Consider the following 57,671-nt stretch of genomic DNA (forward strand, 5'->3'; position numbering starts at 1 on the left):
TTTTCTTAGAAATACCATTTACCTTCAGCTGTCTACGAATTTTTTAGCTTTTCTCGCTTAAAAATAGGAAATCATGAACCAAAAATTTTAATTTGATTCTTTAATCTGCAGGTATGAATAATTCAGGATAGATGTATTTTTATACCTAAAAATGCAGATTTTCCGTTTAAAATTCATGTTTCTGGAGAAATATATAAGTATAGAAAGGATGGATTTTTATGCTAAGTTTTATATGGAGCCTAATTGTTGGCGGAATTATCGGCTGGATAGCCGGATTAATCACAAGCAAAGACTTACCTGGCGGAATCATTGGAAATATTCTTGCAGGTTTTATCGGAGCCTGGCTCGGTTCTTCCATATTTGGACAATGGGGACCTGAAATCGGCGGTTTCTTTATTATACCAGCTCTGATTGGAGCCATTATTCTTATTGTCATTGTCAGCTTTATCATACGTCTGTTTCGCCGTTAATATGTAAGCTGAGATGCACAGAGAATTGGGTGAACACAATGGAAGCAGCTGCATAAGTTAGGTATATAGTTCATATAGAAAAGAGGAATGTATATGCAACCTGACCCTAACCATGCTTATTCTCATGCAGATGAATATCAAGTGTTGGATTATCAGCATCCGCAGCAGTATGATATCCCTGCTTCCCAATATAATGCATACCCGGCACACCAGCATTTGAACCGGCAAGCGCCAGGAGAGCGGGCGTTCTTTTTCCCATTTCTCGGCGGTTTAGCCGGAGGTCTGCTGGGCGGTGCTTTTAATCCCGGCGGCGGACCGGGATACTATGGTCCTCCAGGACCTCCCGGACCGCCTGGACCAATGGGTCCGATGGGATATTATGGTCCCCCAGGGCCTCCCGGACCGCCTGGACCGCCCGGGTATTACAATGGTTACCCGTATCCCCCATACTATTAAATAAAACATGGCAAGCTGCCCTTTGAAAGACGCAGCTTGCCATGTTTTATTCTCCCGGCGCATACGGGCGCTAATCAATCATCGGAAAGTAAAAAGGAGCACCGGCATAAAAACCGTTTGCCCCTTCTCACTTACACTTCTTCTATGAAATCAGCATGCAACAACGTGATCTCTTCGTCCGTCAAACCAACTGCCTTTAAAAAGCCGGCTGCATTCCCGTATTCTTTATATAAATAGTCCAAAAACTCCTCCATATACGAAGGGTCACAGCCAAGCATAGTCTTAAATTGTTTGCGTGACATCATTGGCGGACGTTTATGCAGTTCTTCTTCTGTTAGCTCTTTATATACGCCGGTTAAAGCATAGTCTTCCACAATAATATCTCTTGGAACACCGGCCAAATCTAATAAAATAGCTGCAAGCACACCAGTACGGTCTTTCCCGACACGACAATGGAAAAGAACAGGCTCCCCTCTTTTTTCCAGGAAAACATCCATGATTTCCTGGAATTTCACTTTGCTGCTCTCTAACATAAGAATATACATTTCAACCAATGTTGCAGGTTTCTTTGTAGTAAATGTAGCCGGATCAATTAACGGGATATTGTGGAAATCATACCGTGCTTTATCTTTTTTCTTATATTTTCCTTCTACACTCAGACGCAAATCAATTATTGTATGAATGCCTTTTTCTTCTTGTAAAAAAGCATGGCCCTCAGGAGCCACCAGGTGCAGGGAATCGGCCCGGTAGTATTTCCCCCATTTGGTCTGCTTGCCGTCCTTTGTCGGATAGCCTCCTAAATCACGGATATTCTGTGTTCCTTCTAATGCAACATGTCTGTGCGGGTGATATAATAACGTTTCTATCGTCAAAACACTGTCTCCTCTTCCCTTCTTCTGTCTTAACCTTCTATTATTTTCACATGTACCTTCCGTGTTCTTGGCCCGTCAAATTCACAAAAATAGACACTTTGCCATGTTCCAAGAACCAGCCGGCCGTTTGAAATAATCAATGTCTCACTCGCGCCTACAACCGATGACTTCATATGCCCGTCAGAATTGCCTTCCATATGAACATAGGCTGCTTTATTCGGAAAAGTTTCATTCAGACCAAGCGATAAATCACGGCGCACATCCGGATCTGCATTTTCATTAATGGTAATCGCGCCGGTTGTATGCGGACAATAGACAATCATCATTCCTTCCTGCACACCGCTGTTATCCAATATTTCATCCAATTGTTTATCTAAAAAAACGAATTCTTGCTTCTGATTTGTTTTCACTTCAAAAACTTCTGTCTTTGTTGGCATCTCTTCCACCTCTTTCTTTATCCATCCATTTTCAATCCGGTTTTCACTAGTATAATTCCATCTTAACGAAATAAGCGGGAACCAACAAATAATTAGACTGTTTTGAAACATAATGCTTGCACAAATCGTAAGGAATGGCAGAGCTTTCCTATACTAATCCGATGGAAAGGAGGAAATTATTTTGCCTAGAAGGTACATATTCCCGGTTGTCCTGATGCTGTTCTTGCTTTCTGCCTGTACTGATCAGGAGAACATAGCAGAAAAGAACACAGAAGATATGCTGCAGCAATTACAGGAGGAAGAATACCAACAAGTAACAGAAACATTCTTTTCAGATGCACTCTCAGAAAAATACCCGGCTTCTGAACTGCAATTGTCCTGGGAAGCACACAGCGGAAATAACCTGGAAGAAATCAATCATTTGGAAGCAACTACTGGGGAGGAAGAAACAACCGTTGCAGGAGAAGTTATTTTTGATGATATAACCTTGGAGGTGGATATGATTTGGAATGATGATGAAAGACTGGAGCGTTTAGAAATAGCACCACCAGCAGAAGAATTAACATTACCTGATTCCGTGATGGAGGAAGAGATAACAATCGAAGCGGAAGAAGGATACCCGTTGGATGCTGTATTGACCTTGCCTGCTAAAGAGGATGGGCCTTTCCCGGCTGTTGTCCTTGTACATGGTTCCGGTCCCAATGATAGGAATGAATCTATCTACAGTTACAAGCCTTTTCAAGATATTGCTTATGGATTAGCAGAGGACGGAGTTGCCGTTTTGCGTTATGATAAACGAACCTATACACACGGCGAGAAAATGGCAACAGAGCTAGGTGCGGCCATCACGGTACAGGAAGAGACGATTCATGATGCCGTGGAAGCAGCAGAAATACTTCAGAATGATGATCGCATCCAGACCGATCAAGCCTATATCGGCGGGCATTCTCTGGGCGGCATGGTTGCACCGCGAATTGATGAGGAAGCAGATACAGCTGGAATGATTCTGCTGGCAGGATCTCCGCGTCCATTGTGGGAAATCATGTATGACCAGCAAATCGATTCCATCCCTGACAATCTAAGTGAAGCAGCAGCCGCTCAAAGAAAAGAGCAAGCAGAGGAATTTAAAGACCTTGCAGCGCGTTTACAAGATATGCCCCCGATAGAAACTATGGAATATAACTTTGGCGGCATGAGCGGATATTATTTTCATGAAATGGATCAGTACGATGTCGGTCAAATCGCACGTGATTCCAATAAACCGCTGTTGATTCTTCAGGGGGAAGCGGATTTTCAGGTAACCATGGAGAACGATTTCGCCGCATGGGAAGATATCTTTGAAAACGAAGCACAAGCAACGTTGAAATCCTATCCAAACCTGAATCATAACTTTATTCTTTCCCAAGGAGAAAACAAAGGTACAGTGGAGGAATACAATATTCCCGGGCATGTGGATGAACAGGTTATAACAGATATTAGCCAGTGGATAAAAGAACAAACAGAGTGAGTCATCAATTAACGTATTAAAAGGAGTGTATCATCATGAAAATAAAACTATTCTTGCTTGCAGGCATTGTCCTGTTATTGATTCCATTTTTAGCAGCTTGCGGGGACACAGACTCCGCTTCCGAAAGTGATAATAACAATAATCAGGAAGAAGCTTCCACCACTGAAGCTGACAACAGCGAAGAAAATGGCAGCGATAACTCGATTTCGATCACATCGGAAGAAGCATCGGAAACCTCGGAGAAATTTTTAACGCTAGTAAGCGAGGGGAATTATGAAGAAGCAGAAGCACTTTATGATGAGGTGATGGAGACGGAAATGGCTGCCGGCGATTTAGAAGCAATTTGGAATGAAATGGAGACAGAATTTGGTGCCTTCACGGGATTTGATTATGTAGATGAACAGCAGGCAGATGCATACTATACCTTTATTTACGAAGGGGCATTCGGTGACCAGTCTACTGTCTTCACTGTATCTATTAACGACAATCATGAGGTTGCCGGCTTTTATATCCGCCCGTCGCAAGAATAACAGCTGTTTTGCCCAATAGAAAAAACAAGCTTTTTTGCACGAATAAGCGGAACCTCCGCATCACAAATAGATGGGTGCCTTTCAGTGAAAAGCACCCATCCCATTATTTCATCTTTTCATGTTAAAACACGATTCGAAAAGAAGTTTTGCCAGGTATCTTATACCATCAAAACCTTTTATTCCTCACTTAACCGCTGCAACACATTCGTAAATAACGTCATGCGTTCCTTCAAACTGTCCACTACCAGATATTCTTCACTGGTATGCTGCTTTCCGCCAACAGGTCCCAGACCGTCAACGGTCGGAATGCCCATTGCTGCTGTAAAGGATGCGTCTGATCCGCCGCCGGTTGCTGTATCCGTAACGTTCAATCCAATTTTTCCAGCTTCGGCCTGGATGAGGTCAACAAGACGCTGCACCTCGTCCGTCCATTCCATTGGCGGGCGGTTGATTCCACCTGTTAATGTGATTTCCGTTCCAGCAACAGCACTCTCCCGGGCAATAGCTTGAATTTCTTTATCAATAGCCCCTCCTTGGGATGCTGTGCTGATGCGCACATCAATAGCAGCCTTAGCAGATGGCGCTATGGTATTGACGGAAGTGCCTCCTTCCACCATTCCAACATTGATATGCAAATTATTATCTGGGTCGGCAAGACCTTGTAACTCGATAATTTTATGCGCCAGCTCTTCAATCGCATTGATTCCGCGTTCTGGATTCATCCCGGAATGCGCGGAACGTCCTTTAATATCGAGGTCATAACGTCCGCTTCCACGCCGCGAACTCACAATGGAACCATCTTCTCTTGCCGGCTCCATAACAAGAGCAGCTTTTTTTCCTTTCGCTCTTTCTTCAATCAGCGCTCTGGATGAAACTGTCCCTACTTCTTCATCACTGTTAAGCACAATTTCAACATGCTTATAAGCTTCGTTTTGCTGTTCTATTAAAGTTTTCATCGCATAAAACACCATAGCCTGGCTTGCTTTCATATCGATAACACCAGGTCCATACGCCCGTCCTTCACGAATAGTAAACGGCCGTTCTTCCGCCGTTCCCGCCGGAAAAACCGTATCCATATGCGCCAAAATTAAAATGTCCGGATTTGTGGCATCTTGATGGCGCAATGTGATGGAATTTCCATATACTTCACTTTCATGCACTTCTGAAACAAACCCGATCTGTTCATATGCTTGCCGGAGAAATGTACCAACCTGATCCACACCAGCTTTATCATTTGAACCGCTGTCCGTATTCACCAGTTGTTCAAGCATTTCCAACATGTCATTAAAATGTTTTTCTTCATATACTTGCATCATTACTTCCTCCAACTTGATTATTTATTACTCTACTTGTATCTCTTTCCGTTTTAGAAAATTTTCAAACGAAAATCGCTGCTTCTTATTTAAAAAGAGAGCTGCCTATTCAAAGAATAAACAGCGTAACCATTCCATCAACCAAATGCTTAAAATGGACCGTAGTTAATCATAACTGCAATTCCCATAAATACAGCACCTACTGCTGTCCACCATAAAACCAGAGGAAAAACAAACCTTACCCATTTAGTCCACGAAACCTTCCCGATAGCAAGTACTGCCATCAGTACACCAGAAGTAGGTGTAATAATATTTGTAATTCCATCGCCCAATTTCAATGCTAACACACCAGTCTGACGAGTAATATCAAGCATATCGACCAGAGGAACCATCAAAGGCATTACAATCGAAGCCTGTCCGCTGCCGGATGTCACGAGTAAATTAAACAGCAAATTAAATAGATAAAGTGCTTGAGCGCCTAAAATAACAGGTAACGATTCCAGTGGAATCAGAGCACCATGAACAATCGTGTCGAGTATTCTGCCATCTTCCATGACAACAATAACGGCTCTGGCTATTCCGACTACGAGAGCCCCGTATGTAATACTCCTTGCACCATTCATAAACCTTCTCATAAATTCATTCGGTGTTATCTTATCAACAATCGCAACCGTGACGCCCATCATGATAAAGATAGCGGAAAGTTCATCAATAGACCAGCCAAGATTCAACGCACCATATAGAAATATACCGATAAAACTAAAAAAGATCAGAATAATGACAATATGTTTTTTCGTAAATGTATCATTGCTATGTTCCCCATTCACTTCCGCGCTGGGATTGTCCATAAAGGGATTATCCGCCATTAAACTCTGGCTCGGATCCCTGCTGATTTTGTTCACATACCTGCAAACATAAATAATGGTTACAGCAAGCAAAGCAATAAATACAGCCAAACGCAGAAGCAGACCTGAAAACAACGGGAGCTCCGCGATAGTTTGAGCAATGCCTAAAATGGTAGGCTCTAACACACCAGCTGTATTTCCGACATAATAGCCGAGATACACAATTGCCACACCAGCAATCGCATCTAATTTCATAGCCCGTGCCAGCCCAATACCGATCGGGATAAAAGCAATAACCGCATTCGAAGCAACACCCACAGTACAGATAATCCCGAAAATAGCACTGACTACCGCAATAAGTAATGTTTTATTGCCTCTTGTCTTGCGTATCAGCGTATTTATCCCAGCATCAATCGCACCTGTCGATTCCAGAATAGCGACCGTTCCTCCTATCATAAATATCAAAAATATGATATTCCCGGATTCAATCATCCCTTGTTGAATAGCAAGAAATAAATCCATTAACGATGCAGGCGAGGAATCCACAAATCTGAAACTCCCCGGCACAGCTTGTGTAATATCGCCTACTTCTTCCCGCTCATACATCCCCGCCGGAATGATATAAGTCGCAATTGCCGCGAGTACAGATATTCCAAATATAATGATGAATGCATCCGGCACGGCCCAATACCTTTTCTTAAAACCTTTATCATTCGATTGAATTTTTCGTTTAGCCACCATACCCCTCCTTTTTTACAAAATTGAAACGATTATTAATAGAATATTATTCGTTTAGCAAGCTGTCAATATGGAGATGCATTTATTTATAATACATTTCAGCAAATTCTTATAAAAAACCTTACATTTCGACAAAATAATAAAAATGATACCACGCAACTTCCGCTCCAAAAAATACGCATATAAACCTTGTGAACATGAACTCTATTATCATGCTTGGTTTTCTTTCAATCATTCTTTTATTTTTTGAACAGGAAATGGTATGTAGCTTCCGCTCCGGCCAACCACTTCGCTTTCCGACGTACAACGGTTTTTGATGGGGCGAGTAACCGCAGTCCCAGGACGTACTAGTGCAGACGTTGCAACAACGGTTTTAATGGGGTGAGTAAGCGCAACCCCAGGACGTTGCGTTCTTAGTCTGCCATGGGGACGGCTTCAGCTAACTTGAAAAGAAAACCGCTTTTCAAGTGGATCTTCAGCTCGCCCTGTTCCCACGACGGACAAATGTTTTCGGTGGGGCGAGTAAGCGCAGTCCCAGGACGTCCTAGTGTCGGCCGTTGGTCACAGGACGTGACCGGTCTTAGCCGACTAGGAGTCTCGGTGGTTGGCCTGTGCTCTGATAAGACGCTACAACGTTTGGAAGAAATAACATCCTATTGAAGTGAGATGAAATAATCGCTTTTCAGCTTAAATAAACCATCTTTCTGGTGTTTCAAATGATTGCATGACAGCATGGATCTCATATCGAGTATAGCTTTCATGCACAGAAAAAAGATTGCGGAACATTTTTACCATGCACTACGAGCACTACGAAAAATGTGTTCTTCCTGATCTACTTTTATTTGTTCAACTATTTCATGCATAGAACACCCCACTAGCGAAGGCGGACCGTTTTGACTCCTGAGGGATCAGCACCCTCTGAAGATCCACTTTTGCCAAGCGATCTTCTTGGCAAAAGTTAGCTGAAGAGCGTGCCCCTAGGAAAGCAAAACGGTCCGCCGCAGCGGTTGCCTTACTCCTCACCTTCTCATCTGTGTTAACAGCTATATGGAAGGAGCAATCATACCTTTTCCCTGAAGAATGGAAGTCACTTTTAAAGTACGTAAGTTAAAATCCAATATATAATTCATGTCTAACTTACTAAATCACCCCTCCATACCATTGAACCATTTTACATTTTCGAAATCGAACGATAAAATAATATTGTTGTAATCAATTGGCTTACTAGCGGGAGGAAATTATTTGTTAAATCAATCACTCATCAAAAAAATAACGATCGGCTTATTAATTGTAGCAATAGGTGTGTTTTTATACTTTTACTTTTCCGTATTTGTGCCTGTTTTACTGGCATTATTAACAGCAATCATCGTCGAACCGCTGGTGAATCTATTAAAAAAATCGCTCAAGACAGAGAAACGAATCTGGCCTGTCACGATTGTTTTTACATCGTTCGTCGTTATCGCCTGCGGATTAGTTTATGTGATGCTTACCAGCGCAATCAGCCGTATCGTCGAGTGGGGGCAAAATGTTCCCAGATACGGAAGTGAAATCCAAACGGTTATCGACGAAGTTATTTACCGCTTCAATGACTTAATTGAAGATTCACCGCAGCGCGAATCAATCATTAGTGAGTTGAATCGCCAATCTGATCGGCTGTTGAATACAGGATATGACTTGGTCGAGGACTTCATTGGTATGTTAGGATCCTGGGTGCAATCCATTCCTAACCTGCTCTTTGTTTCGCTGGTTTATTTGATAACCTTCTTTTTATTCAGCCTTGATTTACCAAAACTATTTCAAGCATTTTTCGCTCTTTTCCCTGACAAAACAGCGACAAAACTGAAAACATTCTTCCAGCGTCTAAAAACCGTTTTCTGGGGATATTGGAAAGCCCAATTCCTGCTGAGCGTGATGATTTTTATACTGACTTATCTCAGTTTATTATATATATCACCACATTTCGCGCTTTTCATGACCTTTATCATCTGGCTCGTGGATATTATTCCACTATATGTCGGTCCGGCATTAATCCTTGTCCCTTGGGGCGGCGTGATGATGCTTATCGGCGACGTTCCAACAGGTCTGCAACTGATGATATTAGCCTTATTCCTGCTTATCATCAGACGGATTACAGAGCCAAAGGTACTCGGCAATCAAATGGGACTTGCTGCACTGCCGACCGTTTTATCCATGTATTTCGGTTTTGTTTTCTTCGGTGTACTCGGCCTTATATTTGGTCCATTCGTAGTCAGTGCATTTCAGGCAGCGCATGAAGTTGGTCTGTTTCAATTCGTGAAGAAAAAATCCGTTGAAAAAGTAGAAGAATAAAAACTTGATAATAAATAAAATCCGAATCCAGTCCACAATTTCTTATTGAAACGTGTGAAACGGATTCGGATTTTGTTATCTAAAGAATGATAGCCGCTGCTTTTTATTTAATTATTTCACGTAAGGCATAACTGACCCCGTCCGCATCGTTACTGCTGGTAACATCATCTGCGTATTTTTTTACTTCCGGTTCTGCATTTTGCATGGCAACAGAAGTCCCCGCATATTCAAACATAGAAATATCATTCAGATTATCCCCGATGCAAGCCGTATCTGCTTGGGTAATTTGATAATAGTTTGCCAGTTCTTCCAATGCGTTTCCTTTACTCGCATCCGGATGGGCAATCTCTAATTTTTGATACCCTGAAGTGGTCATGGAGAGGTCCTCCCTGTTTTCCCAGCCTTCCGCAAGCTTTTCCAACGCTTCCCGGCGAAAGGACAAAATAAACACTTTATACGGATCCAGCTCCGTAACACCAGCCTCTAAGTAATCATCTACTTCCACCACACCGTACTGCTTATTTTGTATGTGGATAATATGTGCTGCTTTTTCTTTTTCTTCCGGTGTATCAAAAAGAGCTTCCTTCTCCGCCTCTAAAATCTGCTTTTTATCTTTTTGAATATAAACACCTTTATTTGTATAGATTTCAAAATACAATCCCGATTGAGAAACGGTATCCATGATTTCCGTTAACTTGTCAGAAACCAGTATCTGGCTGCGAATAATCTCTCCATTCACACTGGTTAATGAGCCGTTCGCACAAATCAGCGGAACCTCTATATTGGATAATGCCGCAATTTGCTGCATATCATGCAAAGATCTTCCAGAGCAAAAAGCAACAATATCCCCAGCCGCTTGTCTCATGCGGATAGCTTCCTGATTCGCTGCACTGATTTTTCCATCTTCTCCTAGTAATGTGCCATCTAAATCAATTGCGATTAATTTCATACGTTCCACACCCTTTCCGTTGATATCATATCATATTTGCAGGGATGTTTCGTGTTTGATAGATTGCTGCTGTTATATAGATATAGCGGAGCACGTTTCCACTGCCCCGCTATGTTTCATACTACATTCCCAATAACGCCGTTACAATCCATCCAGAACCATAGAATATCATAAATTGAACACCGATTCCTACACCAAGGAAACGATTCAATAAACCGCCAACCATCGCCATCGCAAAAGTAACCGTCACACTGACAAGCCCGCCTTCATAAAAAGCAAGCAGCGTAACCACCCCGATAAACATGGCAATAATAGCTTCCTGATTAATATGCTTTAATACAAGCACAGTCGCTTTTCTCGCAAAATTCATTGAAAATGGATACGCGATAACCGCAGCAACAATAATCCCAATCAACCCATATAAAAGAAAATCCATCGGTTCCATTAACGTATGTAAGTTATGAACCGGTTCAGTTGTAAATACCGGCGGCGCATTAAATAACGCTTGCGCCGGCCCGATTGCCACAGGACTGAGCGGAATTCCAAAAGCAACAAGCGGAATAATTGTTTCTGCAATATAGGTAGATTCCGTTACCCCATTCATCGTGGATAAGCTGGTGGTTGATTTTTTATATTGCCCTTTCACACGAGAGCCGACTATTTCCCCCATCAACGCTGTCATCCCGACCGGACTTAATGCAAAGGTCAGAGAGGCTAAAAAGGATGTCCCGCCAACCGATGCAGTTTGTTTTTTCGTTAACACCTTGAACGGATTCGGAAAATAGCCCGACCAAGATTTCTTTTCCGGAGCTAATTTATATTCATTTGGCTGCTGCCGCTGAATCAGCGCACGCCCGCTCGCAGAAGAGGCTAATAAAATATCAGTAAACATCGGTCCGATGGCAATCCCCAAGAAGAAACTAATCGATAAGCCTGTTCCCAAAATATTTGTGCTGATCAAGTTCAGCCCTTGGATCACAAGTGCAAGCGGAATAATTAAAATAATGCTTGCCCAGCGTCCTTTGGAAAAATAACCAATCAGCACAGCAGCCAGCGTAAATATAATGCCGGAGTTCTCTTGGAAAAAATCCCCGAACTGACTCAAAAACACAGCAAATGCCAAAGAAATAGGAAGCGCAATAAAGGCGCCAACAACCCCGCCGGAAATCATTTTCCGCAGGGCAATGTGCGGTAGCCCAATTCGCCGCATAAAGTTCGCATGGTCCAGCATTGGTGTTGCTGTGGTATCTCCCGGGACTCCCATTAATGTAGTAGGAATCGCATGCGTAAGATGCTTCGACAGCACGGCAGACATGAAAAAGGCAAAAACAGCCTCTGGAGGTGCTCCTAATAACACAACAATTAAAGTTGCAGGAACAAGCACAGCGGTTTCATCCGAACCAGAAATTAAACCGACAGCAGTAAATATAAGCCCCGCAATAACCGCTAATACGATTGATATCAATACCACATCCATCTTCGTTCATTCTCCTCTTTCCACTATTTCTTCTTTTCTTGTGTATAATCGTTTTTTTCATCAGGAATAAACATGTCATAAAAACCCTGTTCTTTCATCTCTTCTGCGATAACCGGATCATTTAAAATAGAAGCACGTTCTTCTTCCATATCCAACTGCAGGTTCTCATATATTTCCGATAGTTCTGCATTGGTAGACGCAGTTTCATTCAGCGTTCGATTTGGTTTCCATAGAAATGTGTTTACAATCAGACCTGTCACACTGCCGGCAATACCCAGCAGCAAGGAATAGGATGCAATCATTTCTTCAGGGGCAATACGCGGGAAAATAAGCTCCCTGCCTGTGAAAAAACCAATAAAACTGAGCACAACACTGATACAAATCGTAACAATTAAATGCTTCCCGACAACGGTATCACCGATGATTTCAACATACGTTCGAGATTCCTTCTGATTTTGTCCAGCCATTTTTGCTGCCCCCTTTCTATAAAATGTATTTAAATACAGCGTTTGTAAAATCAAACAATCCGATTATACTATATACAAGCTAGTTATACTAGAAGATAGTAGTAGATACGAATTATAGAATATACCATCAACAAGATAGGAGATACTCATTTTTTGCTAAAATAAAAGCCTAAAAGTGCGTATTCAAAAAGTTCGATAAAAAGGACCAAGAAGTTTAAGGCGACGTGTTTTTTACAAGCGGAGCGTATGCTTCTAAATACGTGCGTACCGGAAAAAACACGTCAACTAGAGAATTCGCAGTGTCATTTTTGTTGGACTTTTTGAACATCCTCTAAAAACAAGTTATCATGTTTTCCTGCCTAAACCGGGTTTGTATCAATGATCATATCTAAAAGAAGTAAACGGACCAGATTCTTTTTAGAAATGTATACTACTTACCTGCGATTACTTTACTCGTACCATAAAAAAGGAAAGTACCTTATTATAAAGTACTTTCCCTCAATTTTTTCTATTAAGTTTCTGCTATTCTACTACAGTCACATTAACTTCACGTACGCCCCAGTTAAGAGCCTCATCACGTGTCGGAACATGAACATCGATTTTATTACCGTTAATTGCGCCGCCAATATCGCCCGCTACTGCATTACCATAGCCTTCAACATACACTTCTGTACCTAGCGGAATCACATTTGGATCAACAGCAATTACCTTTTCATTCGGGTTTGCATTTAAGTCAATTCCGGTTGATGTAACACCAGAACATCCTTCACAGTTAGCTGTATACGCGGTAGAAGTTACAGAGATTGTTTCACCGCTAGCTTGTTCTGTGTTGGTTTCCGTTACAGGTTCCTCATTTTCTGTAGAATTTACAGTTTCTGCTTCTTTAGCTTCTTCTGCTTTTCTAGCTTCTTCTGCTTCTCTAGCTTCTTCTGCTTCTCTAGCTTCTTCTGCCTCTCTAGCTTCTTCTGCTTCTCTAGCTTCTTCTGCTTCTCTAGCTTCTTCTGCTTCTCTAGCTTCTTCTGCTTCTTTAGCTTCTTCTGCTTCTCTAGCTTCTTCTGCTTCTCTAGCTTCTTCTGCTTCTTTAGCTTCTTCTGCTTCTTTAGCTTCTTCTGCTTCTTTAGCTTCTTCTGCTTCTCTAGCTTCTTCTGCTTCTTTAGCTTCTTCTGCTTCTTTAGCTTCTTCTGCTTCTTTAGCTTCTTCTGCTTCTCTAGCTTCTTCTGCTTCTCTAGCTTCTCTAGCTTCTCTAGCTTCTCTAGCTTCTCTAGCTTCTTCTGCTTCTTTAGCTTCTTCTGCTTTTCTAGCTTCTTCTGCTTCTCTAGCTTCTTCTGCTTCTCTAGCTTCTTCTGCTTCTCTAGCTTCTTCTGCTTCTTTAGCTTCTTCTGCTTCTTTAGCTTCTTCTGCTTCTTTAGCTTCTTCTGCTTCTCTAGCTTCTTCTGCTTCTCTAGCTTCTTCTGCTTCTTTAGCTTCTTCTGCTTCTTTAGCTTCTTCTGCTTCTTTAGCTTCTTCTGCTTCTCTAGCTTCTTCTGCTTCTCTAGCTTCTTCCTCTGCTTTTGCTGCTTCTATATCTTCACTTGACTGATTATTTTCATTCAATTCATCTTCATTAGCTGATTTATTATCAGATTTTTGTGCAACCGGTGCATTATTTTGTTCCACATTTGATTTCTTAATAGTTAACATCTGACCAATAAAAATAAGATCTGATTCAAGATTATTCCATTCTTTCAAATCAGTAACTGTTACACCTAGTTTATGTCCAATACCAGATAATGTATCGCCCATTTGTACCTTATATTGTTCGTCAATAATTAATAATTGATTTGGATGAATAAGAGATGACTTTAAATTATTTAAATCAAATAATTGGTCAACAGTTGTACTATGTTCTTTTGCTATATTCCATAAATTATCACCATTTTGTACCTGATATCCCGCTGCTGAAACATTTGATAAACAAGAGCCGCCTAGAATGACACCCGTAGCAACCGTAGCTACTAATTTTTTCATTATGTAGTCCCCCTTAAATATTCGACAGTTTCAATATTAGCACATTTTTCCTAAACACTAGGTTACAAAAATGTTAATAGTTTATTACAATTGGTATCCAAAAAGTAATAATTTAATCGTTTTAACAAATAAACCTTGTCATTTTATTGCTTAATTCGTTTACTTCCATTCTATTTCTTGTCCTTTTTTACTATATGATTAGCTAGTTGCCCCGAATCCTTTCATCTTTTACATTCCTTATTATGATATCTCGTGTAAAAAAAGAGCGATATTCTATTCTCTGTCTATCAAAACAAATCTTCATTTTGCAGGATTTTTACGGACGGTTCTCCATAATAATTTCCTTTTCTTGTTAAATCAAAAAATCGCCATGTTATGCCCATTACTTCTATCATTTCAAAACATACTTCAGATAGTGAGGGGAGAAAAGATGGAGACAATGCTTTATTGGGAGTTAAATTTAAGACATATAAAAAAGAAGTTGGAGGCTGACTCCACTTCTTTTTTATACAAAATATTATTTTTATCACGTATATTTTCGAACGAAAACACTCCCTAAAGGCCATCTCCAAATCCGATTATATAACTGCCGATAGAAAGTAATATCATAATCATCTATTTTATCTACATTACTCATCATTCTTAATGGAACAAAAAAGGAATTGATTTTTATATTCGGGTTCAGATGCAAGCCATTCCGTTCATAGAACTGAATCCGGCGAAGCCTGTTGGTATAATCTTGCTCTCCCTTTGCTTTATCCGGATCTTCTACCTCCAATAAAATACCATTGGCGGATAAACTTTTTAACTGGCGCATGAGTTCACTTCCCAGCCCGCTCCCTCTATGTTTCGAACGCACAGCTAAATAAGAAATAAAAATACCATCAAATGCAGCTACTTGCTGATAAATAGCATAACCATATTTTTCTTGGCCATCTGTTAGATAGACAGCTTTCATAACACCCTTCTTCAAATTGCGATTCAATACAAAACGAGGAAGTAATTCAATTCGATCAAAGTCCTGCAGCAAATAATTATGAAGGACTTTGCTATTTATATTGGTTGGATTTACTGTTTCTAAATAATACTTCTTTTGTTGCATGGGAAACCTCCAGAATACTTTTAAACGAAGACTAGTTTTCTAGTATACTATACCTTTTTTACTGCACTTCCTCAAGCAATTTCCATATTTCTTGCTTATCCGTTGCTTCCAAGAGAGCCTTTCGATAATCTTCATCCATCAACTTTCTAGAAAGCATTTGTAAAATTTTCAAATGTGCATCTCCTGCAGCTTCTTCTGGAACAGCAATCATAAAAATCAATTTCGCTTTTTTATCATCCATACTATTCCATTCTACACCTTCTTGGCGAATTCCAAATACTACCGCCGGTTTGCGAACACTTGTTGATTTTCCATGCGGAATAGCAATGTGCATGCCTAAACCAGTTGTACCTTCTTCTTCTCTTTCCAGGATAGCTTGGTAGAAAGTATCTTTTGATGTTAAAATGCCTTCTTTATCTAGTTTATCGACTAATTCTTTAATTGTTTCCTCTTTTGTTTCCGAAACTAACTGCATTTTAATTAGATTGTGATTCATAATATCGGTCAGCTGGTGCATTTCTGTTTCTGTAACTGCACTTTCCTGTGTATCTTGTTCAGACCGCTGGAAAGTGTTTGCTCGCTCCTGTTCCTCTTCTGATACAACAGGAATTTCATCTACTTTTTTCTTCAATAAACTTACAACACCAACGGTTACCAAGATACCTGCAGCGGCTGCTACAAAGAACATAATAACATTATCTACCGCTCCGAGTACTGCTACAATTGGTCCTCCATGAGCAACTCTATCTCCAACACCACCTATCATAGCAATGATGGAACCTGTCATCGAGCCAATCACAATACTCGGAATGACACGTAACGGATCTTGTGCAGCAAATGGAATGGCACCTTCTGTAATTCCAAATAAGCCCATTGTAAATGATGCTTTCCCAGTTTCTTGTTCCCCTTTATTAAATTTTTTCTTATTTATCATGGAAGCAAGACCCAGCCCAACAGGCGGGATACAAATAGCAACAGCAATTGCTCCCATAATTTCATAATTACCTTCAATAATCATGGCCGATCCAAATAAGAAGGCTACTTTATTAAATGGACCGCCCATATCAATTGCAATCATTCCGCCAAGGATGAGTGCAAGAAGAATAGAGCTTGCGCCTTGCATTCCCGACAGCCAGGAAGTCAATCCTTCAAACAACTGAGCAACTGGAGCTCCAATAACTAAGATAAAGAGCAGTCCGACAATAGTTGTTGAAATAATTGGAATAATTATAATCGGCATTACCGGTTGTACAGCTTGAGGTACTTTTATTTTTTTTATTGCTAGCGTAATATAACCAGCTAAAAATCCGGCAATAATACCTCCGATAAATCCTGCATCGGCTTCACTTCCATAGAAGCTTCCATTTGCAGCAATATATCCACCGATGAGTCCTGGTACAAGACCTGGCCTGTCTGCAATACTTACTGCAATAAAACCGGCCAGAATCGGCACCATAAATGAAAAACCTGCTGCACCAAGCGCTTCGATTTGACTCCATATAGTTCCCTCAGGTACAACAATTCCTTCCGGGGTCTGTTCACCACCAAGTGTCAAAGCAATTGCAGTAAGAAGACCGCCTACTACAATGAAAGGAACCATGTAAGAAACCCCATTCATCAAATGACGATAAATCGGATTTTCTTTCTGTTTACGGTTTTGCTTCACTTGATCTACTGACTGCTGTTCTTGTTTATAAACAGGAACATTTCCGTCTTTTACTCTTTGTAGCAACTCCTTAGAGTGACGAATTCCGTCTTGTACACCACCTATAATTAATGGTTTTCCTGCAAAACGATCTTTTTCTATATCTTTATCTGCAGCTATTATGATAGCTTCCGCCGATTCAATATCTTTTGTACTTAATTCGTTCTCAACACCAATAGACCCTTGTGTTTCCACTTTGATATCTATATCCAACTCTTCTGCTGCTTTTTGCAGGTTTTCTGCAGCCATATACGTATGAGCAATCCCTACAGGACATGCTGTAACAGCAAGAACCTTCATCTTTTCACCCTCCATATCTTTACTTATTTATATTTTAAGTATACTAGAGTAAAGCGATGGAAAAGGATAAATTTTTACCACAAGTTACGGTAAAAAAGGACTATTTTAAAAACAAAGATAGAAACTCTTCCTCCGTCTGTGCTCCTGTTAGAGCTCTATATTGAAGGGGATGTTTGCTAAACGAAGCAATTTTATGCATAAACCCTTTGGTCATCTGTCTGTCCTCTTCTCTAACTGCAAGCAAAAATACTAAGGATACCATCTCATCTCCCCACATAATCGGTTTCTTCATTTGTGCAATTGCTATACAGGTTTGGTTGACCAGTTCTGGATTCCCATGAGGCATTGCCATACCAGCTCCAATTAAAGTTGGTGTACTTTTCTCCCTCACCAACGTACTGTGTAAATATGATTGCTCCGCCATTCCTTTTTCAATAATTTGCTTCGCTAAATATTCTGTTACTTCATAGCGATGTTCCAAATCAACATTTAAAAAAATAAAATCCGAATCAATAATTTGTTTTGTATCGGTATCCGTCTGTTCCTTTTTCTGAAAAGATTTAAATTTAGTAAAAAACTGCTGTAATTTTTGCTTATCTCTCTCCTCCATCATAGCAGATATAATCACATGCGGTGGGTTTTCTATTTTTAACGGGAGCGTGGATATAATAAAATCCACATGCTGTTCTTGTAAAAAAGAGGACAGTTCTTTTTTGGAAGTACATCCGAGAATTGTCATGTCTGCATACATGCGCTCTAATTTTGCCTGCAATAAATTAGACATTCCAATCCCCATATGACATACAATTACTACATAATACCTGTTTTCCGCAAGAATCCGCTCCATCGATGCTTGAAAATGCAATACAAGATAAGCAATTTCATCATCGCTCAAATTCAATAAGAATGTTTGGTACAAATCATCTGCAATAGAGGTAAGCAAGTAAAAAAGATAAGGGTATTTTTGCTTAATATCATAAAGTAAAGGATTAGATATAGGCATATTATGCTCCATTCGGTTTATCACCGAATGCATGTGTATATTTAAACCTTCTATCAATGCATCGTCCTGCTCAAAATGTAATTCCGTTCGCTGGCTCATTTCTTGGACAAGTGCATTTGTAAAAGACATTAAGTGTTCATCAGCCAAAAACATTTCAGAACTTGCTTGATATTTTTTTGCACCAATGATATGCCATACAAAATACGTAAATTCTTCTTCAGGAAAACGGACGCCAAAAACTGCCTCCATTTTTTCAAACAAGCGTTCAGCCATCTGATGTTCTTTTGTTTGTTGCTTTTCTCTTTCCATAGAGTGTTTCATATCAATGATAGATTGTTGGCGGATACGCTTTAGCATAACCAGTGCGTGAATAAGCAAGCTTTCTACTCCATCATCTGAAAAGAACATGGTAAACTCTTCATCTAAATCAACCAGCCATTTACGAATTGCCGTAACTTCTGAAGCAGGAAATAAATCTAATATCGCATTCTTCTGCAAATGGGCAGATGGAGTTAATTCGGATAAGTTAACTAGAGCATTACGCTTATTTTCCTCTGTTCCATTGATTACGTTTCCCATTCCCGGCTTGGAAATTAATTCTAAATGATAGTTTTTTAACCATGACTTTATTTGCTCCAATACATGTTTCACAATATTTCTCGATATATAGTACGTTTCAGACAAATGTTGGAAAGGTACAGGCTTCGTGCTAGTCAACAATTCAAAAGCTATCTCCACAATATACTCATCTTGTGTTTTATCATAATTTCCAGGCAGAAATTGCATTAATTTTAAGCGACCACTTTTGCTTGCCTCCAATGAAATGCCAACTCCCGGTTTTCTTAGAATAGAAACCTGAATATTTTCTTCTTGCAGCTCTTTCTCTATTTCCTTTAAATCATTTCGTACTGTTTTTTCGGAGCATTTTAATTCTTCAGCTGCTTCCTGAATTTGTGTCGCCTTTTCATTTTTTAACAAAATACAAAGTAAATCACGTTGACGTAGATTCAAAGCTGCGTTCACTCCTTTTACTATAAAGTGAAACTTCATTCCATGAGGGGAAATCGATACACAAATATTTTCGATGGAAAAGTTAAACACAAAACCGCTTAATTTATGATTACTCATTCTATTAAGAACATTGGAAATTAAATCAATTAAAACATGACTACGTTAACGCAGAAATAATTCTATCTAAATATGCTTTCGTAACCACATTGTCATTTATACTTCTCTTCTGCTACGCCCGGTATTTTTATTATTTAATTTAGAAACGAAAGACAATAGGTTATCCTCCTGCTAGTGTAACATGGTCCATCTCACTAATAAAAACTGCCACCTGACAATTCAGATGGCAGTCTTTTCTCCTTTATTTTTCCGTTGATTTCGTAATGATGTTTCCGTCCGTACCTACTCGCTTAATAAACAGTGCCAGAATAAATGCTAACACAATAATTAACAGAGAAATAAAGAAAGAGAAGTTAATGCCGTGCAGCATAGCCTCATTCATTATTTCCGCTTGCATCTGCTCTGCTGCAGGGCCAGTCGGTATTTGTGACGGATCCATATTTTTCATGGCATCCTCAGCCAGTGCTTCTGCCTCGTTATTCGTCCGGCTGTTCATGATGGTAATCAATAAAGCAGAACCAATTGCACCGGAAACCTGCTGCAATGTATTATTCATCGCCGTACCATGCGGATTTTGATGCATAGGCAGCTGATTTAATCCATTTGTCATAACAGGCATCATGACCATCGACATCCCGAATGAACGAGCTGCAAAGATAACCATAAGCGAGGTGATGGTAATTTCCATATCTAATCGAGTAAAGAGATAGGTTGTAACACCTGTTATTGTTAACCCGACTAGGGTTAACGTACGCGCACCGAATTTATCAAACAAACGTCCGGTAATCGGCGACATAATCCCCATCACAAGCGCACCAGGGAGCATTAATAAGCCAGCTTCAAACGGCGTAAAACCACGAACCGTCTGCACGTATAATGGAATTAATATCATCCCTGAGAACAACGCCATAGCTAAGACAACAGAAATGGCCGAGGACAGGGCAAACATCGGATAGCGGAAAATACGGAACTCCAGCATCGGATCTTCCATGCGTAATTGACGAAGGATCAGTGCAATGACACTAAGCACTCCGACAATTATTGAAATATAAACAGCCGGGTGACCCCATCCCATCTCTGCATCTCCTGCTGAGCTGAAACCATATAATATACCGCCAAAACCAAAGCTGGATAAGATAATAGACAAGACATCCAGTTTGATACCCCGTTGCGGTGTAATGTTTTTTAATTTGAATACCCCAATAAGTAACGAAATAATAGAAATTGGGAGGACGATATAGAATAACGTTCTCCAATCAAAATGTTCTACTACCCATCCCGATAAAGTTGGACCAATGGCAGGTGCCACGACCATAACGAGACCAAATGTCCCCATCGCCGTACCACGCTTCTCAATTGGAAAAGCAGTCAGCATCACATTCATAAGAAGCGGCATCATCACCGCAGAACCTGCTGCCTGAATAAGTCGTGCAATTAAAAGAACCGAAAACACCGGTGATATGGCAGCCAATAATGTACCTAATGTAAATAAGGTCATAGCTGTTAAAAATAGCTTTCTATTTGTAAAACGCTGAATTAAAAACGCACTTGCCGGAATAAGAATCCCATTCACAAGCATATACCCATTTGTCAGCCATTGAACAGACGTCGGGCCGACTTCAAATTCATTCATAATGGAAGGAAGTGCTACGTTTAATAATGTTTCATTTAAAATAGCTACAAACGCACCTATAAATAATATAGCAATCATGCCATAAGGCGGTTGTTTATGCATTTCTTTGATATCTGTCATGGTATACCCTCACTTTCTTTACTCAGAAAAAAGGCACACTTCCCCGTTCGCAGAGAAATGATGCTTTTTCTTCTATTTCATATGTTATATTTGGTACTAAAATCAAAATGCTTTCAGACACGTAAAAATATCTTCTTCAAGAGGATGTTCAAAAGGAGCATAAACACCTTTTTATTGTTGTCCGAATCACTATTCTATTTTAAGACTTTATTATTTTATACCTGCAGTCTAATAAATGCAACAAAAAAATTCCATTGATTTTTAATTGTTGATATATCAATGGATATGGACTACTATAAAAAGTATACAAACATTCTATTTTTCTTAAAATAATGCAAAGGAACGGTTTTATGAATACAAAAAAGAAACAAATCATCCAAGCGGCTCAAACCCTGTTTATAAAAAAGGGATTTGAGGCAACACCGATTCAAGATATTTTAGAAACAGCCAATGTATCCAAAGGAACATTTTATAACTACTTCTCTTCCAAAACAGATTGTTTTATGTCTATTTTAACGTTGATTCAAGAAGAAGTAATTGATGAACGGGAGCAGCTCGCCCATGGAAAATCGGATTCGGATAAAGATGTCTTCGTAAAACAGATCGCTGTCCGCTTTCACATAGACAAAAAACATAACATTGTGGCACTATTTGCATCTCTGACCAATGCCGACCAGGGCCATCAGGAATTAAAGACATTTCTAAACCAGCAATATTTGAAAGAAATCATATGGATGGCAAATCGAATCTGTGATGTGTTTGGTGAAGATAAACAAAAACATGCTTATGATGACGCAGTTACTTGCTTCGGCACCATCCATTTAACCTCAAAATTATTAATGGACATAAGTAAAACAAATATTCCAATTGAAGAGACAATTTATTTCGCACTCCGGCAAATAGAGCAAACGGACAACCATCCTCCATTTTTAAAGGAAGACTATTTCCTGCCCTACCATCCGGCAAAAAACACAGCAGACAAAAGCAGCCAAACACTATTAAAAGAGACACTGACGGACTTAGATAATCTTATATCCGCGCTGGAAAATGATAAACTGAACTACTATCATCATTTTTTATTGGAACAGTTACAAGCGGAGGATCCGAATCTATTTCTGATGGAAAGTGTCATTTATTCCTATCAGCATGCTTTACAGCAAACGGAATTAGAGGATAAAGGAAACTATATTAAAACGTTGTTTATGCAATTAATCGAAGAAAAAAAGAAGAAGTAGCTGTTTTTTTGAAATGAATAATATTCCAATATAAGGAAGAAAAATACATCCTTCCCCGTGTTACACGCAATTTACAAAACCTTTATAAATGATATAGACTATTATGTAGAATCTATATCAATCAGGAAGGTGGTGAAAATGTGAAAAAATTGTTCGTTTTGCTGGCTATTTCCTCTCCTCTCTTTTTAGCCGCTTGTTCCCAGGATGCCAGTGAAGAAGAAGTAACAGAGAATGTACTGACTTCGCATCACGACGTAAATCAATACACAGCGGAATTTCATATTGATACATCCGATGTGGCAAGCACGGTAAGTTACAACACAGAAGTTGCTTTAACCGAAGATCCGGCTGCAAAGCACCAGGTTTCCACGACAGAAGCAGATGGAGAAGAAACAGCCATTGATACATATCGTGCCGACGACGAAATATATATGCAAGAAGCAGATAATCCGTGGGTAAGACGAGAGGCAGAAACAGACGAAGCACTATTCAATCCTTCTTATGGAGATGTTGTTACGGTGCTGGAAAATGTCATTGATTATGCTTCCTTTGATCCGGAAGGAGATACCTACACCTTTCATTATGAAGGTTTTGAACGCGACATCTACGAGGCATTTGAAGGTCCATTCAACATACTCATTGGAGGTTCTGATATCGCTGATGAGGATATGACTTTAGACTATTCCTTTGAAGTAAACAAATCTGATTTCTATATTGAACATATAGAATACAACCTCTCTGTGGAGAATGAAACAGGGAATGTCGATATAAATATCCTTGTTGATTATGATGATATAAATGATGTGGATGACATTGAAATACCGGAGGAAGTCATCGAAGAAGCTTCTTCCTCGTAATACCTTGTAATAATCCGTTTTCAATAAACTAAGAACCTCTTTCCAACTTTATATGCTTTGGAAAGAGGTTCTTTCATGTTTAATCAATTCGCTGCAGATTTCGAAATTGCCCGATCCGGACGGTAAGGAGACATGTCCAGTTCTATATTTTCATCTAATATCTGTTTTGCTGCTAATTTGCCAGCATACGGCCCCATCGTTAATCCCGAAGGTCCTAGACCGTTAACTATATGAAGGTTCTCCACTTCACTAACAGGGCCAATCAACGGTAACTTGTCCGGGCTCATCGGACGGAAGCCGATCCGGACTTCTTCCAGTGTACCCTCTCCTAATCCGGAAGCTACATCCAGCGCAGCATCCAAAACCTGATTAACACCGCCAGCTGTTAAACGATAATCAAATCCAGATCCCTCTTCTCTGGTTGCTCCTGCAACAATTCTGGAATCATCAAATGCCAGCATATAGTGGCTTGTCTGCGGTAAAATTACCGGCCAATCCGCTGTATCCTGCTCCGGAAGCGTGATATGCGCAATTTGCCCCCGCTGCGGCTCAATTGCTAAATCCAAACCTAAGGGCTTCATTTGTTCCGGCGCCCATGCTCCAGATGCTGATAAGACATAATCTGCTTTTATATCCTGTCCATTCACATGAACACCGATTACTTTTAGGTCTTCTGCAGTAAGAAAAGCTTCTCCCTCTATAAATTGCGCTCCATTTTTGATAGCAGCCCGTTTCAAAGAATCGCGCATAAATCTGCCATCCATTCTGGCAGCCCCGGAAACATAAACCCCTTCTAAACCATTCGATAATGCAGGAAATCGAGCTTTCGCTTCCTGATGATTGAATCGTTTGATTTCTCCAAGTTCAGGAGCTTTTAATTGTTTTTCATGAACTCGACGCTCCACTTCATCTAATTCAGCGGGATCGCTGCTTACGCTAATCGCACCAACCTGCTTATAACCGGTCTCTGTTTCTCCATCCATCTTTAATTGTGCAATCAGTTCCGGGTAATACTGCGCACCCCTTTTCGCAATCGCATACCAGTGAGGATTTTCCACACGAGAAATCCAAGGGCAGATAATACCAGCACCTGCCGACGTTGCTTTCCCGTCCCCTGGCCTGTCTATCATGATAACCTCGGCCCCTTGTTTCACCAGATAGTATGCCGCACTGGCACCCACAATTCCTGTCCCGACAACAATTACTTTCATTTTTATTCTCCCCTCCCGCTTATGTACATCCTATAATGGACTATCTTTTCTGTCTGATTCAGTATATCATTTTATATTCCGGAAAATGTCTCTTTTTTATATTATAAAGGGAACGCACTTCACGTATGATTGGTTCTAATAATAAACCCGTTAAGTAACTGATAGCAGTTACTTAACGGGTTTATCGATTTTCCTGAATCATTTTTATCCTTTACAGCCCATCTGCTCCCTGCTTTGTTGATGCAACGTTTTTTCGTTTTTCTTCGCATCTCCAGACAGCCTGTAAAATATCATTGAGATAACGCAGTTTCCCTTCCTTCGACAGCCATTTTACAAATGCTTTAACGGTAGTCACTAATTCTTTATACTGCGTATTGCTGACATACATCTGGCCGCCAAAAAGGTCGTAAATATCTTTGGTAAGCAAGTTTTCCCAAAAATCAGGACCACATTCTTCCCAGCTGTGAATGTTTTTTCTTTCCATTATTTCTCGAATATCATACAGGCTATTTCGATACTTTCGCTCGGTAGCTTTTGACTTTCCTTCTGTCTTCTCCTGATAAAAACGAGTCATATCGTTCGTATAAAAAGCATCGATTGTCTCTTGTGAGAAACCCAACCTGTCATACGTCGGAATATCTTCTTCTAAGACAACGGTTTCCCGATTTTTCGCTTTCAGAACTGTTTGGACAGAAGAAGAACGCTCCTCTCCACCTGTTACAAATGGAGATAATGGAAGGCCAAGTGCTTTACGCTCTGTATTAAAATCAGGACTTATTGTGACGTCCGAATACTTCTGCATTACAAAGCGATTTTCATGAAACTCTGCATTTTTTAGATAGGTTTCAACTAATTGGCTTTCTCCTTTGTCCATTAATTGGCGAATAGATTGATGATTGTATTCCGGTATAGGCATGTCCATGCTTGTCTGTATACGCATCGAAGCATAGGCAGTAAAATAGTCAGGCACATTCTCTCCTGTTTCAACTGCTGTCTGTGTTACTTCAACCGTTTTCGGAAGCCTGTGCGTTTCTTCATAATCATTGACGAGGGTAAATGCACCGCTTACTGTCACTATTTTTTGTAAAAATTGACGCAGACATTCTAAAGAAGTTGTTTCGAAAGTAAGTTGATTACCTTCTATCTCTAAAGTTGCTTGCAAAGATTTAATCGTGATATCTTCTGCTAATTCACTATCCTTATATTTTTGAATTTTACCAACCCAGCCCAGCAGTTTATGTTGAGCAGTCCACTCTTTGATATCCAGATCCACGTCATTATAAAGAAATACCTCTGCACGTTTTGGATGGGCTAAATCAAATGTATACGTAAAGAAGGTAACCTCCTTTTCTTCCTTTTTTGGTTCTTCCTTCTCTTCATAAGGCGCCACCAAAATTTCAGGAAAATAGTCAGTCATCACTTTATCATGATCAAGCTGTTTCTCTTTGGCAACCCTCTCTACGTATGCAATTTGCTTCTCATATTCTTTTGGACTATGTATGCTCCTCATGCCATTAAAATAATAGACATCATTTATCGGTTCTAATAAACCAATCGTCCCCATCCAAGGCAGTACCTCCGGGAAATGTTCTTTTGTATTTGGCATATGATACGTCTGCTTCGTAAAATAGTCTTCAAAAACAACATATTCATCTGTTTGATCAATAGCTTGTACAAATTGCGGCCTTAGCTTTTCCCAGCGTTCCGCCATCGCTTTTTCTTCCGGTTTTAACCGACCTTTCATCTCAGATACAAACCATTCAATTCCACGCAGTCCATTTTCATAACGATGAAAGAAGTATAACCAAAAATGGAACAATCCTTGACCAGATTGGCCAGATTCATGAAACTGATGCTTTGTTCTTTTTTTAAATTGTGATTCTAACAGAAAATATTCACTTCGATGTACACTGCGATGAATAAAATCATCCAGCTTACCTACCAGTGCTTGTTTCTGTTGATAAAATCGTTCTTCCTTTACTTCTTGCAACTCTGCTGCATTGTCTTTTTTCATACAGCATTTTTTATATTTTTTACCGCTGCCGCATGGACATAGGTCATTTCGCTTTACTGCCATGCTAAGCCCCTTTCTTTTTACGTATTCTCATGCATATTACTTCTATTTTATCACTAATTTTCATGTTTGTTGATATTTTAAACTGTTCAAAAGGATGCAAGTGTGTTTATAACCACATAAAAACCCAAATCTTTGACAATATAACAAACCAAGCATACACTTGAAATATAAATAGTTAACACTTTTAACCATTAGCACTTTTAAGTATTGGAGGGACAACTTATTAATCAAGAAGACAAAAATGAACTGTCTAAACTGCTTTCTATAATGGTACACAAATTCATTGTTGCTTATGGAAAAATACTTGATAGTGATATTTCCGGATCCCAGGTATACATTCTGGAAATTTTAACAGCTGACGGTGCTAAAAAAAGTTCAGAGTTATCAGAGAGGCTAGGAATCAGTCTTCCTGCAGTTACCAACCTTACAAATAAGCTGGTGCAGAAAGGTTATATTGAGCGGAAACCATCCGAAAACGATCGCCGGATTACCCTGATGCAAATAACTCTCTTGGGTTCCGAGATGCTTGACCAAATTAATGAGAAATATTTCGCTTTAACCGATTCATTATGGAAAGATTTCTCAAATGAAGAATTAAGAGATCTTCACGGATATTATAAAAAGATGGTAGACAACCTAAAAGAATATAAATTGGATAAGGAGTGATCAGCAATGTCCGAATCAGAACAAATCGCGGTAATTACGGGTGCTGGCAGCGGTATGGGGCGTGCTTCCAGCCTAAAATTGGCCGATATGGATATGAAATTGGTCTTAGTCGACTTCAATGAGCAAACAGGTGAAGAAACACGTCGCCTTGTCGAGGAACAAGGAGGAGAAAGCATCTTTGTTCAAGCGGATGTTTCCAAAAGCGAAGACGTACAAAATTATGTCAATGCCGCTGTTGAAAACTATGGCCGCATTGATGTCTTCTTCAACAATGCCGGCGTTATCCAGAAACCTTACTTATTAGCGGATATACCGGATGAGGAATACGATCGTGTTGTTTCTGTTAACTTTAAAGGTGTATTTTTAGGAATGAAATATGTCATTCAAGTAATGGAAAAACAAGGTTCCGGTGTCATTATCAATACATCATCCAGCTCCGGTCTGCGTGTGGAACATAGCTTGGCCGTCTATTCTGCCAGCAAACATGCCGTTGTCGGTATTACCAAATCAGCTGCAAAAGAATATGCCGATAAAGGAATCCGTGTCAACGTTATCTGTCCGGGCGGTGTAGAAACCAACTTGGTAGCAGGCTTCCAGAAAACATGGGAAGAAACCGGCAATACACCGAAAATTGATTATCCGGTTATCGGGCGCATGTCCGAACCTGATGAAGTTGCGAATGTTGTTGCTTTCCTGGCTTCCCCTGGCGCAAGTTATATGACCGGTTCCGTTCTTGCTGTTGACGGTGGTTTAACGCTGTAAAAGCATATTTATTCCAAAAACGGGTACAGTTAAATAACTCATTCAATGAAGGAGTGTATGATTGATGGACAGCTTAACAATGAAAAATGCATTACAGGAATATGTGGATGCATTCAATGCGAATGACCTCGAGCGACTGATGGCGCTATTTTCAGATGAAGCAAGTGTAGAAGACCCTTTTGGCTCACCAGCAAAAAATGGGCATCAAGAAGTGAAAGCATTTTTTGCTGAGAGCATGTCCGGCGCAAATCTGGAATTGTTAGCTGCACCCCGTGGCTCTCACAGCAATGCTGCAGCGATTACGTTCGCTGTCCATACAGAGAAAGAAGGTCACCCTATTCGAATCGATGTTACAGATGTGATGACTTTTGATTCCGAGGGTAAAATTGCTACGATGCATGCTTATTGGGGACCGGACGATATCCAGCAGCTTTAGTTTAGCCAGTCTTTCGCAGCACAGTATTTCATTATATTCGTAATGCTTGTTCAGGAACAAGATTAGATTAGATTAAATAAAATATTATTTTGAAAAGGATGATTATCATGGGACGTTTAACAGGTAAAGTAGCTATCGTCACTGGAGCAGCACTCGGAATGGGAGCTGCAGAAGCAAAGATTTTTGCAGAGGAAGGAGCAAAAGTCGTTGCCACAGATATTATTGAAGATACGCTGCATGAGGTAGTAAACGACATTAAAGAGAACGGCGGAGAAGCTATCGGGGTAAAACATGATGTGACTTCCGAGGAAGAATGGAAACAAGTTATTCAAAAAACAGTAGACCAATATGGTAAAATCGATGTCCTTGTCAACAATGCGGGTGTCTCCAGTCCAAAAACCATTGCCCAAATGGAAATGGATGAATGGAATAAAATCTTGGATATTGATTTAAATGGCTGTGTTATTGGCATGAAATACGTTATCCCAGAAATGCAAAAAGCCGGCGGAGGATCTGTAATTAACATTTCATCTATCGGCGGACTGGTAGGTATGGCTGGAACAAGCCCATACACTGCTGCAAAAGGGGCCTTACGTTCCTTATCCAAATCAGCTGCGGTCGATTATGGTAAAGATAAAATCCGTGTCAATTCCGTTCATCCGGGAATTATTGAAACACCGATGACCGCGGATACTTTTGAAAATGCTACCCAATACTATCAAACATTCACACAGCTTCCTTACTTCGGTAATCCGGAAGATGTTGCATACGGCGTGCTGTTCCTGGCATCCGATGAATCTCGATTTATGACCGGAGCCGAACTTGTGATTGATGGCGGCTGGACTGCTCTTTAATCGGAAAAGTTATTGATGCAACAAACACAAACATCCCCTTTTTCATTCAATATAGATGAAAAAAGGGGATGTTTATATCGTTATTCCGTCAACGTACAATTTCGAAATGAATAAAATGAACGCAATCACACATCAGCCTCTGTTTCAGTTTGCAAAAATGACAGGGGTGCAGCCTGTTCATCATCGATATCTTTCCCAACAAGCGATAACTCCTGTCCAAGTACATGGGATTATCATTTATCGTAAAGCTGTCAAACAGCCTGCGTTCCTACATACAGCAATGCTTATATTTCTTGCCGCTTCCACATGGGCATGGTTCATTACGTCCAACCTTTTCATTTTTCATAACAGGTTGATTTGCCATTTGTATGAAAAGATCCGATATCATGTCAGGAGATGCACTTTCAGGTAACGTATCTCCCATCTTTTTCAGATGATTGAACGTAACAAAGCCCATCTCCTTCAAGGTAACAGAAACCATTTCATATTCACTATGGACTTTTCTTTCCATCCATTCATATTCCAGATGAAATAAATCAAAGCATTCCAGAATCGGCATGATATACTCAAAGAAATGATCCTTGGAACTGCCGAATCCTCCTGAAAATGTTCGTTGAACCAGAGTCACACCAAGCCTGCTATCTCTAATATAGATTTTCTCCCCGACAGGAAATTTCGAAAGCGTATCAGCTAAACCAGAACGTCTGCTTTGTGTCACTTCAATTCTTCCGCCCACATGTGACGGCTGAATATCTTGCCAGGAAAGCTGATTCCACAAACCATCTATCATGAAAACGTATTTTTCCATTGCAGATAGCTTTTGAAAAGATGCTAATCGTTTCGTTGGTATCAGTTTATCCCCGTCTATCCGATACAGCTTCAATTGTTTCCCCAACAAATAAAAATAGTGATATAAACCAATATCTTCCTGGTTTAACGTCGATTTATGAAATAAGTGCAGACCGAGGAGCTGATCTAATTCCTTCCAAAAATTCCGTGTAATATGCTGTTTCGCCTTTGTCAGTTTCACACTATTTTCATTCTGAATTTTTTCGAGAAAAGCAGCGTATGCATGTACAGCGACAGGGGTTTCCAGATTTTTCTCCTCTAAAATCTGCACAAATTTCGAATCGACATCAATTGCTTCATCATTTTCCGCTATATCATCTGCTTCTTCCTGTTCCTCCAGATACGCGTATAAATTATTATCAAAAAACCATTCTTCCAAATCATCTGTGGAAAAATACGTGTCAAATCGATGCCGGAAGTAATCCTTTTGTTTGCAGATCATTTTAATCTCATCAAAATCTTCTTTATCCATATATTCCTTTTCATACGCAAACTTGGCGAACTTTTTAAATGCTGTCAAGTATGGAGAAATATCACTTTTATTGCTGTTGAGGACTTTTCGAATATAATATTCTCCTAGAAAATCTATGATATCCTCTGGGTGCAGATGCTGTATTTCTACATCCTTATTATATAAAAAACTTTCCGCAAAAAATCCCAGACGGCCAACATGGCGATTAATCGTTTTTGATTGCAGCCCCTGTTTTTCCGACAAGTCCGCCGCAAACGCATCGAGCGTCTTTTTCAGATTGTCGAAATATGCTTCTTCGGAAATCTCACTTTCTGCGAAACCATTAAAATCCATTTCTATCCCTCCAAATGTTGATTCACCAATTTTGAAACAACGCATCTGAAAACATAATCAAGTTACTTTAAACTCCGCTTCATTTCTCTATTAAAACCTTACGTTAACTCCTCAAAAAGCTCGTCCCAATCTTTCTTGAAATATTTATACAAGATTGGATATTTCTTTCGTAGTCTGACAATGCCGGCAGCGTAGTCCTCTTTGTATTCTTCCAACATCCTTCTATACGAAGACGGTATAATTTCTTCGATTGCCATTTCGATATCTTGATAAGAAAGATGTTTTTCATAAAACCATCGATACAAGTTTAAATAAATCATCTCTCCTCTTTCCTTTTTCTTCCAAACCAGTTCATACCGTTCTCCTTTATAATATTTTACATTTATTTTAACATACCGTGCACTTTGTGATATATTCTATTGTTTTTAACAAACCGTTAAACTTCTTCTTGAATAAAAGGAGTATTCATTCCATTAATAAGCCTGCACTAACCCGCCATCAATCAAAAGCGTTTGCCCGGTAATATACGTATTCCGGTAAGACCCTAAAAACACTGCGGCTTCTGCAAATTCTTCCGGCGTACCATATCGGCCAATAGGAATGGACTGCTGAACATTCTTTTGCCATTCTTCTAAAGCAATCTCATTCTGTGCTGCATTTTTTTGATCCAGCCCTCTTAATCTATCCGTATCAATTTTTCCCGGTCCAACAATATTGATTAATATATCATCCTTTGCATAATCCGCTGCCAACGATTTACAAAGTGCCTGCACACCGCTTCTAAATATATTAGAAAGCAGCAGCTCGCTGATTGGTTGTTTAATAGAAGTGGAAGCGATATAGATAATCCGGCCCTGTCCATTTTTCTTCATCAAAGGAAGTGCTGTTTTAAAAGCTCGAACGGAACTCATTAACGTTAACTCAAACGCGTCATACCAATCCGTTTCCTCACTGGTTTCAAAATCAATCACCGGCGGACCGCCTGCATTGCTTACCAATACATCCAGCACGCCAAAGTGCTCTTTCACAAATGTAAATAAACGATCGATATCTTCCTTTTGGGAAACATCTGTGACAAAAGGCGTTACTTCACTCCCTGTCTGATTGGCAATATCCGCTGCAGTCCGTTTCAACGTATCCTCCGTTCTTCCAGTAATAATGACAGATGCACCTTCTTCAGCATATTTATTCGCAATTTCCCTGCCGATACCTTTGCTGGAAGCTAAAACAAGTACTTTTTTGTTTGCCAGTTTTAAATCCATGGATGGTCACTCCTTTTTTGGTGTTATGGATAATATAGCATAAGGGGAGCTAATGGAGAAGGATGGGAAGGTTGCTGTAGCGTTCATACGATAAATGAAACCTGTTTTGGTAGTGGATTGCCATAGCCGAGTCTGAACAATGGCTCATCTTTTTGCTTAAAAGTATTACAATTACTTATTCCATTAACATATTAGAATTTATAGTTTAACCCTTAATTATTTTCTTAACATTTTAAAACACCTATAAATTGTGTAAATAATGGTTAGAATGTGTATACATTTTATAATGCATATGTAACGCGAGGGAAAATAATTTAAACGATTTAGTTACATATTGTTTTTTACATGATATAATAAATATACTAACTAGGAGGAGATTTAAGGTGAACAGCGTATATAAATTCATTTTAGAAGAGTACGGATATGATGAACCTGTCTTCACAAAAGAATTAAAAAAAAATATCAATATATCAGATGGGACCTTACGTCAGAATTTAAAAAGGTTATCTGATAAGGGGGCTTTAATTAAAGTCCGAGACGGAATTTATTATGTGCAAAAAGCTGACAGCATTTTGCAAAAGCCACGTGTTAATATTGATAAAGTAATCAGGAGAAAATATATTAAAACAATAGATCAAAACGTAATTGGTTATATTTCAGGTATTAATTTTGCAAATCAGCTTGGCTTAACATCGCAAACAGCTAGTGTATCAACCATTGTTACGAACGAAACAGGAAGACCGGAACATGTGATCATGTTTGATAAAAAAAAGGTTAAGTTGAAAAAATCGAAGGTTAAAATTACGAATCAAAATTATAAAATCCTTCAAATATTAGACTTACTAAATAGCCTTGACCAAGTAAGCGAAATATCATTAGAAAGTTCTATTCGTCTAATAAATAACTATCTAAAAAATACTAATATAACTATAAATGACTTAAAACCTTATATAAAATTCTATCCAAGAAAAACATTGGAAAACTTATTAGAAATGGAGCTTTACAATGAACCTGCACAAGCATAAATCGATATTTCAGGAGATAGCGGAAGCTGCGTCTGATGAATTTAATTTACTCCCATTTCAAGTAGAAAAGGACTATTTCGTTTCATTATTTCTAAAAAATTTGCAAGAGGTTGCGCCCAATATCGTATTTAAAGGCGGAACCTCTCTTTCTAAATGTTACGATGTTATTCGCAGGTTTTCTGAAGATATCGATTTAACAATTGACTTCAATCAAGATAAGTTAACCAGCGGAACGTTAAGAAGAACGCAAGAGCCTTTAAAGAAATCAATTAAAGAAACAGGAGACAAATTAGGTTTTACCCTGTTAAATGATGAGCCTATACGTACTGGACGGCTGTTTAATAAATATAAGTTAGGTTATAATCCAGTTTATACTGATGAATATGACTGGCAAATATTAGATCATATTCTTGTTGAAACAATGCTGGCTTATAAACCATTTCCCTGTGAAGTTAAACCCGTCAGTAACTACATAACTAAATTTTTAGAAAGAGAAAACTTAATAAATTTCATTGATGATTATTATTTGCATTCTTTTTCCATGCGTATTCAATCCATAGATCGCACTTTTTTGGACAAGTTATTAGCAATTTGCGATTATCATTTGGATAAAAATTATTCAAGAAACTCCAGACATATATATGATATTCACATGATTTATAAAAGTAACTTAGTAGATACAGAAAATTTATTACCTCTTTTGACTCAGGTGATAGAAACACGGAGAACAGGTAAAAAAACATATTCTTCTAAAGCTGGATTTAAATTATTTGATGTATTGCAAGAAATAATGAATGATGCTGTTTATAAAGAAGATTATGAAACAAATACAAGCGAATTTTTATCAGAATATGTTGATTATGAAACTTCCATCCAATCTTTACATGAAATTGTTACAAAAGAATGGTTGCCAAATGAGATTCCGGAAGACCCTGCAAATCTTTTAAAATTTTAATAAAAACGATAATTATACCTTAACATCCTATTTATATAACAGAAGCAGGTTTATATTTGCACTGCATAAACCGCTCCTGTTACTTTATTTTTATACTTTATCCAGCCTGTCTATCGTTTACGGCCGGTTATCATTCGATAAATCAGAATTATTAAAGCTACTACTAATAATATATGCACAAGATTTCCTGCTATATCTCCTATGAAACCCAGCAGCCATAATACTAAAATAATTATAATAATAGTCCACAACATAGCTTGTCCTCCTTTCTTCTTTTCGTTACCATTCCCTATTCTTATTTTGGGTAAACAAAAACCCGGACCGATATAAAAAAGCTTCCTTTTCCTTTTCAAAATGGTTATTTCATGAAAATCAGTCCTTTTTCACCCTGGTACAGGATAACTGACCTTTCATACACTACTTTTCTCCACCTTCCCAATTTCCATCGCTCCCTATCCCCCATTCCTTTCCAAAACATGCTAAAATAATCAATAAACTTAAAACCAATACTCGACGGAGGGGAAGCACCAATGAGCTTAGACTATACAAATTCCATCCCGCTTCACGTTCAGTTAAAACAAAAAATAGAACAGAAAATATATGATGGGCATTATATCGATAAGATCCCCAGCGAAAGAGAACTGATGGACGAATATTATGTCAGCAGAAGCACTGTAAGACAAGCAATCGAATATCTTGTCCGTGAAGGTATTTTAGTACGAAAAGCAGGAAAAGGAACCTTTATCGCAATCAGAACAATTAATGATTGGCTTGGCAGCCTGCACAGTACATCAGAAAATATTGAGAAAATGGGTATGTCGCCAGGCGCCAAATTAATTACCTCTGAGGTGTTGGAGCTGTTTGGCAGATTAAAAGATATTACTGGCTTAGACAAAGCACATCACTTTAAACGCATCCGATATGCCAATGACATACCCATGGGTGTAGAAAGACACTACTATCCAGTTGAACTAGGCAGAAAACTGTCCCATTTTGATTTAGATCAAGAAGCTTTCTATGAATTGCTGGAGCGTGAATTAAATGTAAAGACCTTCCAAGCAGAGCAAGAAATCAGAGCTGGTACCGCAACAAGACGTGATGCCGAGTTGCTGCATATCACGGAAGGTACGAGTATCATGATTGCAGAAAGAATTATTACAGATATGAACGGAGAATTTGTCGAATTTGAGAGAGCGCATTACCGAGCGGATATGTATTCTTTTAAAATAACCCTGTCGAGGCATAGCAGGTGAACAGATAAAAAAAGATAGATAGATTATTTTAGGATGCTTTTAACTGGTACGAACATTCTGACCTCCTTGAGAACAGTATTGTGAATCACATACAATAAAGGTTATATCAATATTGACATCTTTAGACAATTTTCTCATGGGAGGTCGAAAATATGAGCTTCATGGTTGCTTTTGGAATCGCTAGTATTCTACTTTGTGCCGGTATGATTATCCGGTCAAAAGTGTCTTTTATAAAGAATATGTTAGTCCCTGCAAGTGTTATCGCAGGTATTTTAGGAATGATTCTCATGAATACAAACCTCATTTCTGCAACGGACGCGGAAATGTTCACCATCATCGTGACACAGTTATTTACCATTACCTTCATTTCTATTGGTTTAACGAGTAACAGTAGTAAAGAAACATCTGCAGGAAAGCAAGTTGTCAGAGGCAGCATAGGCCTTGGCCTGCTTTGGAATCTATTATATGCTCTGACACCCGTTGTCGGGGTGCTCGTGATACTGCTCATCGGCAGTTCTTTTGGGATGGATGCTTTATACGGCTTACTTATCCCGTTTGCTTTTACACAAGGTCCCGGACAGGCTGCTACATTCGGATCCATCTTTGAACAGCAGTATGGCATAGAAAACGCAGCTATGGTCGGTCTTACTTTCGCAGCTGTAGGTTTTATTGCATGCTTCTTAGTTGGTGTACCTATTGCGAAATATGGTTTAAAACGCGGATTATCCAAACAATTTGGCGAATCCAAAATAAAAGATTATGTAAAACGTGGCTATTACACGAAAGACGAAAAAAGAGATGCCATCGGTCACGAAACCGTCTTCAGCGGAAATATGGATACGATGACTTTCCACTTTACAATGGTTGGTATTTGTTATGTACTGGCGCTTGGAATGGCGCACGTTGTCTCCTATATTCCCGGAATCGGTGAAAGTCTCAGCGGAATGCTTTTTATTCATGGAATGATAGCCGGTTATTTTGTCAAAATGATCTTGAACAGACTCAAGCTTGCTCATTTGCTGGATAACACTTTTCAAACAAAGATTACCGGCTGGTCTACCGATTATCTAGTCGTTTGTTCATTTATGGCAGTGCAATTCAGTATCATCGGTCAATGGATTGTTCCTATTCTTATCGAGGCGGTTGTCATTACGCTTCTGACCATCGCTGTTGTTTTATATTTCGGAAAACGTATAGGCGGCGAAAATGACTTTTCACGTACACTGGGTTTGCTGGGTGCTGCCCTGGGAACGGTACCGAGCGGCCTTGCCCTCGTCCGAATTATTGATCCTTCCCTGCGTTCTACAACAGCCATTGAACTAGGGATGATGAATATACCTATGATTGTCTCCTATGTCACGGTCGCAACGATTATGATGATAATGGCAGGAACACTCTCTTTAACAGCTGGGATTTTATGGTTGTTAGTACCTATCCCTATTTACTTAATTCTGTTAAAAGTATTTAAAGTATGGGGTGTAAAAACGTATGATTTTAAAGAAAATACTGAAACCGTTGAAAGCAGCGAAAAATCGTATGCTTAATCAACATTTCAAAATAAGGAGCGGGATAGAATGACACAGAAATTATACTATGGCGGCGATATCATTACCATGACGGGCGAAAATGATGTTGCAGAAGCCATTTTAGTGGAAGACGGACTTATTAAGAAACAAGGCCGTTTAGCTGAAGTGAAACAGGATGCCAGCCATGATGCAGAAAATATTGATTTACAAGGACGTACGCTGATGCCTGCCTTTATTGATCCGCATGGACATATTTCAATGGTAGGACAATTTTCATTGATGGCTGATTTAAGTGAATGTGACCATTTTGAAGATATTATTCAAACGTTAACAGAATATATGCAGAAGAAGCAATTACGTGAAGGAGATGTCGTAGTTGGCTGCGGTTATGACCATAATTTCCTGGCTGAAAACAAGCATCCAAACAAGGAAGTTTTAAATCAAGTATCGACAGAACACCCTATTTTTATTTTACATGCTTCCGGTCACTTAGGCTGTGCAAATGATGCCGCCTTACAAGCAGCAGGAATTGATGCAGAGACAGAAGATCCTGAAGGTGGAACCATCGGACGTGTGGAAGGCAGTACAGAGCCTGACGGTTATTTAGAAGAAAACGCTATGATGGGTCTGCAAAGAACCCTGTTACAGGGCCAGGAAAAAGATTATACACAGCTTATCGAGCTGGCTCAAGATGTTTATATCAAAAATGGAATGACAACTGTGCAAGATGGCGCATCATCCAAAGAAATCATTGATCTATTTAAAGGATTGGCAAAACAGCAAAAGCTAAAAATAGACGTCGTCGCTTATCCGGTCTTTGATGCAGAACCGAAAAAACAAATGGATGAAAATCAGGAATACGCTAAAAAATATAACGACCGCTTTAAAATTGGCGGTTACAAGATGTTTTTAGACGGTTCCCCTCAAGGAAAAACCGCTTGGTTAACCGAACCTTATGAAGGAGAGGAAAGCTATAGAGGGTATCCGTGGCATCAGGACGAGCAAGTAAAACAATATACAGATGCAGCCATCCGTGACGGTGTACAATTATTAACACATTGTAACGGAGACGCCGCTTCTGACCAGTTACTGCGCAATTATCAGGCTTCATTAGAAGAATCAGATCGTCCAGATAAAGACCAATTAAGGCCTGTGATGATTCACTGTCAGACCGCTCGTTATGATCAATTGGACAAGATGGCAGCATTATCCATGATTCCTTCCATTTTCGTAGCGCACACCTATTACTGGGGAGATGTCCATTTAAAAAATCTTGGCGAGGAACGCGGCCGCCGCATCAGTCCAGCAAGATCAGCTTATGACCGCGGATTATGTGTTAATTTCCATCAAGACGCTCCCATCGTCAAACCGGATATGCTACATACCATCTGGTGTGCCGTCAATAGACAAACGCGAAATGGCGTCCATATCGGGCCTGAGGAATGTGTCAGTGTCTATGAAGCTTTAAAAGCTGTAACCATCAATGCAGCGTACCAATACTTTGAAGAAGATACCAAAGGAAGTCTGGAAGAAGGAAAAATAGCAGACCTTGTCATATTAGATGAAAATCCATTAAAAACAGACAAAACAGCGATTAAAAATATCCAGGTTTTAGAAACGGTAAAAGAAGGAAAAACCATATATAATTTAAAAGACCACCATTCCGCAACTAAAGGAGTCTAACGAATGAAAAAGAGAGAAACACTCGCGAAAACACTGAAACCCCATTGGATCTGGGCGATTGCTTTAGGTTCGGCGATTGGCTGGGGAGCTTTTGTCCAGCCAACCACCTGGATGGCTACTGCCGGACCGCTCGGGGTTATTCTTGGGTTCTTTATCGGCGCCTTGCTAATGATTTTAATTGCTGTCAGTTACGGCTCCTTAATTAAAAGTTTCCCTGTTTCCGGCGGAGAGTTTGCATATGCCTATATCAGTTTAGGCAGGACGCACGCTTTTATCTCCGGATGGTTTTTAACTTTAGGATATATCTGTATTGTGGCATTAAATGCCTCCGCATTTGCTTTAATGATTAAATTTATCTTCCCGAGAGTCATTGAAAATATCCCGCTATATCAAATCGCAGGATGGGACGTCTACCTGACTGAGATTTTAGTAGCGGCCATCGTTCTGATTGTATTTGGCTTTTTTAATATCCGTGGCACAACGTTATCCGGCAGAATGCAATTTGTTTTTTGTATGATTATGATTGGAGCCATATTTATCCTTTTACTTTTCGTCGGTATACAGCCCGACGCAGGATTTTCCAATATCACACCGATGTTCCCGCAAGAAACAACAGCCATTGCCGCGATTATTTCTATCGTTGCCATTGCACCGTGGGCCTATGTCGGCTTTGATAATGTGCCGCAAGCTGCAGAAGAATTCGACTTTCCATCCAGCAAAGCATTTAAATTAATCGTCTTTGCCATTTTAGCAGCAGCAACATTATACAGTTTAATGATTATTACAACTTCCATGGTCCAACCGTGGGAAGGTGTTGTAGAAGAAAATCATGTATGGGGAACAGGTTACATTATTGAAAACCTGCTCGGACCTATTGGACTGGCTATTCTTGCTGTCGCATTGACAATGGGAATTTTCACCGGTCTGAACGGATTTATTATCTCTTCCAGCAGACTGTTATTTGCCATGTCCCGAGCTAAAATTATCCCTAAAAGCTTCTCCAAGCTGCATCCAAAATATAATACACCTTACTGGGGAATTATATTTGCAGTAGTGATCGCGATACTGGCTCCGTGGTTTGGAAGAGAGGCTCTGATGTGGGTTGTCGATATGTCCTCCATCGGTGTAACCATCGCCTACTTTTACACCTGTTATGCGGCCTTTTCATTATTTAAAATGAAAAAGGATCACACCTTTAATGAGAAAAAACATATCGAAGCACCAAAGAAAAAGATTATTGCTATCCTCGGGATGATTGCCAGCATTATCTTCTTAGGACTGCTGCTTATCCCGGGCTCACCGGCATTTTTAGGAATAGAATCCAGAATTGCTCTGATTGCCTGGGTTGTCCTGGGAATTATCTTCTATATCATCAAACGAAAAGATCTGAAGCAAATTCCGGAAAAAGAATTGAACTATTATATTCTTGGGACGGAAGAAGTTGAGATTAAGAAGGATGAAGAAGATTAATATCTATATAAAATGAAACACAAGCTCTCTTTTCAGGTTTTAAATGAGACCTGAAAAGAGAGCTTGTTTATCGTTATTCGCAGCACGGGTACATTCCTATTATTCCCGGTCACCACTTTGACTGCATTCCATCATTAATTCCACAGCTTTGGGCACAGACTCCATATCCCATACTGGCAATATCCAAGGCGGCATAGACACTTTTTCATCAAAATCTTTTCTTACAGAGACTGCCGGATTTTGAAGCCAAATCGCATGCATGCCAATTCTATTCGCTCCAACAATATCCGTATCCCAAGTATTCCCTATCATTACCGCCTCGTCCGCTTCAATAGCCAATTTCTCCAGCACATGATCATAAACAATACGGTCTGGTTTTTCAGGAATATCTGGCTCTAGCTCAGATTGGGTAGCATAAACATATTCAAACTTATCTAATATATGTAACCTGTTTAGCAGCTCCCTGACAATGGCACTGTCACTTGTTGCTGTATTGCTTAGAATGGATTGCTTTATCCCCATCTGTCGGATGGTTTCCAATACTTCTGGTACGTGTGCTCTTAATTGAATTTCCGGATAAGCTGTTAGCGGCTTTTTATCTATCTTTCCATTTGGCGGTGTGGTTAGTGTTTCTCCTAAATCCCATATGACGTGAGATATCATGTGAGTTGTCCTCCTCTTTTTTGTGAGTTTTATTTATATTATCATGAGTGGTTAGATAAACAAAGCATTGCTCCATCTTATCTTTGAAAATAAAAGAAAGTATATTTCTAGATTAACTATGGCACATGAATTAAAATTTGGTATTTGATAGCAACAATACTATGCCTATTATATAATAATATAAAAAGATTCTTGTAAACTCGAATCAACAATCAACATTAAAATTATTATATAAAAGAAATCAAATCATCGTATTACCAAAGCCGTTTACATTACTATAAAGTTGTTTTGTTTCATTATTTCAACAAACATAATAGGCTAATTAGTTGAGAAGACATGCTCTTTGCTGAAAAAACAATGCACATTTTTGCGAAATGGTTTCCAATCTTTATTCATCTTTATCCAAGGAGGACTGGCAGCTATGAATGATTTTTTTGAACGTTATGCTAAAATGCGTGGCGAACAACATGTACAAAACCTACAATATGAAGGAAAAATCGCAGCACAAATAAAGCACCTCCGCCAGCAGCAAAAAATGTCCCAGCAGCAGCTTGCTGATTTAGCAGGGGTACCTAAATCAACAATTGGACGTATTGAAGCCGGTACCATAATTCCAAAAGCAGATACATTATTGCAATTGTCAGAGGCGCTGGAAATCCCTTTTGTAATTGATGGAACAACTGATTAGAAGGATGTATTTTTAAAAACGTAAATTTCTTAAAATAAGCAACTACTTCTAATGATTTCATCGAAGTGGTTGCTTATAAAGTGAAACTTCCTTTCTTGAATTAAAGTGAGAGTCTTATAAAAGCCTTTCGATAGGGTAACAGTTACACTGCAATAAATTAACCTATTAAAAAAAGACCACCCTAACGGATGATCTTCCTCTAATCAGATTTATTCACTTATAAGCTCTAGTTCAACAGGAACGAATTCTTCTACTGTTTCTCCATTCATTACTTGTCCCGCTGCTTCTATAGCTCTTTCACCAATTAAATCCGGCTGCTGCGCAATGGTAGCATCCATGACGCCTTCTTCTACAGAAGCTACGGCATCATCTGTCGCGTCAAAACCTACAACCGTAACATCTTCCAACATATTTTGTGCCTGAAGAGCTTCAATCGCTCCAAGTGCCATTTCATCGTTATGGGAAAAGACAGCATCAATATCTTCCGTACCTTGAATAATATTTTCCATGACAGATAAACCTTCTGTCCGATCAAAATTAGCAGATTGATTTGCTACTACCTCTATACCATCCATCTCGTCTACAACGTTATGGAACCCTTCCCCGCGTTCACGTGTTGCAGAAGCTCCAGATATACCTTCTAATTCAACAACATTGCCTTCTTCACTTAATTGTTCTGCGATGAATTCACCAGCCATTTCTCCACCTGCTACGTTATCTGAAGCAATGTGTGTCACAACTTCTCCGTCCTCTGCACTTCTATCAACAGTTATCACAGGGATGTCACTGCTATTCGCTGATTCAATCGCAGATACAATAGCATCAGAATCAACTGGGTTGACTAAAAGAATATCAATATCCTGCTGTATTAAATCTTCAATATCACTTAGCTGGGTGGAAGGATCATCTTGTGCATCTGCAGTAACCACTTCATAACCCGCTTCCTCTGCAGCAGCTTGAGCGCCATCACGTACAGTTACAAAAAATGGGTTATTTAATGTAGAGATAGAAAGGCCGATTTTCACGTTTTCATCCCCTGCGTCTTCCCCTTCTGCTTCATCCGATGATCCTGGAGAATCTGTAGAACACGCTGCCAACAAAACAATAAAAACTGCAATAAATCCAAAATTCTTTAACCATGTACCCATTCTTATTCCTCCTTACAAAATTTTAATTTTTTTGTGATATTTCAATCAATGAAAAATGTTGTCTACCCTATTTCGAACGACGATCCATCAAGACAGCTAGTAAAATGACACCACCTTTCACAATTTGCTGGTAAAATGAGGACACATTTAACAAGTTCAATCCATTATCAATAACTCCAATAATTAAAGCACCAATCAATGTACCGACAATTCTTCCACGTCCACCAGCCAGACTTGTCCCGCCTATAACAACTGCTGCAATCGCATCTAATTCATACATGCTGCCAGCTGTTGGCTGCGCTGAATTCAAACGGCTGGTGAGAATGATACCTGCCAGCACAGACAACATTCCTGTAAGAGAGTACACCCATATTTTTACGCGATCTGCCTTAATTCCGGAAAGGATAGAAGCTTCTTCGTTACCTCCAACTGCATATACTTGCCGGCCAAATACCGTGCTCCGCAGTACGAAGAATAAGATAATAAAAATGATGAGCATCAATAACGCCGGAAAAGGAACTCCAAATACATACCCTCTTCCTATCATTTCAAATGTAAAACTATCTGATAAACCAGTAATAGGTCTGCCATCTGTATATACTAAAGTTGCTCCACGAAATATGGTCATCGTTGCAAGTGTTGCAATAAATGGAGCTACTTTTCCTTTTGTAATAATAAGCCCATTCATAGCACCTAAAGCCAGACCAATTAATAAACCAATAAAGACTGCCAGCATCGGATCCATTCCACTAGTAAGCAATCCTGCTGTAAGTGCACTTCCCAAGGCCAACATCGAACCGACCGATAAATCGATACCGGCTGTCAAAATGACAAATGTCATCCCGAATGCGATAAGTGCATTTATGGAAACTTGTCTCAACAGGTTTAATATATTGTTCATTGTAAAGAAATTATCATTTAACAATCCCAGGATCAGCACAATGATTACTAAACCGATGAGAGGACCTAATTTTGCTATATTATTTATCGCTATTCGTTTCATTGTTCTCTCCTCCCGTCGCAGCCATCATTATTTTTTCCTGATCAGCTTCGTCCTGTTCTAATAAACCTGTCACTTTTCCTTCATGTAAAACCAAGATTCGATCGCTCACCCCAAGAACTTCAGGCAGCTCAGAAGAAATCATAATAATGGCAACTCCATTTTGCGTTAATTCATTCATAATGGTATAAATCTCTTTTTTTGCGCCTACATCTACTCCTCTTGTAGGTTCATCTAAGATAAGCACTTTTGGTTGAATCCCCAGCCATTTCGCAATAACAATTTTTTGCTGATTGCCGCCACTCAAGGATTTAACTTCCTGTTCTTTCCCAGTAGTTCGAACTTGAAGCTGCTGAATCAAATTTTCAACCAGTGACCTCTCTCGCTTAAAAGACATGATTCCATTTGTAGAAATCGTATTTAAATTCGGTAACGCAACATTTTCACGAATAGATGCGTTGATAACCAACCCTTTGGACTTCCGATCTTCCGTGATAAAACCAATTCCTGCTTTCACTGAATCACGCGGATGCTTGATGTGCAATTGATTACCGTGCATTTTAACCAGCCCGTTATCCTTTTTACGAAATCCGAATATGGCTTCCATCACTTCTGATCTCCCTGCACCCATTAATCCGGCAACGCCCAGGATTTCCCCTTTTCTCACATTAAAGTGAATACCTTTAAAAAATCCTTCCAGTTCCAGGTTCTCCACTTCAAAAATGACATCCCCTATTACACTGTTCCTGGTTGGAAAACGCTCTCCAAGTTCTCGTCCGACCATCATTTTAACAATGCTTTCAAATGACGTTTCTCTGACGTTTTTCGTTCCAACATACTCCCCGTCACGGAGAACCGTAATCCGATCACAAATCTCGAATATTTCCTCCATTCTGTGCGAGATGTAAATGATGCTTACTCCTTGTTCCCTTAAAGAACGAACTACTTTGAAAAGGCTCTCAATTTCTCTTTCAGTTAATGCGGCAGTAGGTTCATCCATGATGATCAATTCTGCTTTGGTAGCCAAAGCACGTGCAATTTCCACCATTTGCTGTTTCCCGACAGATAAATCTCCTGCTGTTTCATCAGGATGGATATTCGTTACACCTAAATCGTGTAATCGCTTTTTTGTTTGTTTTTTCATTTCTTTTGTATTCAAAATACCTGTCTTGCCGAATGTTAATTCCTTTCCAAGAAACATATTTTGTGTGACTGTCAAATGCGGAATAATATTCAACTCTTGGTGAATAACAGCTATTCCTTTTTCTTCCGCATCTTTAGGATGTTTAAAGGCGACTTCCTCACCTTTTACTTTGATAACACCATTATCGCGGGGATGGATGCCTGTTAATACTTTTACTAATGTTGATTTGCCAGCGCCATTCTCTCCCATAAGCGCATGCACTTCTCCATATCTCACATCAAAATGCACATTTTTTAATACTTGGTTTCCGGCAAAAGATTTATCAATCGCTTTCATTTCTATAAAAGGTGTTTCAGCCAACGTCACGCACCTCCTTTATCTCTAAAAAATCACACCTGCCTGCAGAATAGCGTTTGCATATGGTGTAGCTTCTCCCGTTCGAATTACTGCCTTGGCATCCTTTACCTTCCCTTTTAACTCCTCATGCGACAAGTAATTAATAGGAATTTCCGAATAGTCCTTCGTTAAATGAACATGCAATGTACTGTTAACTGTTTTTATTTCCTTTGCAAAAGTTATTTCTTCGATGGCCATATCAGCTGCTATTTCCTTTAATACCGTTACAAAGCCAGGAGTTCCAAGCGTAATAGACAGGTCAATACATGGTGTCTCTTCCGGTATTGGCAGCCCACAATCGGCAATAATTACCGTATCTGTATGTCCAAGCCTTGCAAGGACGGATGCGATTTCTCGATTTAAAATTCCTGTCTTTTTCACTTCGAAACATTCCTTTCTCATTTCAAATTGCCTTTCGTCTTATGAAGTTTTAGGTATTCCTTCATCTTACCTTAACCAGCGCAATAACTTATCTTTTTACCTGGGTTGATTCCCGTTGGACTAATTCCACTTTGAATTCCTCGGCTTGTATCGCATCATGTGGATTATTTATGTGATGAATCAAAATTTCTGCTGCCCGCCTCCCAATCTCGTATATCGGCTGCACCATTGTCGTTAAAGTTGGTGAAGTTGTCTCACTCAACCGTATTCCATCAAAGGCAACAACAGCCAAATCCTCTGGAACATGGAAGCCTAACTCCTGCGCAGCACGTAATACGCCAGCACCCATTAAATCATTCGCTGCGAATATACCGTCTATCTCAGGATGATTCACAAGCAGTTCCTTTGTTACTTGAACCGCCATACTATAATTATACCCGCCAGCTTGAACGTAACTTGATAAAAACCAGGGCTCCTCTTTCACTTCATCAAGAAAGCCTCCCAGGCGGTCAAGGGTATTACTTGCATTTTCCGGACCGCATATATGCGCTATCCGATGACAACCTAAAGATTTTAAATGCTGAACCGCCGTCCGCGCTCCTTTTCGATTCTTCACCGTAATTGAAGACAAATTGGCATTTAAAATGCGATCCAGAGCAATAATCGGTATATTGCTTTCTTTTACATGCTCTTCAGAAATCGTACTGGAAACAACAATCATACCGTCCACTGATTTCTGTTTCAGCGCATGCATATACGCCTCTTCTTTCGCAGGATTGTTATCCGTATTACAAAGCAAAAAAGTATAACCTTGCTGGTTTGTGAAATCTTCCACTCCTCGAGCAAGCTCCGGAAAAAAAGGATTTATAATATCTGGGACAAATAATGCAATCATTTTAGAACGTCCATTAAACAGACCCTGCTCCATACCATTCGGATGATCATTGAGTTGCTCCATTGCTTTATGCACTTTCGCTTTTGTATCCGCGTTAACATAAGCCTTACTGTTGATAAGACGAGAAACCATTTCCGACGAATCTTCCGCAACCTTTGCAACATCTTCCATTTCAGGCATTTTAAAATCACTTCCATTAATTGATAGATTTATAAACCCGCTTTATGTAACCGGTTACATAAAGTGGATAAAAATAAAACCAGATAAGCAAGAAGTAAGTCATATTTCATTGTGTAACCCGTTACATAATATACTAAAGCGTTTTAAAATAGATGTCAAGTATTGTATATTAGAAATTTGTAGTATGTACTACCTGGATTTAAAGGTTGGTGGAGTTTGATTATTTGTTTCTGTTGAGGGAAAAATTAAATAGTTGAGCATATTTAAGAGAATGTCAATATGGGGGAAACTGGATAGAAGACCCTGCTGTTTTCTCCCCATCTGACACCTCTTTGAATACCAATTATGATATTTTGTCAATCTGCTTAAAACTTTTATTATTTCCTAAAAATGTCCCCAAATGAATATTCTTTACAGTATATTCATTATAAATATCATTTCCCCTTCTTTAAAAAAGCAAATTCACCTATCATTTCTGGACAATATTTTTTCCCGAACAAAACAAAGATGTTTATACATTTCTTGAAATGATTGAATTGGATCTCTATTCTTTAAAGCTTCATAAATAGCTGTATGATATTCAATTGTTTTTTCAGGTTCACGAAACGGTATAAGACTGTCTGTTTTTTCATGAGCCATCAACAAAGAATCAATCATTCCCTCAACTACAGGATTGTTTGCACTTTGAGCAATAATACTATGAAATTTTTTATCATATTTACCATAATTACTATCTACATTCGCTTCAATGCTATTAATCGTTTCCTTCAATTCATCTAGTTGTTCATCTGTAATCTTCTCTGCTGCAATGGTCACAAGTCCTAATTCTAGTGTGATTCTTGCTTCGATAACAGCCGGTATATTATTAATTGACAATGCTAACATTGCTTTGAACGGGCTACTTCCCACCTTTTCATTTATGTAGGTTCCCCCTCGTGGTCGGCGCTTTACAATTTCTAATGTTTCCAAAGAACTGAATGCTTCTCTTAATACTGGTCTGCTAACATCCAAATCATTCATTAATGTTAATTCAGATGGAAGTTTATCTCCAGGATGAAGTTGACCATCCATAAGCATTGAAATAATATGTTCTAATACTTGTTTTGATAATGTATTTCTTTGAATCGGATTTTTATTAAATTCAACCAAGTCAATCTTCCTTTCTTCTTATAAATATCGTATCAGTCTTAATCATTATATTCTTTTGTAAATTTCCAATTGATTTCACAAATAAAATAGAATACTTATCTCAAGAATAATCCTATTCTGCTTTAAATATGACGATCATAAAAGTATAACTTTCTAATAGAACTATTGGTTGCCATTATACACTATAATGAAATAAGTTATCTACCGACTACAGTTCAAACATTTTTGAACATACAAAAATACCAAAATCAGCAATATTCCATAACTGATTTTGGTATTTAATCAATTCAATATTTTGTTACCCTTTTCATTTTATTTCGATTGAAACACATTCATCAATATTTTTTAATGTTTTGTTCTAAATAATTACCAACTATACTTAACGTACAAGAGCTGGGCGCTTGTTATTAAATTCCCATTCAGAAATTAGATATTTCATGGCTTTTGCGTCGTCTCTTGCACCTAATGCTTCTTTATGATAAATCTCATTAGCTTTAAGTACTTGATTCATATCAATCTCTATTCCAAGACCAGGTTTATTCGGAACCGTGATTTTTCCTCCTTCAATTTTGAAAGGATTCTTCGTTATACGTTCAATCCCTTCTTGCCAGATCCAATGTGTATCAATTGCTGTGATATCTCCCGGAGCAGCAGCTGCTACATGAGTAAACATCGCAAGAGAAATATCTAAATGGTTATTTGAATGAGATCCCCAGGTTAAACCGAATTCATTGCATAATTGTGCAACTCGTACAGATCCTTCCATTGTCCAAAAGTGGGGATCGGCTAACGGAATGGAAACACTGTCTAACTTCAGTGCGTGTCCTAATTGCCTCCAATCTGTTGCAATCATATTTGTTGCAGTTGGAAGCTCTGTTGCTTTTCGGAATTCTGCCATCACTTCTCTTCCTGAATATCCATTTTCAGCGCCACATGGGTCTTCTGCATATGCTAAAATTCCATGCATATCTTGACATAAGGAAATGGCTTCTTCTAGAGACCATGCTCCATTTGGATCCAATGTAATACGAGCATCAGGGAAACGATTTTTTAAAGCTTTGATAGCTTTTATTTCCTCACTTCCCGATAACACTCCACCTTTCAATTTAAAGTCCTTAAACCCATACATTTCATATGATGCTTCGGCTAATCGCACTACTGCCTCAGGCGTTAATGCTTCTTCATGACGTAACCGGTACCAATCATTCTGTGCATTTCCTCCAGATTCGTAAGGCAAATCTGTTTTATTTCGATCACCAATATAAAATAAATAACCGAGCGTTTCAACTTCATCACGTTGTTGACCATCACCAAGAAGAGCTGCAACGGGGACATTCAAATGTTTGCCTAATAAATCTAAGAACCCCGCTTCTACAGCTGTTACTGCATGGATTGTCGTTCTTAAATCAAATGTTTGTGCACCTCTACCACTTTCATCTCGATCGGCATAGGCGTTTCGAATTTTATTCAGCACAGCTTTATAATTACCAATAGGTTCTCCAATAATTAAGTGTTTTGAATCTTCCAGTGTTTTACGTATTTTTTCGCCACCGGGCACTTCTCCAATCCCTTTTTGACCACTTGAATCTTCAAGAATGATAATGTTCCTAGTGAAATAGGGAGCATGAGCCCCACTTAAATTCAATAGCATACTATCTTTACCAGCTACCGGGTAAACTTCCATTTGTATAACAGTTGGTGTATTCATGATAATCCATCTCCCTTATTTTTTACTTTTATAAATTATTGTACTACCAATATTCAAGCGTCGTTCATATATTAGAAGTTTGTGAATCTTATTTTCAATAAAATCTAACCAATAATATTATTCAGAATATACACTCCAATCAAACCTAATATGGATAATGCAGTTGTATAAGTTGTCCTAACCTTAATTGCTTGAGCTACAGTTAAATTAAAATACTCTTTAAATAACCAAAAACCTGGATCATTTACATGTGAAAATGCGATACTACCAGTGGTAACAGCAAGAACCATCATTTCAAAGCTTGCTCCAGAAGATTCAACAAGTGGAAGGACGATACCAGCAGCCGTCATTACAGCTACAGTAGCTGATCCTAAAGCAGCACGCATAATAAGAGCAATCAACCATGCAAGTAATATAGGTGATATTGCCCAACCTTCTGTTAATGCTTGAATATAATCGGCAACACCGCTATCTACCAGTATCTGCTTAAAAGCTCCTCCTGCCCCAATGACTAATATAATGATCGCCATCGGTTTAACACTATCCACACAAGACTTCATAACATCTTCTAATGAACGTCCAATTCTCACTCCAAGGATATAAAAGGAAAGCAATAATGCAATTAATAATGCAATTGGTGCAGATCCAAAAAACTCCATAACTTGCAAAAAGCCATGATCTTCTGGTAATCCAATTTCAGCGGCACCTAAGACTGCCATTAGAAAAACAGGAATAAGTGCTGATATAACACTTGCACTAAAGCTTGGCATTTCTTCTTCCTTGAATTCCTTTGTACTGATTAACCCTTCAGGAATTGATGGATTCATCTTTTTTACAATACTTAATCTCGGCCATAATAAAGCAATAAATGCTCCTACCGGAATTGCTATAATTAGACCATATAGAAGAGTTAATCCCATACTTGCATCAAATACTCCAACTACTGCTGCTGGACCAGGATGTGGCGGTAAAAAACTATGTGTTGTTGATAAACCAATTGACATCGTTAATCCGACATACAGTAAGTTCAAATTTGTTTGACGAACAATGGTAAAAACTAAAGGAATCAATAAGACAAAAGCTACTTCGTAAAACATAGTAACACCAAGTATAAACGATACAATAAGCATCGCTGCCTGCACACGTTTGATTCCTAACTTACCAATTAGAGTATTGGATATTCGCTGAGCAGCACCGCTATCTGCCATTACTTTACCCAGCATTGCCCCAAATCCAAGTATCAGAACAAGGTCATTCAACTGTCCTCCAATTCCTTCTGAAATAGAATCCATAATAGTGTTTAATGGCATTCCTTCTAATAACCCAACTAGTATAGCCACTAGAATTAATGCTACAAATCCATTAAATTTTAATGGAATCATTAAAATCAAAAGAAATACAACGCCTAATGCAACAATCAACAAAGGCAATTTTGACACTCCTAACAAAATAAATTGATTCTATATCATGTTGCAGTACATTCATTTGTTAATTATTATTCTCATGATGCTCAAACGAATCGCCTATGTTATTGGTTGTTTTTAAAACGATAGTTATCATTCTGTTAATTGAACACCTAGTATGTTGACGAATCAGTAGATTGTCATATTACTACTTAAAACAAACATTATACTCCAACAAAATATGTAATAATTCTTAGTTATATATAGTTCTTCCAACTACGTAAGAAAAATATTTCATTATCGTCGCCATAGAAAATCAAATTTTCTTCAATGTTTAAAAAGAAATATAATTCTAAAAATAATTGAAATCGCATACACAAAAGAGATATGAAAATGTATAAATCCATTTACGTATATCATTCTTTTGAATTGGAAGAATTTATTTTTAGTTAATGAGATTGGGACAAAAGTATGTTTCATCTGACAAAATTCGAATATATATTATACAGGTATTCACTTTATAAATATCCTTCGTTATATTTGCTAATTATCATTTTGGGATTAAATACTTCCTTTTGTCCCAGTCTCAAATCATAAAACTAAAAACCATGTATAGGAACTTAAATTTTCAGTATACTACTCTAACATCGTTCTCCTTATCCTCGGTTGACAGCTATATTTCACTTTCCAACAAGGTATAAAGAACATTTTCTCACGATTTTTTTAATCACATAAAATCAAAATCACAACCCTCATCTGCTTGTAACACATGTTTTCGATAGAGCCATTTATAACCTCTGTCTTCATCAAAAGTAGGCTTATTCCAATTTTGTTTACGTTTTTCAAGTTCTGCATCTGATACATCCAGATTTAAGATGCGATTTTCTATATCCAGTTCTATTTCATCGCCATCTTTTATTAAGCCAATTGGTCCGCCTATAGCCGCTTCAGGTGCTACATGTAAAATAACTGTGCCAAAGGCTGTTCCACTCATTCGACAATCAGATAAACGTACCATATCACGGACTCCCTGCTTCAATAGTTTCCCAGGAATGGGAATCATTCCAGCTTCAGGCATTCCCGGTGCTCCAACAGGACCAGCATTTTGAAGAACGAGTACACTATCTTTTGTAACCTCTAAATCTGGATCATTAACTCTTGCTTCCATATCTTCTAAAGAATTAAATACAACAGCTTTCCCTTTATGCTTTACCAATGTTTTATCAATCACAGCTTTTGGTTTAATAATCGATCCATTTGGAGATAAATTACCTTTTAATACTGCAATGCCTCCATCTGCATGTAGAGGGTCATCTAATGGTTTAACAATATCTCGATATACCTCTTCAATAGTTACTGAAGATAGATTCTCTTTCACTGTTTTTCCAGTAACCGTAATTTCATTTTCATTTAAAAGAGGCTCTAATTCTTTTAATACTGCAGGAATACCCCCAGCATGGTACAAATCTTCCATTTGGTACTTACCTGCTGGCCTCATATTAGCAATGAAAGGTGTTTCTTTACTAATTCTTTCAAATTGGTCTAAGTTCAATGTAATACCAAGCCTTTTAGCCATTGCAGTCAAATGAATAACAGTATTTGTGGAACCTCCAATAGCCATCAATACTTTAATCGCATTCTCAAATGCTTTCGTTGTCATAATGTCTGATGGCTTAATATCTTTTTTCACCAATCTAACAATCTCTCGGCCAGTTTCTCTTGCCATATGCATTCTCTCATTATATGTTGCGGGCGCAGCTGCTCCTCCCGGCAGCATCATACCTAAAGCTTCTGAACAAGCGGCAATTGTACTTGCTGATCCCATTACCATACAATGTCCGGCAGTCGGCGCAAGTTGTTTATTAATTTCATTAATTTCTTTTTCATCTACCGTACCTGCTTTATATTCCTGCCAGTAAAAGCGACAGTCAGAACATGCTCCTAATGTTTTTCCTTTATATTTCCCATTATTCATTGGCCCGCCTGTAAATAAAATGGCTGGCTTATCAGCGCTTGCAGCACCCATCAATTGTGCTGGCGCCATTTTGTCACAGCCGCCAATTAATACCGTTCCATCAATTGGTTGGGCAGTAATCATCTCTTCTGTATCCATTGCCACTAAATTTCGATACAACATCGTCGTTGGACTTGTAAACATTTCACCGACAGACATAATAGGAAATTCCAGAGGAGTACCGCCTTCCATAATAATTCCTTGTTTAATAGCTTCTACCATTGGTTGTATATGAGAGTGACACCGATTTACTTCGCTAAATGTATTACTAATACCGACAACTGGCTTAGCATAATCTTCTTCATCATGCCCCAAATGTCTTCTAAAAGCCATTTTTAAAAATTCGCTAAATCCTTCGTCACCATAAGATGCATTTGATTTTTTCAACGTTATCTCCCCTTCCAAATATTCAATATCCCGGGGGTCAAGTACTTTCGTTCCTTATCAACTTGACTCCCGAATTCAAAGTACCTTACACCAGTAGGGTTATTACACATCTAATTGGAAAGAAAGATATTTATACTCTAAATAATCTTCAATTCCCTGTCTGCCACCTTCTCGTCCAATACCTGATTCCTTTACACCGCCGAATGGAGCTTGAGCTACGGTTGGCATTGGGTCATTTATACCTACAATTCCATATTCTAATGCTTCACTAACTCTTACAATTCTAGAAGCGTCCTTCGTAAATATATAAGAAGCAAGCCCATACTCTCCGTTATTTGCCCGGTCTATTGCTTCTTCTTCTGTGGTAAAGGAAAAAATAGGAGCAATAGGACCAAATGTTTCTTCATAGGATATCTTCATATCATGTGTTGCGTTCACTAAAAGTGTCGGTTCAAAAAAGTTCCCTTTTGCATATTCCCCCTCGACAATTTTTTTTCCACCGACTAAAACTTCCGCGCCTTTTTCTCTCGCATCTTGTACTTGATCTTCTACTTTATCAACTGCATTACTGTCAATTAATGGCCCAATTGTTACTCCTGATTCAAGCCCATCACCAACAACTAATTTTCTTATTTTTTCTGCGAACAATTCGGAGAACGGTTTGACAATACTTTCATGTACATAAACACGATTTGTACATACGCAAGTTTGACCAGCATTTCTAAATTTACTAGCAATCAAATCTTCTGCAGCTTGCTCTAAATCAGCGTCTTCAAACACAATAAACGGTGCATGTCCTCCCAGTTCTAGCGACAACTTTTTCATTGTGTCTGCAGATTGTCTTACTAATTGTTTTCCTACTTCCGTTGAACCAGTAAATGTAATTTTACGAACAACAGGAGAATCCATTAAAGCTTTTGTAATATTACTTGCTGACCCATGCAGTAAGTTTACTACACCTTCTGGAACTCCTGCGTCATGGCATGCTTTTATAACTTCAACAGCTGTAAGAGGAGTAGAAGAAGCTGGTTTTAAAACCACTGTGCACCCTGCTGCCATTGCCGGAGCTATTTTTCGTGTAATCATAGCGATTGGAAAATTCCATGGAGTAATTGCTCCAACAACACCTATCGGTTGTCGTATAACGGATAACCTTTTACTCGAAGAAGATGCAGGGATGGTTTCTCCATAAATTCTCCTTCCTTCTTCAGCAAACCATTCTAAATAATCAATTGCTAAACTAATCTCAGCTTTTGATTCTTTCACAGGCTTACCCATCTCTGTTGTAATTACTTCAGCAATTTCATCTGTTCTAGATCGTAAGATTTCTGCAACACGATTCAGATAATCATACCTCTCTTTTGCTGTTCGTTTAGACCAAGCAGGCAAAGCCTTTTTAGCAGCATCAATAGCGAGTTTTGTTTCTTGCTCCCCGCCTTTTGCAACTGTTCCAAGAAGTTGACCGTTAGTTGGGCTCACCACGTCCAAATTATCTTCTGATGATTCCCATTTTCCGTTTATATAAAGCATCTTATCTCCTCTTTTCTATTTCCGCACCCTATGCAGAAATTATTTTTATTTAATTATGATTCCTGATTAGCTGATAAAATTGTCGGGTCAGTCATCACTTCAATTAACGCAGGAACTTCGGATGCAATCGCTCTTTCAAAGGCGCTTGCAATATCCTCATTCTTTTCAACTCTTTCTCCATGCCCACCAAAATTATTTGCATATTCTGCGAAATTTGGATTTGTCAGTTTTGTTCCTACTACTCGTCCAGGAAATTTCGCTTCTTGATGCGTATGAATCGTTCCATACATATTATTATTTACAACAATAGAAATAATAGGAATATCATAGCGCACTGCCGTTTCAAATTCTTGAGGCGTCATCATAAAGCCGCCATCACCGGAAATAGAAATGACTGTTTTATCTGGATGAGCCACTTTTGCCCCTATTGCAGACGGCATACCGTAGCCCATTGCACCTGATGTAGGCCCGACATACGTTCCGCCTTCATCATATCTGAAATAACGTGAAATCCATGAAAAGAAGTTACCTGCGTCACTTGTAATAACCGTATTCTTTGGCAGTTCATTCTGAATATAGTGGATAACCGATTTCATATTTGCATACTCTGTATTATCTGTTAATTCTGGTGTTGAAAATCGTGTATATTTTTCGTTTGCTTCAGCTACATTCTTTTGACGATCAGAATTATCTTCTGGTTCAATAACATGAAGCAATTCAATTAAGAATTCCTTTACATCCGAAACAATTGGTGATGAAGGTGTATAAACCCTTCCTAAAACATCTGATGAAATGTCTACATGAATCAAACGACTATTTTGTTCGTTTATTATTGAATAATCATTTGTTGTCATTTGGGAAAATTTAGTGCCAAGCGCTAAAACAAGATCGCTATCTTGAATGTATTCACTTAAAGCTTTTCTTGCCCCTAACCCTAATGCCCCGATATAATTCGGATGTGAATTTGGAAATGCATGAAAACGCCTAAATGCTGTCGCTACCGGAATTTGCATTGCTTCAGCTAATGAAACGAGTTCTTGAGTAGCTTGTGATAAAATCACTCCTCCGCCTGCAATAATTACTGGTTTTTTAGCATTTTTTAATTCTTTTGCAACTTCTTGTACTGCATTCTTATCTGGACAAACTGTAGTTAGCTTTATTGGACCATGTGTATCTCTAGTTACGATGTCATCTTGCATATCCTCTGGCAATGATACTAAAACTGGACCTGGTCTTCCTGAACGTGCTACATGAAAAGCGCGATGTAAAATTTCAGGAATACGATCAGCATCATCAATTTCTACTGTCCATTTACATAAATCTCTAAAAAATGAAACAAAATCAACTTCCTGAAATGCTTCACGGTCTCTGTATGGACGTTCCACTTGTCCAATTAATGCTACAAGCGGAGTAGAGTCCTGTTGTGCAGTATGTAGTCCAATTGACAAATTCGTTGCACCAGGACCTCTTGTTGCAGTACAAACGCCTACCTCCCCTGCAGATTTAGCATAACCTTCAGCCATAAACGACGCTCCACCTTCTTGTCTTGCAGAAATGAAATCGATTTCATTTTCTTCGTAAAGAGCATCTAGAACATTTAAATAACTTTCTCCAGGAACACCAAAAACTTTTGTAACACCTTCTTTTTTCAAAACATCAACAATTGCTTGACCACCGTGTTTCTGTTCTTCCTTAACATTTTTCTGACTAACTTGTGTCATCACTTTTCCACCTTTATCTATTATTTTGTAAATTATTACGTGAAATACCTTTCTAACATTTACTCCATACACTGCCCCCTCCTAACCATTATTTGAAGGTTGCAATAATAACTATCTAATGATTTGAATTTAATTGTAAGACATTAATAATTGTTTGTCAATAATCATTATTAAATGTTCTGATTATTATCTTTTTAATAGAATAAAGTAACTAAACAAAAGAGGTGACCTTCTAAAAATATAGAAGTCACCTCTTACTTGTTCCATTATTTTACATATTAAATTTTTTAGGTATAGGTACCTTAAAAATTACTATGAAATTCGAAAGTTTAATTCTTAACATAACCAATGAGCTGCAGAAAACGATTATCTTTCTTGTTATTACAGTAAAAAATCTTTTATTATATTTTCCCTTATAAGGTCTTTTTGTATTAAAATCTTATACATCAGTCCTAGACATGATTTTTTCTCTCACATAGCTTAAGTGGCGGTACATTTCAGTAAATGACATGATTGGGTTTCTCTCTTTTAAAGCTCTGTAAATCGCCTCATGATATTCAACCGTTATTTCCCGCTCACGAAAAGGTATTAAGCTATCTGTCTTTTCATGTGCAATTAATAAGGAGTCAATCATTCCTTCCACTACTGGGTTATTAACGCTTTGGGCAATGATTCTATGAAACTCAATATCTAAAGCTCCATAGTCATTATTTACACATTTTTCAATTTTCCTATTTATCTCTTTTAAACGATCTAATTGTTCCATAGATATTTTTTCTGCTGCTAATGTAACTAAACCTAATTCTAAAGACATTCTTGCTTCAATGATGGCTGAAACATTATTAATTGTTAATGCTAACATTGCTCTAAAAGGGCTATTACCTACTTTTTCATTTATATATGTTCCACCTCGTGGTCTTCGTTTCACAATTTCTAAAGTTTCTAAAGAAC

Annotated in this window: 48 protein-coding genes and 1 pseudogene (1 of these 49 running past the window's edge); 18 read left to right on the forward strand and 31 right to left on the reverse strand. The window is 38.7% G+C overall.

The window, feature by feature from the left end; genetic code table 11:
* The first annotated feature begins 218 nt into the window (after nucleotides 1-218).
* Both ACFQ19_RS06150 and ACFQ19_RS06155 read left to right on the forward strand, forming a co-directional pair.
* Nucleotides 219-470: a GlsB/YeaQ/YmgE family stress response membrane protein gene (locus ACFQ19_RS06150; RefSeq protein ID WP_379591195.1), complete on the forward strand. Its 252-nt coding sequence runs from the start codon at nucleotides 219-221 to the stop codon at nucleotides 468-470.
* A gap of 93 nt (nucleotides 471-563) precedes the next feature.
* On the forward strand, nucleotides 564-926 hold the full coding sequence (locus ACFQ19_RS06155; RefSeq protein WP_379591196.1) for a hypothetical protein: 363 nt from the start codon (nucleotides 564-566) through the stop codon (nucleotides 924-926).
* A 131-nt stretch (nucleotides 927-1,057) separates the two neighbouring features.
* Here the strand turns inward: ACFQ19_RS06155 and ACFQ19_RS06160 are convergent, their stop codons facing one another.
* Nucleotides 1,058-1,798 (reverse strand): tyrosine-protein phosphatase, encoded by a 741-nt coding sequence (locus tag ACFQ19_RS06160; RefSeq protein ID WP_379591197.1) that lies wholly within the window; start codon nucleotides 1,796-1,798, stop codon nucleotides 1,058-1,060.
* A gap of 29 nt (nucleotides 1,799-1,827) precedes the next feature.
* Entirely contained in the window at nucleotides 1,828-2,235 is a 408-nt protein-coding gene (locus ACFQ19_RS06165; RefSeq protein WP_379591198.1) for a secondary thiamine-phosphate synthase enzyme YjbQ, read from the reverse strand.
* 181 nt (nucleotides 2,236-2,416) lie between these two features.
* Here ACFQ19_RS06165 and ACFQ19_RS06170 point away from each other — a divergent pair, with 181 nt between their 5' ends.
* On the forward strand, nucleotides 2,417-3,742 hold the full coding sequence (locus ACFQ19_RS06170; protein ID WP_379591199.1) for an alpha/beta hydrolase family protein: 1,326 nt from the start codon (nucleotides 2,417-2,419) through the stop codon (nucleotides 3,740-3,742).
* 35 nt (nucleotides 3,743-3,777) lie between these two features.
* Entirely contained in the window at nucleotides 3,778-4,272 is a 495-nt protein-coding gene (locus ACFQ19_RS06175; RefSeq protein WP_379591200.1) for a DUF3887 domain-containing protein, read from the forward strand.
* Between the two features lie 176 nt (nucleotides 4,273-4,448).
* Here ACFQ19_RS06175 and ACFQ19_RS06180 read toward each other — a convergent pair whose 3' ends face one another.
* Together ACFQ19_RS06180 and ACFQ19_RS06185 are read right to left on the reverse strand one after the other, a co-directional pair.
* Entirely contained in the window at nucleotides 4,449-5,588 is a 1,140-nt protein-coding gene (locus ACFQ19_RS06180; protein WP_379591201.1) for a M20 family metallopeptidase, read from the reverse strand.
* A gap of 146 nt (nucleotides 5,589-5,734) precedes the next feature.
* Nucleotides 5,735-7,168 carry a YfcC family protein gene (locus ACFQ19_RS06185; RefSeq protein WP_379591202.1) on the reverse strand — a complete coding sequence of 478 codons (1,434 nt, stop codon included), beginning with the start codon at nucleotides 7,166-7,168 and terminating at the stop codon, nucleotides 5,735-5,737.
* A gap of 1,242 nt (nucleotides 7,169-8,410) precedes the next feature.
* Here ACFQ19_RS06185 and ytvI point away from each other — a divergent pair.
* Complete coding sequence (gene ytvI / locus ACFQ19_RS06190) at nucleotides 8,411-9,496, forward strand: sporulation integral membrane protein YtvI (RefSeq protein WP_379591203.1); 1,086 nt, start codon at nucleotides 8,411-8,413, stop codon at nucleotides 9,494-9,496.
* Nucleotides 9,497-9,599: 103 nt separating this feature from the next.
* Here the strand turns inward: ytvI and ACFQ19_RS06195 are convergent, their stop codons facing one another.
* The 8 genes from ACFQ19_RS06195 to ACFQ19_RS06230 form a co-directional block, all read right to left on the reverse strand.
* On the reverse strand, nucleotides 9,600-10,445 hold the full coding sequence (locus ACFQ19_RS06195; protein WP_379591204.1) for a Cof-type HAD-IIB family hydrolase: 846 nt from the start codon (nucleotides 10,443-10,445) through the stop codon (nucleotides 9,600-9,602).
* 121 nt (nucleotides 10,446-10,566) lie between these two features.
* Nucleotides 10,567-11,922 (reverse strand): tripartite tricarboxylate transporter permease, encoded by a 1,356-nt coding sequence (locus ACFQ19_RS06200; RefSeq protein ID WP_379591205.1) that lies wholly within the window; start codon nucleotides 11,920-11,922, stop codon nucleotides 10,567-10,569.
* Nucleotides 11,923-11,945: 23 nt separating this feature from the next.
* Nucleotides 11,946-12,389: a hypothetical protein gene (locus tag ACFQ19_RS06205; protein ID WP_379591206.1), complete on the reverse strand. Its 444-nt coding sequence runs from the start codon at nucleotides 12,387-12,389 to the stop codon at nucleotides 11,946-11,948.
* A 522-nt stretch (nucleotides 12,390-12,911) separates the two neighbouring features.
* Nucleotides 12,912-14,396 (reverse strand): LysM peptidoglycan-binding domain-containing protein, encoded by a 1,485-nt coding sequence (locus ACFQ19_RS06210; protein ID WP_379591207.1) that lies wholly within the window; start codon nucleotides 14,394-14,396, stop codon nucleotides 12,912-12,914.
* 526 nt (nucleotides 14,397-14,922) lie between these two features.
* Nucleotides 14,923-15,498, reverse strand: a complete 576-nt coding sequence (locus ACFQ19_RS06215) for a GNAT family N-acetyltransferase (RefSeq protein ID WP_379591208.1) — start codon at nucleotides 15,496-15,498, stop codon at nucleotides 14,923-14,925.
* A 58-nt stretch (nucleotides 15,499-15,556) separates the two neighbouring features.
* Nucleotides 15,557-17,503: a fructose-specific PTS transporter subunit EIIC gene (locus tag ACFQ19_RS06220; protein WP_379591209.1), complete on the reverse strand. Its 1,947-nt coding sequence runs from the start codon at nucleotides 17,501-17,503 to the stop codon at nucleotides 15,557-15,559.
* Between the two features lie 100 nt (nucleotides 17,504-17,603).
* Nucleotides 17,604-19,517 carry a BglG family transcription antiterminator gene (locus tag ACFQ19_RS06225; RefSeq protein ID WP_379591210.1) on the reverse strand — a complete coding sequence of 638 codons (1,914 nt, stop codon included), beginning with the start codon at nucleotides 19,515-19,517 and terminating at the stop codon, nucleotides 17,604-17,606.
* 358 nt (nucleotides 19,518-19,875) lie between these two features.
* Nucleotides 19,876-21,387, reverse strand: a complete 1,512-nt coding sequence (locus ACFQ19_RS06230) for a DHA2 family efflux MFS transporter permease subunit (protein ID WP_379591211.1) — start codon at nucleotides 21,385-21,387, stop codon at nucleotides 19,876-19,878.
* A gap of 350 nt (nucleotides 21,388-21,737) precedes the next feature.
* On the opposite strand from ACFQ19_RS06230, the gene ACFQ19_RS06235 reads away from it, so the two are divergent.
* Nucleotides 21,738-22,622: a TetR/AcrR family transcriptional regulator gene (locus ACFQ19_RS06235; RefSeq protein WP_379591212.1), complete on the forward strand. Its 885-nt coding sequence runs from the start codon at nucleotides 21,738-21,740 to the stop codon at nucleotides 22,620-22,622.
* A gap of 140 nt (nucleotides 22,623-22,762) precedes the next feature.
* Complete coding sequence (locus ACFQ19_RS06240; RefSeq protein ID WP_379591213.1) at nucleotides 22,763-23,479, forward strand: DUF6612 family protein; 717 nt, start codon at nucleotides 22,763-22,765, stop codon at nucleotides 23,477-23,479.
* A gap of 83 nt (nucleotides 23,480-23,562) precedes the next feature.
* Here ACFQ19_RS06240 and ACFQ19_RS06245 read toward each other — a convergent pair whose 3' ends face one another.
* Nucleotides 23,563-24,690: an NAD(P)/FAD-dependent oxidoreductase gene (locus ACFQ19_RS06245; protein WP_379591214.1), complete on the reverse strand. Its 1,128-nt coding sequence runs from the start codon at nucleotides 24,688-24,690 to the stop codon at nucleotides 23,563-23,565.
* A gap of 211 nt (nucleotides 24,691-24,901) precedes the next feature.
* Nucleotides 24,902-26,767: an SEC-C metal-binding domain-containing protein gene (locus ACFQ19_RS06250; RefSeq protein ID WP_379591215.1), complete on the reverse strand. Its 1,866-nt coding sequence runs from the start codon at nucleotides 26,765-26,767 to the stop codon at nucleotides 24,902-24,904.
* A 207-nt stretch (nucleotides 26,768-26,974) separates the two neighbouring features.
* Between ACFQ19_RS06250 and ACFQ19_RS06255 the strand changes: the two genes are divergently transcribed.
* From ACFQ19_RS06255 to ACFQ19_RS06270, 4 genes are all read left to right on the forward strand, one after another.
* Entirely contained in the window at nucleotides 26,975-27,433 is a 459-nt protein-coding gene (locus ACFQ19_RS06255) for a MarR family winged helix-turn-helix transcriptional regulator (protein ID WP_379591216.1), read from the forward strand.
* Between the two features lie 6 nt (nucleotides 27,434-27,439).
* A complete protein-coding gene (locus ACFQ19_RS06260) occupies nucleotides 27,440-28,195 on the forward strand; it encodes an SDR family NAD(P)-dependent oxidoreductase (RefSeq protein WP_379591217.1) in 756 nt (251 codons plus the stop codon).
* Nucleotides 28,196-28,259: 64 nt separating this feature from the next.
* Nucleotides 28,260-28,631, forward strand: a complete 372-nt coding sequence (locus tag ACFQ19_RS06265) for a nuclear transport factor 2 family protein (RefSeq protein WP_379591218.1) — start codon at nucleotides 28,260-28,262, stop codon at nucleotides 28,629-28,631.
* A gap of 107 nt (nucleotides 28,632-28,738) precedes the next feature.
* Nucleotides 28,739-29,485, forward strand: coding sequence for an SDR family NAD(P)-dependent oxidoreductase (locus ACFQ19_RS06270; protein WP_379591219.1), 747 nt, complete (start codon nucleotides 28,739-28,741; stop codon nucleotides 29,483-29,485).
* 268 nt (nucleotides 29,486-29,753) lie between these two features.
* Here the strand turns inward: ACFQ19_RS06270 and ACFQ19_RS06275 are convergent.
* The 3 genes and pseudogenes from ACFQ19_RS06275 to ACFQ19_RS06285 all read right to left on the reverse strand — a co-directional run.
* A pseudogene (locus tag ACFQ19_RS06275) lies at nucleotides 29,754-29,840 on the reverse strand (SEC-C metal-binding domain-containing protein); the annotation flags it as partial.
* 1,397 nt (nucleotides 29,841-31,237) lie between these two features.
* A complete protein-coding gene (locus ACFQ19_RS06280) occupies nucleotides 31,238-31,459 on the reverse strand; it encodes a hypothetical protein (RefSeq protein WP_379591220.1) in 222 nt (73 codons plus the stop codon).
* A gap of 153 nt (nucleotides 31,460-31,612) precedes the next feature.
* The gene (locus tag ACFQ19_RS06285; RefSeq protein WP_379591221.1) at nucleotides 31,613-32,401 is read right to left on the reverse strand and encodes an SDR family oxidoreductase; all 789 of its coding nucleotides are present in this window, start codon (nucleotides 32,399-32,401) and stop codon (nucleotides 31,613-31,615) included.
* Nucleotides 32,402-32,784: 383 nt separating this feature from the next.
* Between ACFQ19_RS06285 and ACFQ19_RS06290 the strand changes: the two genes are divergently transcribed.
* Both ACFQ19_RS06290 and ACFQ19_RS06295 read left to right on the forward strand, forming a co-directional pair.
* Nucleotides 32,785-33,426: a DUF6088 family protein gene (locus tag ACFQ19_RS06290; RefSeq protein WP_379591222.1), complete on the forward strand. Its 642-nt coding sequence runs from the start codon at nucleotides 32,785-32,787 to the stop codon at nucleotides 33,424-33,426.
* Nucleotides 33,407-34,381 carry a nucleotidyl transferase AbiEii/AbiGii toxin family protein gene (locus ACFQ19_RS06295; RefSeq protein ID WP_379591223.1) on the forward strand — a complete coding sequence of 325 codons (975 nt, stop codon included), beginning with the start codon at nucleotides 33,407-33,409 and terminating at the stop codon, nucleotides 34,379-34,381. The genes ACFQ19_RS06290 and ACFQ19_RS06295 overlap by 20 nt, the downstream gene beginning before the upstream one ends.
* A 110-nt stretch (nucleotides 34,382-34,491) precedes the next feature.
* Here ACFQ19_RS06295 and ACFQ19_RS06300 read toward each other — a convergent pair whose 3' ends face one another.
* Nucleotides 34,492-34,635 (reverse strand): lmo0937 family membrane protein, encoded by a 144-nt coding sequence (locus tag ACFQ19_RS06300; protein ID WP_379591224.1) that lies wholly within the window; start codon nucleotides 34,633-34,635, stop codon nucleotides 34,492-34,494.
* Between the two features lie 276 nt (nucleotides 34,636-34,911).
* On the opposite strand from ACFQ19_RS06300, the gene ACFQ19_RS06305 reads away from it, so the two are divergent.
* From ACFQ19_RS06305 to ACFQ19_RS06320, 4 genes are all read left to right on the forward strand, one after another.
* A complete protein-coding gene (locus ACFQ19_RS06305) occupies nucleotides 34,912-35,634 on the forward strand; it encodes a GntR family transcriptional regulator (RefSeq protein WP_379591225.1) in 723 nt (240 codons plus the stop codon).
* 152 nt (nucleotides 35,635-35,786) lie between these two features.
* Nucleotides 35,787-37,178, forward strand: coding sequence for a sodium/glutamate symporter (locus ACFQ19_RS06310; RefSeq protein ID WP_379591226.1), 1,392 nt, complete (start codon nucleotides 35,787-35,789; stop codon nucleotides 37,176-37,178).
* 30 nt (nucleotides 37,179-37,208) lie between these two features.
* Nucleotides 37,209-38,843 carry an amidohydrolase gene (locus ACFQ19_RS06315; protein ID WP_379591227.1) on the forward strand — a complete coding sequence of 545 codons (1,635 nt, stop codon included), beginning with the start codon at nucleotides 37,209-37,211 and terminating at the stop codon, nucleotides 38,841-38,843.
* A 3-nt stretch (nucleotides 38,844-38,846) separates the two neighbouring features.
* Nucleotides 38,847-40,313, forward strand: coding sequence for an APC family permease (locus ACFQ19_RS06320; protein WP_379591228.1), 1,467 nt, complete (start codon nucleotides 38,847-38,849; stop codon nucleotides 40,311-40,313).
* Nucleotides 40,314-40,412: 99 nt separating this feature from the next.
* Here ACFQ19_RS06320 and ACFQ19_RS06325 read toward each other — a convergent pair whose 3' ends face one another.
* The gene (locus tag ACFQ19_RS06325; protein ID WP_379591229.1) at nucleotides 40,413-40,976 is read right to left on the reverse strand and encodes an HAD family hydrolase; all 564 of its coding nucleotides are present in this window, start codon (nucleotides 40,974-40,976) and stop codon (nucleotides 40,413-40,415) included.
* A gap of 421 nt (nucleotides 40,977-41,397) precedes the next feature.
* On the opposite strand from ACFQ19_RS06325, the gene ACFQ19_RS06330 reads away from it, so the two are divergent.
* Nucleotides 41,398-41,664: a helix-turn-helix domain-containing protein gene (locus ACFQ19_RS06330; RefSeq protein ID WP_379591230.1), complete on the forward strand. Its 267-nt coding sequence runs from the start codon at nucleotides 41,398-41,400 to the stop codon at nucleotides 41,662-41,664.
* A gap of 209 nt (nucleotides 41,665-41,873) precedes the next feature.
* Here the strand turns inward: ACFQ19_RS06330 and rbsB are convergent, their stop codons facing one another.
* The 12 genes from rbsB to ACFQ19_RS06390 all read right to left on the reverse strand — a co-directional run.
* Nucleotides 41,874-42,812, reverse strand: a complete 939-nt coding sequence (gene rbsB, locus ACFQ19_RS06335; RefSeq protein ID WP_379591231.1) for a ribose ABC transporter substrate-binding protein RbsB — start codon at nucleotides 42,810-42,812, stop codon at nucleotides 41,874-41,876.
* A gap of 67 nt (nucleotides 42,813-42,879) precedes the next feature.
* The gene (locus ACFQ19_RS06340; RefSeq protein ID WP_379591232.1) at nucleotides 42,880-43,815 is read right to left on the reverse strand and encodes an ABC transporter permease subunit; all 936 of its coding nucleotides are present in this window, start codon (nucleotides 43,813-43,815) and stop codon (nucleotides 42,880-42,882) included.
* Nucleotides 43,793-45,316 (reverse strand): sugar ABC transporter ATP-binding protein, encoded by a 1,524-nt coding sequence (locus ACFQ19_RS06345; RefSeq protein WP_379591233.1) that lies wholly within the window; start codon nucleotides 45,314-45,316, stop codon nucleotides 43,793-43,795. The genes ACFQ19_RS06340 and ACFQ19_RS06345 overlap by 23 nt, the downstream gene beginning before the upstream one ends.
* 21 nt (nucleotides 45,317-45,337) lie before the next feature.
* Nucleotides 45,338-45,733, reverse strand: a complete 396-nt coding sequence (gene rbsD / locus ACFQ19_RS06350; RefSeq protein WP_379591234.1) for a D-ribose pyranase — start codon at nucleotides 45,731-45,733, stop codon at nucleotides 45,338-45,340.
* Between the two features lie 88 nt (nucleotides 45,734-45,821).
* Entirely contained in the window at nucleotides 45,822-46,808 is a 987-nt protein-coding gene (locus tag ACFQ19_RS06355) for a LacI family DNA-binding transcriptional regulator (RefSeq protein ID WP_379591235.1), read from the reverse strand.
* 462 nt (nucleotides 46,809-47,270) lie between these two features.
* Nucleotides 47,271-47,963, reverse strand: a complete 693-nt coding sequence (locus ACFQ19_RS06360; protein ID WP_379591324.1) for a FadR/GntR family transcriptional regulator — start codon at nucleotides 47,961-47,963, stop codon at nucleotides 47,271-47,273.
* 373 nt (nucleotides 47,964-48,336) lie between these two features.
* On the reverse strand, nucleotides 48,337-49,665 hold the full coding sequence (gudD, locus tag ACFQ19_RS06365; protein ID WP_379591236.1) for a glucarate dehydratase: 1,329 nt from the start codon (nucleotides 49,663-49,665) through the stop codon (nucleotides 48,337-48,339).
* A gap of 104 nt (nucleotides 49,666-49,769) precedes the next feature.
* Nucleotides 49,770-51,095: a gluconate:H+ symporter gene (locus ACFQ19_RS06370; protein WP_379591237.1), complete on the reverse strand. Its 1,326-nt coding sequence runs from the start codon at nucleotides 51,093-51,095 to the stop codon at nucleotides 49,770-49,772.
* A 700-nt stretch (nucleotides 51,096-51,795) separates the two neighbouring features.
* Entirely contained in the window at nucleotides 51,796-53,469 is a 1,674-nt protein-coding gene (locus ACFQ19_RS06375) for a dihydroxy-acid dehydratase (RefSeq protein WP_379591238.1), read from the reverse strand.
* A gap of 102 nt (nucleotides 53,470-53,571) precedes the next feature.
* Nucleotides 53,572-54,999 (reverse strand): NAD-dependent succinate-semialdehyde dehydrogenase, encoded by a 1,428-nt coding sequence (locus ACFQ19_RS06380; protein ID WP_379591239.1) that lies wholly within the window; start codon nucleotides 54,997-54,999, stop codon nucleotides 53,572-53,574.
* Between the two features lie 53 nt (nucleotides 55,000-55,052).
* The gene (locus tag ACFQ19_RS06385) at nucleotides 55,053-56,720 is read right to left on the reverse strand and encodes a thiamine pyrophosphate-dependent enzyme (protein WP_449290088.1); all 1,668 of its coding nucleotides are present in this window, start codon (nucleotides 56,718-56,720) and stop codon (nucleotides 55,053-55,055) included.
* 439 nt (nucleotides 56,721-57,159) lie between these two features.
* A protein-coding gene (locus ACFQ19_RS06390) for a FadR/GntR family transcriptional regulator (RefSeq protein WP_379591241.1) crosses the window boundary here: on the reverse strand, nucleotides 57,160-57,671 show its 3' portion. 184 nt of this gene lie beyond the right edge of the window; the window shows 512 of its 696 coding nt (coding positions 185-696); its start codon lies beyond the right edge, outside the window; the stop codon is at nucleotides 57,160-57,162.

This window comes from Oceanobacillus locisalsi, assembly GCF_042675985.1.
Lineage (GTDB): Bacteria > Bacillota > Bacilli > Bacillales > Amphibacillaceae > Oceanobacillus > Oceanobacillus locisalsi.

What these genes read in the sequence shown, in the direction of transcription:
- ACFQ19_RS06340 (WP_379591232.1), bottom strand. Translation starts at nt 43,815, where the DNA reads ATGAAACGAATAGCGATAAATAATATAGCAAAATTAGGTCCTCTCATC.
- gudD (WP_379591236.1), bottom strand. Translation starts at nt 49,665, where the DNA reads ATGAATACACCAACTGTTATACAAATGGAAGTTTACCCGGTAGCTGGT.
- ACFQ19_RS06150 (WP_379591195.1), top strand. Translation starts at nt 219, where the DNA reads ATGCTAAGTTTTATATGGAGCCTAATTGTTGGCGGAATTATCGGCTGG.
- ACFQ19_RS06285 (WP_379591221.1), bottom strand. Translation starts at nt 32,401, where the DNA reads ATGGATTTAAAACTGGCAAACAAAAAAGTACTTGTTTTAGCTTCCAGC.
- ACFQ19_RS06205 (WP_379591206.1), bottom strand. Translation starts at nt 12,389, where the DNA reads ATGGCTGGACAAAATCAGAAGGAATCTCGAACGTATGTTGAAATCATC.
- ACFQ19_RS06250 (WP_379591215.1), bottom strand. Translation starts at nt 26,767, where the DNA reads ATGGCAGTAAAGCGAAATGACCTATGTCCATGCGGCAGCGGTAAAAAA.
- ACFQ19_RS06300 (WP_379591224.1), bottom strand. Translation starts at nt 34,635, where the DNA reads ATGTTGTGGACTATTATTATAATTATTTTAGTATTATGGCTGCTGGGT.
- ACFQ19_RS06280 (WP_379591220.1), bottom strand. Translation starts at nt 31,459, where the DNA reads ATGATTTATTTAAACTTGTATCGATGGTTTTATGAAAAACATCTTTCT.
- ACFQ19_RS06220 (WP_379591209.1), bottom strand. Translation starts at nt 17,503, where the DNA reads ATGAAGGTTCTTGCTGTTACAGCATGTCCTGTAGGGATTGCTCATACG.
- ACFQ19_RS06165 (WP_379591198.1), bottom strand. Translation starts at nt 2,235, where the DNA reads ATGCCAACAAAGACAGAAGTTTTTGAAGTGAAAACAAATCAGAAGCAA.
- ACFQ19_RS06260 (WP_379591217.1), top strand. Translation starts at nt 27,440, where the DNA reads ATGTCCGAATCAGAACAAATCGCGGTAATTACGGGTGCTGGCAGCGGT.
- ACFQ19_RS06325 (WP_379591229.1), bottom strand. Translation starts at nt 40,976, where the DNA reads ATGATATCTCACGTCATATGGGATTTAGGAGAAACACTAACCACACCG.
- ACFQ19_RS06295 (WP_379591223.1), top strand. Translation starts at nt 33,407, where the DNA reads ATGAACCTGCACAAGCATAAATCGATATTTCAGGAGATAGCGGAAGCT.
- ACFQ19_RS06230 (WP_379591211.1), bottom strand. Translation starts at nt 21,387, where the DNA reads ATGACAGATATCAAAGAAATGCATAAACAACCGCCTTATGGCATGATT.
- ACFQ19_RS06380 (WP_379591239.1), bottom strand. Translation starts at nt 54,999, where the DNA reads ATGCTTTATATAAACGGAAAATGGGAATCATCAGAAGATAATTTGGAC.
- ACFQ19_RS06235 (WP_379591212.1), top strand. Translation starts at nt 21,738, where the DNA reads ATGAATACAAAAAAGAAACAAATCATCCAAGCGGCTCAAACCCTGTTT.
- ACFQ19_RS06180 (WP_379591201.1), bottom strand. Translation starts at nt 5,588, where the DNA reads ATGATGCAAGTATATGAAGAAAAACATTTTAATGACATGTTGGAAATG.
- ACFQ19_RS06200 (WP_379591205.1), bottom strand. Translation starts at nt 11,922, where the DNA reads ATGGATGTGGTATTGATATCAATCGTATTAGCGGTTATTGCGGGGCTT.
- ACFQ19_RS06215 (WP_379591208.1), bottom strand. Translation starts at nt 15,498, where the DNA reads ATGCAACAAAAGAAGTATTATTTAGAAACAGTAAATCCAACCAATATA.
- ACFQ19_RS06270 (WP_379591219.1), top strand. Translation starts at nt 28,739, where the DNA reads ATGGGACGTTTAACAGGTAAAGTAGCTATCGTCACTGGAGCAGCACTC.
- rbsB (WP_379591231.1), bottom strand. Translation starts at nt 42,812, where the DNA reads ATGGGTACATGGTTAAAGAATTTTGGATTTATTGCAGTTTTTATTGTT.
- ACFQ19_RS06320 (WP_379591228.1), top strand. Translation starts at nt 38,847, where the DNA reads ATGAAAAAGAGAGAAACACTCGCGAAAACACTGAAACCCCATTGGATC.
- ACFQ19_RS06315 (WP_379591227.1), top strand. Translation starts at nt 37,209, where the DNA reads ATGACACAGAAATTATACTATGGCGGCGATATCATTACCATGACGGGC.
- ACFQ19_RS06305 (WP_379591225.1), top strand. Translation starts at nt 34,912, where the DNA reads ATGAGCTTAGACTATACAAATTCCATCCCGCTTCACGTTCAGTTAAAA.
- ACFQ19_RS06385 (WP_449290088.1), bottom strand. Translation starts at nt 56,720, where the DNA reads ATGACACAAGTTAGTCAGAAAAATGTTAAGGAAGAACAGAAACACGGT.
- ACFQ19_RS06330 (WP_379591230.1), top strand. Translation starts at nt 41,398, where the DNA reads ATGAATGATTTTTTTGAACGTTATGCTAAAATGCGTGGCGAACAACAT.
- ACFQ19_RS06175 (WP_379591200.1), top strand. Translation starts at nt 3,778, where the DNA reads ATGAAAATAAAACTATTCTTGCTTGCAGGCATTGTCCTGTTATTGATT.
- ACFQ19_RS06265 (WP_379591218.1), top strand. Translation starts at nt 28,260, where the DNA reads ATGGACAGCTTAACAATGAAAAATGCATTACAGGAATATGTGGATGCA.
- ACFQ19_RS06310 (WP_379591226.1), top strand. Translation starts at nt 35,787, where the DNA reads ATGAGCTTCATGGTTGCTTTTGGAATCGCTAGTATTCTACTTTGTGCC.
- ACFQ19_RS06355 (WP_379591235.1), bottom strand. Translation starts at nt 46,808, where the DNA reads ATGCCTGAAATGGAAGATGTTGCAAAGGTTGCGGAAGATTCGTCGGAA.
- ACFQ19_RS06210 (WP_379591207.1), bottom strand. Translation starts at nt 14,396, where the DNA reads ATGAAAAAATTAGTAGCTACGGTTGCTACGGGTGTCATTCTAGGCGGC.
- ACFQ19_RS06195 (WP_379591204.1), bottom strand. Translation starts at nt 10,445, where the DNA reads ATGAAATTAATCGCAATTGATTTAGATGGCACATTACTAGGAGAAGAT.
- ACFQ19_RS06155 (WP_379591196.1), top strand. Translation starts at nt 564, where the DNA reads ATGCAACCTGACCCTAACCATGCTTATTCTCATGCAGATGAATATCAA.
- ACFQ19_RS06245 (WP_379591214.1), bottom strand. Translation starts at nt 24,690, where the DNA reads ATGAAAGTAATTGTTGTCGGGACAGGAATTGTGGGTGCCAGTGCGGCA.